Annotated in this window: 54 protein-coding genes and 4 pseudogenes (1 of these 58 cut by a window edge); 33 read left to right on the top strand and 25 right to left on the bottom strand. The window is 67.7% G+C overall.

Annotated elements, in window-relative coordinates; translation table 11 throughout:
• Positions 1–135, bottom strand: the 5' portion of a protein-coding gene (locus ABH933_RS19120) for an MFS transporter (protein WP_429423551.1). It extends 1326 nt beyond the left edge of the window; the window shows 135 of its 1461 coding nt (coding positions 1–135); it begins with the start codon at positions 133–135; its stop codon lies beyond the left edge, outside the window.
• Between the two features lie 143 nt (positions 136–278).
• Between ABH933_RS19120 and ABH933_RS19115 the strand changes: the two genes are divergently transcribed.
• Together ABH933_RS19115 and ABH933_RS19110 are read left to right on the top strand one after the other, a co-directional pair.
• Positions 279–773 (top strand): MarR family winged helix-turn-helix transcriptional regulator, encoded by a 495-nt coding sequence (locus ABH933_RS19115; RefSeq protein ID WP_429423550.1) that lies wholly within the window; start codon positions 279–281, stop codon positions 771–773.
• Positions 770–1342 (top strand): YbhB/YbcL family Raf kinase inhibitor-like protein, encoded by a 573-nt coding sequence (locus ABH933_RS19110; protein ID WP_429423549.1) that lies wholly within the window; start codon positions 770–772, stop codon positions 1340–1342. Before ABH933_RS19115 ends, ABH933_RS19110 begins: the two co-directional genes overlap by 4 nt.
• Positions 1343–1552: 210 nt before the next feature.
• On the opposite strand, the gene ABH933_RS19105 is transcribed toward ABH933_RS19110, so the two are convergent.
• Both ABH933_RS19105 and ABH933_RS19100 read right to left on the bottom strand, forming a co-directional pair.
• Positions 1553–2341: an SDR family oxidoreductase gene (locus ABH933_RS19105; RefSeq protein WP_429423548.1), complete on the bottom strand. Its 789-nt coding sequence runs from the start codon at positions 2339–2341 to the stop codon at positions 1553–1555.
• Positions 2342–2380: 39 nt separating this feature from the next.
• Positions 2381–2962, bottom strand: a complete 582-nt coding sequence (locus tag ABH933_RS19100) for a TetR/AcrR family transcriptional regulator (RefSeq protein ID WP_429423547.1) — start codon at positions 2960–2962, stop codon at positions 2381–2383.
• Positions 2963–3365: 403 nt separating this feature from the next.
• On the opposite strand from ABH933_RS19100, the gene ABH933_RS19095 reads away from it, so the two are divergent.
• The 3 genes from ABH933_RS19095 to ABH933_RS19085 all read left to right on the top strand — a co-directional run bounded on the left by ABH933_RS19095 (position 3366) and on the right by ABH933_RS19085 (position 5632).
• Positions 3366–4472 carry a hypothetical protein gene (locus ABH933_RS19095; RefSeq protein ID WP_429423772.1) on the top strand — a complete coding sequence of 369 codons (1107 nt, stop codon included), beginning with the start codon at positions 3366–3368 and terminating at the stop codon, positions 4470–4472.
• A 218-nt stretch (positions 4473–4690) separates the two neighbouring features.
• Positions 4691–5188: a hypothetical protein gene (locus ABH933_RS19090; RefSeq protein WP_429423546.1), complete on the top strand. Its 498-nt coding sequence runs from the start codon at positions 4691–4693 to the stop codon at positions 5186–5188.
• Positions 5189–5260: 72 nt separating this feature from the next.
• Positions 5261–5632 (top strand): VOC family protein, encoded by a 372-nt coding sequence (locus ABH933_RS19085; RefSeq protein WP_429423545.1) that lies wholly within the window; start codon positions 5261–5263, stop codon positions 5630–5632.
• A 6-nt stretch (positions 5633–5638) separates the two neighbouring features.
• Here ABH933_RS19085 and ABH933_RS19080 read toward each other — a convergent pair whose 3' ends face one another.
• Positions 5639–6211 (bottom strand): TetR/AcrR family transcriptional regulator, encoded by a 573-nt coding sequence (locus ABH933_RS19080; RefSeq protein WP_429423544.1) that lies wholly within the window; start codon positions 6209–6211, stop codon positions 5639–5641.
• Positions 6212–6239: 28 nt separating this feature from the next.
• The gene (locus ABH933_RS19075) at positions 6240–7349 is read right to left on the bottom strand and encodes an agmatine deiminase family protein (protein WP_429423543.1); all 1110 of its coding nucleotides are present in this window, start codon (positions 7347–7349) and stop codon (positions 6240–6242) included.
• 153 nt (positions 7350–7502) lie between these two features.
• Between ABH933_RS19075 and ABH933_RS19070 the strand changes: the two genes are divergently transcribed.
• From ABH933_RS19070 to ABH933_RS19055, 4 genes are all read left to right on the top strand, one after another.
• Positions 7503–8375 (top strand): NAD(P)-dependent oxidoreductase, encoded by an 873-nt coding sequence (locus tag ABH933_RS19070; protein WP_429423542.1) that lies wholly within the window; start codon positions 7503–7505, stop codon positions 8373–8375.
• 179 nt (positions 8376–8554) lie between these two features.
• A complete protein-coding gene (locus ABH933_RS19065) occupies positions 8555–9292 on the top strand; it encodes an SDR family NAD(P)-dependent oxidoreductase (protein ID WP_429423541.1) in 738 nt (245 codons plus the stop codon).
• Between the two features lie 376 nt (positions 9293–9668).
• Positions 9669–10640 (top strand): IS110 family transposase, encoded by a 972-nt coding sequence (locus tag ABH933_RS19060; protein WP_429423540.1) that lies wholly within the window; start codon positions 9669–9671, stop codon positions 10638–10640.
• Positions 10641–11100: 460 nt separating this feature from the next.
• A complete protein-coding gene (locus ABH933_RS19055; protein WP_429423539.1) occupies positions 11101–13893 on the top strand; it encodes an aminotransferase class I/II-fold pyridoxal phosphate-dependent enzyme in 2793 nt (930 codons plus the stop codon).
• A 481-nt stretch (positions 13894–14374) separates the two neighbouring features.
• On the opposite strand, the pseudogene ABH933_RS19050 reads toward ABH933_RS19055, so the two are convergent.
• Both ABH933_RS19050 and ABH933_RS19045 read right to left on the bottom strand, forming a co-directional pair.
• A pseudogene (locus ABH933_RS19050) lies at positions 14375–16138 on the bottom strand (DUF4158 domain-containing protein); the annotation flags it as partial.
• Positions 16139–16441: 303 nt separating this feature from the next.
• Positions 16442–17359, bottom strand: a complete 918-nt coding sequence (locus ABH933_RS19045; protein ID WP_429423537.1) for a TIGR03620 family F420-dependent LLM class oxidoreductase — start codon at positions 17357–17359, stop codon at positions 16442–16444.
• Between the two features lie 84 nt (positions 17360–17443).
• Between ABH933_RS19045 and ABH933_RS19040 the strand changes: the two genes are divergently transcribed.
• Positions 17444–17998 (top strand): TetR/AcrR family transcriptional regulator, encoded by a 555-nt coding sequence (locus ABH933_RS19040; RefSeq protein WP_429423536.1) that lies wholly within the window; start codon positions 17444–17446, stop codon positions 17996–17998.
• Between the two features lie 116 nt (positions 17999–18114).
• Here the strand turns inward: ABH933_RS19040 and ABH933_RS19035 are convergent, their stop codons facing one another.
• From ABH933_RS19035 to ABH933_RS19015, 5 genes and pseudogenes are all read right to left on the bottom strand, one after another.
• Positions 18115–20223: a Tn3 family transposase gene (locus ABH933_RS19035; protein WP_429423535.1), complete on the bottom strand. Its 2109-nt coding sequence runs from the start codon at positions 20221–20223 to the stop codon at positions 18115–18117.
• Between the two features lie 306 nt (positions 20224–20529).
• On the bottom strand, positions 20530–20838 hold the full coding sequence (locus ABH933_RS19030; protein WP_429423534.1) for a hypothetical protein: 309 nt from the start codon (positions 20836–20838) through the stop codon (positions 20530–20532).
• Positions 20839–21118: 280 nt separating this feature from the next.
• On the bottom strand, positions 21119–22012 hold the full coding sequence (locus ABH933_RS19025) for a helix-turn-helix transcriptional regulator (RefSeq protein ID WP_429423533.1): 894 nt from the start codon (positions 22010–22012) through the stop codon (positions 21119–21121).
• A 127-nt stretch (positions 22013–22139) separates the two neighbouring features.
• On the bottom strand, positions 22140–22943 hold the full coding sequence (locus ABH933_RS19020) for an SDR family oxidoreductase (RefSeq protein ID WP_429423532.1): 804 nt from the start codon (positions 22941–22943) through the stop codon (positions 22140–22142).
• Positions 22944–23687: 744 nt separating this feature from the next.
• Positions 23688–23864: pseudogene (locus ABH933_RS19015) on the bottom strand (Tn3 family transposase); the annotation flags it as partial.
• 254 nt (positions 23865–24118) lie between these two features.
• Here ABH933_RS19015 and ABH933_RS19010 point away from each other — a divergent pair.
• The 3 genes from ABH933_RS19010 to ABH933_RS19000 are packed head-to-tail and all read left to right on the top strand — an operon-like array spanning position 24119 to position 26025.
• Positions 24119–24448, top strand: a complete 330-nt coding sequence (locus tag ABH933_RS19010; RefSeq protein WP_429423531.1) for a PadR family transcriptional regulator — start codon at positions 24119–24121, stop codon at positions 24446–24448.
• Complete coding sequence (locus tag ABH933_RS19005) at positions 24449–25267, top strand: ABC transporter ATP-binding protein (protein ID WP_429423530.1); 819 nt, start codon at positions 24449–24451, stop codon at positions 25265–25267. It abuts the gene before it with no gap.
• Positions 25264–26025 (top strand): ABC transporter permease, encoded by a 762-nt coding sequence (locus tag ABH933_RS19000; protein ID WP_429423529.1) that lies wholly within the window; start codon positions 25264–25266, stop codon positions 26023–26025. The genes ABH933_RS19005 and ABH933_RS19000 overlap by 4 nt, the downstream gene beginning before the upstream one ends.
• 87 nt (positions 26026–26112) lie before the next feature.
• Here the strand turns inward: ABH933_RS19000 and ABH933_RS18995 are convergent, their stop codons facing one another.
• Positions 26113–27486, bottom strand: coding sequence for a cytochrome P450 (locus ABH933_RS18995; RefSeq protein ID WP_429423527.1), 1374 nt, complete (start codon positions 27484–27486; stop codon positions 26113–26115).
• A gap of 219 nt (positions 27487–27705) precedes the next feature.
• Between ABH933_RS18995 and ABH933_RS18990 the strand changes: the two genes are divergently transcribed.
• From ABH933_RS18990 to ABH933_RS18980, 3 genes are read left to right on the top strand one after another with little or no spacing between them, the layout of a single operon-like run.
• A complete protein-coding gene (locus ABH933_RS18990) occupies positions 27706–28308 on the top strand; it encodes an HdeD family acid-resistance protein (protein WP_429423526.1) in 603 nt (200 codons plus the stop codon).
• A gap of 22 nt (positions 28309–28330) precedes the next feature.
• Positions 28331–28909 carry a maltokinase N-terminal cap-like domain-containing protein gene (locus ABH933_RS18985; RefSeq protein ID WP_429423525.1) on the top strand — a complete coding sequence of 193 codons (579 nt, stop codon included), beginning with the start codon at positions 28331–28333 and terminating at the stop codon, positions 28907–28909.
• A gap of 3 nt (positions 28910–28912) precedes the next feature.
• On the top strand, positions 28913–29515 hold the full coding sequence (locus ABH933_RS18980; RefSeq protein ID WP_429423524.1) for a DUF4232 domain-containing protein: 603 nt from the start codon (positions 28913–28915) through the stop codon (positions 29513–29515).
• A gap of 179 nt (positions 29516–29694) precedes the next feature.
• Here the strand turns inward: ABH933_RS18980 and ABH933_RS18975 are convergent, their stop codons facing one another.
• Entirely contained in the window at positions 29695–30414 is a 720-nt protein-coding gene (locus ABH933_RS18975) for a TetR/AcrR family transcriptional regulator C-terminal domain-containing protein (protein ID WP_429423523.1), read from the bottom strand.
• Between the two features lie 91 nt (positions 30415–30505).
• On the opposite strand from ABH933_RS18975, the gene ABH933_RS18970 reads away from it, so the two are divergent.
• On the top strand, positions 30506–32128 hold the full coding sequence (locus tag ABH933_RS18970; protein WP_429423521.1) for an FAD-dependent monooxygenase: 1623 nt from the start codon (positions 30506–30508) through the stop codon (positions 32126–32128).
• A gap of 214 nt (positions 32129–32342) precedes the next feature.
• Here the strand turns inward: ABH933_RS18970 and ABH933_RS18965 are convergent, their stop codons facing one another.
• From ABH933_RS18965 to ABH933_RS18955, 3 genes are all read right to left on the bottom strand, one after another.
• On the bottom strand, positions 32343–33215 hold the full coding sequence (locus ABH933_RS18965; protein WP_429423520.1) for a GH25 family lysozyme: 873 nt from the start codon (positions 33213–33215) through the stop codon (positions 32343–32345).
• 37 nt (positions 33216–33252) lie between these two features.
• Positions 33253–33876 (bottom strand): glycoside hydrolase family 25 protein, encoded by a 624-nt coding sequence (locus ABH933_RS18960; protein WP_429423519.1) that lies wholly within the window; start codon positions 33874–33876, stop codon positions 33253–33255.
• Positions 33877–34182: 306 nt separating this feature from the next.
• Positions 34183–34410, bottom strand: a complete 228-nt coding sequence (locus tag ABH933_RS18955) for a hypothetical protein (RefSeq protein WP_429423518.1) — start codon at positions 34408–34410, stop codon at positions 34183–34185.
• Positions 34411–34420: 10 nt separating this feature from the next.
• On the opposite strand from ABH933_RS18955, the gene ABH933_RS18950 reads away from it, so the two are divergent.
• From ABH933_RS18950 to ABH933_RS18920, 7 genes are all read left to right on the top strand, one after another.
• Positions 34421–34570, top strand: a complete 150-nt coding sequence (locus ABH933_RS18950) for a hypothetical protein (protein WP_429423517.1) — start codon at positions 34421–34423, stop codon at positions 34568–34570.
• A 476-nt stretch (positions 34571–35046) separates the two neighbouring features.
• Entirely contained in the window at positions 35047–36474 is a 1428-nt protein-coding gene (gene rox / locus ABH933_RS18945) for a rifampin monooxygenase (RefSeq protein WP_429423516.1), read from the top strand.
• Between the two features lie 123 nt (positions 36475–36597).
• Positions 36598–36822, top strand: a complete 225-nt coding sequence (locus ABH933_RS18940; RefSeq protein ID WP_429423515.1) for a hypothetical protein — start codon at positions 36598–36600, stop codon at positions 36820–36822.
• Positions 36823–36832: 10 nt separating this feature from the next.
• Entirely contained in the window at positions 36833–37888 is a 1056-nt protein-coding gene (locus ABH933_RS18935; RefSeq protein WP_429423514.1) for a hypothetical protein, read from the top strand.
• Between the two features lie 92 nt (positions 37889–37980).
• Positions 37981–39012, top strand: coding sequence for a sigma-70 family RNA polymerase sigma factor (locus ABH933_RS18930; RefSeq protein ID WP_429423513.1), 1032 nt, complete (start codon positions 37981–37983; stop codon positions 39010–39012).
• 247 nt (positions 39013–39259) lie between these two features.
• Positions 39260–40132, top strand: a complete 873-nt coding sequence (locus ABH933_RS18925; RefSeq protein ID WP_429423512.1) for an SDR family NAD(P)-dependent oxidoreductase — start codon at positions 39260–39262, stop codon at positions 40130–40132.
• Between the two features lie 19 nt (positions 40133–40151).
• Positions 40152–40625 carry a MerR family transcriptional regulator gene (locus tag ABH933_RS18920; RefSeq protein ID WP_215919899.1) on the top strand — a complete coding sequence of 158 codons (474 nt, stop codon included), beginning with the start codon at positions 40152–40154 and terminating at the stop codon, positions 40623–40625.
• Between the two features lie 100 nt (positions 40626–40725).
• Here the strand turns inward: ABH933_RS18920 and ABH933_RS18915 are convergent, their stop codons facing one another.
• Positions 40726–41013: a hypothetical protein gene (locus tag ABH933_RS18915; RefSeq protein WP_429423511.1), complete on the bottom strand. Its 288-nt coding sequence runs from the start codon at positions 41011–41013 to the stop codon at positions 40726–40728.
• Between the two features lie 70 nt (positions 41014–41083).
• Positions 41084–41206, bottom strand: a complete 123-nt coding sequence (locus ABH933_RS18910) for a hypothetical protein (RefSeq protein WP_429423510.1) — start codon at positions 41204–41206, stop codon at positions 41084–41086.
• Between the two features lie 82 nt (positions 41207–41288).
• Here ABH933_RS18910 and ABH933_RS18905 point away from each other — a divergent pair, with 82 nt between their 5' ends.
• Genes ABH933_RS18905 through uppS form a run of 3 tightly spaced genes read left to right on the top strand, consistent with a single transcriptional unit; the run spans position 41289 to position 42839 of the window.
• The gene (locus tag ABH933_RS18905) at positions 41289–41747 is read left to right on the top strand and encodes a DUF6640 family protein (RefSeq protein WP_429423509.1); all 459 of its coding nucleotides are present in this window, start codon (positions 41289–41291) and stop codon (positions 41745–41747) included.
• Entirely contained in the window at positions 41744–42337 is a 594-nt protein-coding gene (locus ABH933_RS18900) for a TetR/AcrR family transcriptional regulator (RefSeq protein ID WP_429423508.1), read from the top strand. The genes ABH933_RS18905 and ABH933_RS18900 overlap by 4 nt, the downstream gene beginning before the upstream one ends.
• A gap of 34 nt (positions 42338–42371) precedes the next feature.
• Complete coding sequence (uppS, locus tag ABH933_RS18895; RefSeq protein ID WP_429423507.1) at positions 42372–42839, top strand: polyprenyl diphosphate synthase; 468 nt, start codon at positions 42372–42374, stop codon at positions 42837–42839.
• An 89-nt stretch (positions 42840–42928) separates the two neighbouring features.
• Here the strand turns inward: uppS and ABH933_RS18890 are convergent, their stop codons facing one another.
• The 3 genes from ABH933_RS18890 to ABH933_RS18880 form a co-directional block, all read right to left on the bottom strand.
• A complete protein-coding gene (locus ABH933_RS18890; RefSeq protein WP_429423506.1) occupies positions 42929–43759 on the bottom strand; it encodes an alpha/beta fold hydrolase in 831 nt (276 codons plus the stop codon).
• Positions 43760–43942: 183 nt separating this feature from the next.
• Positions 43943–44311: a nuclear transport factor 2 family protein gene (locus ABH933_RS18885; protein ID WP_429423505.1), complete on the bottom strand. Its 369-nt coding sequence runs from the start codon at positions 44309–44311 to the stop codon at positions 43943–43945.
• A gap of 623 nt (positions 44312–44934) precedes the next feature.
• Entirely contained in the window at positions 44935–45891 is a 957-nt protein-coding gene (locus tag ABH933_RS18880; protein ID WP_429423503.1) for an MBL fold metallo-hydrolase, read from the bottom strand.
• A 47-nt stretch (positions 45892–45938) separates the two neighbouring features.
• On the opposite strand from ABH933_RS18880, the gene ABH933_RS18875 reads away from it, so the two are divergent.
• Entirely contained in the window at positions 45939–46355 is a 417-nt protein-coding gene (locus ABH933_RS18875; RefSeq protein ID WP_429423502.1) for a MerR family transcriptional regulator, read from the top strand.
• Here ABH933_RS18875 and ABH933_RS18870 read toward each other — a convergent pair.
• On the bottom strand, positions 46346–47626 hold the full coding sequence (locus ABH933_RS18870; RefSeq protein ID WP_429423500.1) for an FAD-dependent oxidoreductase: 1281 nt from the start codon (positions 47624–47626) through the stop codon (positions 46346–46348). The two genes, ABH933_RS18875 and ABH933_RS18870, sit on opposite strands and share 10 nt — an antisense overlap.
• 102 nt (positions 47627–47728) lie before the next feature.
• On the opposite strand from ABH933_RS18870, the gene ABH933_RS18865 reads away from it, so the two are divergent.
• Entirely contained in the window at positions 47729–48736 is a 1008-nt protein-coding gene (locus ABH933_RS18865; protein ID WP_429423499.1) for a helix-turn-helix transcriptional regulator, read from the top strand.
• 371 nt (positions 48737–49107) lie between these two features.
• On the opposite strand, the gene ABH933_RS18860 is transcribed toward ABH933_RS18865, so the two are convergent.
• Both ABH933_RS18860 and ABH933_RS18855 read right to left on the bottom strand, forming a co-directional pair.
• Positions 49108–50547 (bottom strand): carboxylesterase/lipase family protein, encoded by a 1440-nt coding sequence (locus ABH933_RS18860; protein WP_429423498.1) that lies wholly within the window; start codon positions 50545–50547, stop codon positions 49108–49110.
• A gap of 26 nt (positions 50548–50573) precedes the next feature.
• Positions 50574–51479, bottom strand: a complete 906-nt coding sequence (locus ABH933_RS18855; RefSeq protein ID WP_429423497.1) for an MBL fold metallo-hydrolase — start codon at positions 51477–51479, stop codon at positions 50574–50576.
• Positions 51480–51617: 138 nt separating this feature from the next.
• Here ABH933_RS18855 and ABH933_RS18850 point away from each other — a divergent pair.
• The 4 genes and pseudogenes from ABH933_RS18850 to ABH933_RS18835 form a co-directional block, all read left to right on the top strand.
• Positions 51618–51767: pseudogene (locus ABH933_RS18850) on the top strand (transcriptional regulator); the annotation flags it as partial.
• Between the two features lie 35 nt (positions 51768–51802).
• Positions 51803–52993, top strand: a complete 1191-nt coding sequence (locus ABH933_RS18845) for a recombinase family protein (RefSeq protein WP_429423771.1) — start codon at positions 51803–51805, stop codon at positions 52991–52993.
• An 18-nt stretch (positions 52994–53011) separates the two neighbouring features.
• Entirely contained in the window at positions 53012–53272 is a 261-nt protein-coding gene (locus ABH933_RS18840) for a hypothetical protein (protein ID WP_429423495.1), read from the top strand.
• A 41-nt stretch (positions 53273–53313) separates the two neighbouring features.
• A pseudogene (locus ABH933_RS18835) lies at positions 53314–55865 on the top strand (Tn3 family transposase); the annotation flags it as partial.
• Positions 55866–55990 lie beyond the last annotated feature (125 nt).

The raw sequence follows: 55990 nt of genomic DNA, 5'->3' as shown, positions 1-55990 counted from the left end.
ACCGGCGCGCAGATCGGCTTCGATCGTCGGCAGCATCACGTTCAGGATCGTCACGTCCATCAGGTCCATGAAGGCCGCGAGCAGCACGACCGTGAGCGCGATCGTGCGGGTGGTTCCGGTGATTCGTTGTGGCATCAACATCCTTCTCTAAATTGCGCCACACACTAAGTGCGTGGCGCAATGAGTGTGTCACGAATCTGGTGTGTTGCACAATAGTTGCATGACACACTTATTTAAGGTAGGTTCGCGGGCGTACCCGAACCACAGGGAGGCCAAGGGTGAGTCACAGTTCACGGCGGGAAACCGAAGATCGAGTGCTGGCCGCATTACCCGGATGGGTCAATGCGCTCGCGCAACTCAATCGGCTGATCGCCGACCGGATGGGTGTGGCCCCCAGCGATCTGGACTGCCTGCATGTGCTGAACCAGCACGGTCCCGCCACCGCCGCCGAACTCGCGCGTCGCGTCGGTCTCACCCCGGGATCGGTGTCGCGTATGATCGATCGGCTCGACGCGGCCGGCTGCATCACGCGAGTCAACGATCCCGGGGATCGGCGTCGCGTATTGATCGAAACGACCGCCGAGAGCCTGACGCGCATCGCGGCCTACTTCGAAGGGCTGGCCGCTCGCACCCACGAGGACCTCGAGGTCTTCGGTACCGAGGAGCTCGGCTCACTGCTGCGATTCATCGAACGATCCGAACGCAGCACCCTCGACGAGGTTACCCACCTACGGGACAACCCGACCAAGCAAAACCCCGAGGAAACCACATGACAGTACGCATTGACCCGACCAAGAGTCAGCGGACAGGACACGCAGGACTCGCTTGGCACGCCCCGAATCTCGCCGGTGCCGAGACACTGGCGCTGAGCAGCCCGGATTTCGAACATGAACACGCAATCGCGACCGTGCACGCCGCGACACGGGTCGGCGGTGAGAATCTCTCACCCGCCCTGACGTGGTCGCCGGTCCCAGCGGACACGGCGCAGTTACTGCTGGTTGTCGAGGATCCCGACGCCCCCACACGCATGCCCTTCGTTCACTGCCTCGCGTTGCTCGACGCCTCGACTACCAGCCTGGCCGCCGGTGGCCTCGACGTCGCTGGCCCCGCCGAGGGCGTACGGGTCCTGCGGTCGGGTATCGGCAGCGGCTACTTCGGCATGGCGCCGCCGAAAAGCCATGGCCCACATCGATATGTATTCCAGCTCTTCGCGCTCGGCACTCCCCTCGCCGAGCGAGCGCGCGGCGCCACACTCGACTCCGGCAAGCCGCGCGACGTCCTCACCACTACCGGTCACGTCCTCGCCCGTGGTCGCCTCGACGGCTTCTACGGACGCAACTGACATGTGCCGGCGAACCAAGAACACGGTGAACGTGAACCGCGCCAAGTCGAGGAGGCCGCGCAATGACCGACCTGCACACACATCGATTCATGACGAGGGTCGGGTCCGCGGCGTAGCGCTGCTGATGATGCGGTCGATGTCGGCTATGTTCCGCGCGAATCGGTCGAATTTCGTCGTGGTGAGCACGACCTCCTGGCCTGCTGTTGGCCCTCAACGCCAGTGCAGGTCTCCGATCAACGCCGTCTCCGCACCCCCGTCGGCAAAGATGACCTGACCGGTCACGAATCGGTTGTCCGCGCCGGCGAGCCAGCAGATGAGCTCGCCGACCCATTCCGGGCGCCCGGGAAAGCCACCGAACGGTTGCGGCGCCGCGGTTTCCATGGCGGTGCGGGTGTCTTCGTTCGCGAGGATCCAAGCGGCCGCGGGTGTGTCGACGACGCCGGGCGCGACAGCATTGAGGGCGATGCCGGCTCCCGCCCACAGGGGTGTCGGGGCAACCCTGCGTACCCAACGATTCAGCGCACGTTTGGCGATGCCGTAAGCACCTGTGGTGCCGCCGATGGATGGGTCCGCGTCGACGTAGGCGACGGCGGCGGCTTCGTCGCCGTCGAGGCATGCTTGCACCACGCGCTCATCCGCGGGCGCCAGCGACGAGGTCGAGGACACGACCACGGCTCGGGGCGCCGCACTCTTCGCCAGCAGTGGCCGTAACCCTTCCAGCGTCGAGACAGCGCCGAAGTAGTTCGTCTCGAGGAGACCGGTCTTGCCGCCCCCGGCCACGGCGAGCACTGCGTCGATGGGCCCGCACTCGGCCACCTGGTCGATCAGCGCTTGCCGGCCCTGCGGGGTGGACAAGTCGGCCTCGATATCGGCGTCGCCGAGGTCGCAGCCGATGACCTTGGCGCCACGCTCGCGCAGCATCGTCGCGGTCGCCGCACCGATGCCCGAGGCGGAGCCGGTCACGACATACGTACGCCCGGCAACCTCTGTGTACGTCATTGCTGTTCCTTCCGTGTGCACGCCGATTACGCCTTCGCGTCAGGGCCGTTCACTCGTCGCGCGGTCGAAGAGTTCGACCAGTTCGGTTCCACAGAGGCCGGGGTCGAGACCAGCGGAAAGGAGCGGGACCACACTGTCGATGGAGGCTCGTAGCGCCGCTGCCATGACCTGCGGATCGAAAGGGCGGAAGCCTCCGGTGCGCTGGCCCTGCGCGAACAGACGGGCCAGCCGGTTCACCGATTCGGTGTGGTGACGCTCCCAGACGCCGTGACCGCCGTTGAGAAGGATCTGCTGGAGCGCCCGCACCTGCGGCAGGTTATCGGCGATGAACGCCACGTTCGCCCGGATGACGGCGGCGAGCAGTTCACGGGCGCCGGTCGCGGCCTCCAGGGTGGTCCGCGTGTGGGCGTCGGCGTCGGCGACGATCTGATCGGCGATGGCCGCGAACAACTCGTCCTTGCTGGAGAAGTGATAGGTGATCAGCCGCTTGCTGCTGAGCCCAGCCCTGTTGCAGATGGCCTCGAAGGTGGTGGCCTGATAGCCCAGCTCGCCCAGCAGAGCGACCGCGGCACCGGTGATCTGTTGTTTGCGGGCCGCGGTCGCCGCCCGATGGATGGTCATGACCGCTGCGCCTCCGTGCCGACCTCGGCGCAGCTGGCGGGCCGATCGCCCGGTGGCTCAACGAGGCGGGAAACTTCGTTATCCATAGAGATAACATTATCCGCACGGATAATATCGCACAACAGGGCCCGGCCGCCGACGCCGAGGAATTCGAGATTGGTACCTGCGTACCAGCGACCCTAGTATCCAACGAGATTCGTTGTAGATACGTTGCGTTATGTGACACCAAACGTAAACGTATTTCGAAGGCGGTCAATGGGGGGAGTTTCCGATCCTGACCGCCGATAACGTTCACTTATCGGGGGTCAGCACGGAACGAATCGAATTGAGTCCCACCAAGATTCGTTTCGTGTTAATTCGTTCGATATGACGAAACCAACGCTACGATTTCCCGGTGACGACGATGTGCAACTACCCGGGCTGCTCCCGGACGGTCACCCGCGGCGGCGGGCCCGGGCGGCCCTCGGAATACTGCGACCACCCCGAGCACACCCGCTGGCGGGCCTGGCGGGAGCGCCAGCGCCTGCAACAGGAGGAAGCCCAGACCCCGGCCGCGAACGTCACTGTGACGCAACAGGGTCCGGTCACCGTCGCGCGGCTGCGCGCCGATCAACTGCTCACCCAGTTCCGCACACTGGCCGAACAGCTCGGCGGCACGCTTACCACCGCGGTCGCCGAACTCTCCGCGCTCGCCGATCCGGCCGTCGCCGAGGCGCAGGTCCAGGCCGTGCAGGCCGAGGCAGCACGGCGCATCGCCGAGGCCGACATCGCCGCGGTCGCCGCCGAACAGGCCCGGCGCGAGGCGAACGAGGCGCGGGCGGCGGCCGAATCCGCCGCGGAGGATGCGGCCGCGGCCGCCGACGCCGCCGAGGCTCGCATCGCCGAGGCCCTGGCCGCCCGAGACGATGCCCTCACCGAGGTCCAGCGCATCACCACCCGCGCCGCCGACGACGTCTTCGCCGCGCGCACCGAGGCCGAAGCTCAAGTGCGCACCGCCCGCCGCGAGGCCGCGGAGGATGTCGAACGCGCCCGCGAACAGGCCGCCGAGGAGATCGCGCTGGCCCGCCAGAAGGCCGGCGCCGAGGCCGAGCGCGCCAAACGCGAAGCCGCCCAGCAGGTCACCGCCGCCGCGGCCGAACGCGACCTCGCCGTGCAGCGCGCCGCCGACGCCGAACGCGCCATCGACCGTGCCGAGGCCGCGGTCGCCGAACGCAACGAGGCCCTCACACAGGCCCGCGACGACCTCACCGGCACCCGCGCCGAACTGACCCGAGCGCGGGCCGAGATCGCCACCGCCCGAGCCGAGCTCGCCGACGTCCGCAGCGCCGCAGCCGCCGAGGTCACGGCCCTGCGCGCCGAACACGCCACCGCCGCTGCGGCCGCGCAGCGCGAGGCCGCCGAACGCCTGGCAGCCCTGGACGACGCCCGTGCACAGATCCTCGCCCGCGCCGAACGCGCCGAGCGCCTCGCCGACGATCTGCTCGCCCAGGCCGAGATCGGGCGTAAGTAGTTGGGAATGGCGGGTTTTCGTGAGCCGGATCGGACCATTCGACGATCGATTGCGCAATGCGATGGAACAACCGATGCGGCACCGGCATTGCTCCACACCAGTGCACACATCTGCCGGTCGTGCTCACGCTGCTCGGTAGTACGACGGAATCGATCCGCCGCCACGCGATATGGTCGGTGGGCAATGCGGGGCCGGGCACGGCGAATCTACTACGGGCGATGGGGGAGTCGGAGCCGTTGCGACGCCGGATGACACTGGAGATGCTTGCCGAATACGGTTGGGACCAGATCGGCGCGAAGGATTTGCTGGCGCTGGAGCGGTTGATCCGGATGAAACAGCGCGTCGAGACACCCGAACCATTGCGTCGGCAACAGTTGAACGGTGCCTGGTACGCGCTGCCGACCACCGATCAGGCGGCGGTCCTGGACGCACTCGACCTCATCGATCCGGTGCCTGCGACGATGCGTATGGCGGACGCGTATGCGGCCATGCTGGAGGAGCGCTGCGGGGACGACCGCCTGCCCGAGATCGAGGAACCGGAGGACGTCTCGGGCGCGGACCCCGGGCAGGATCTGCTGTTCGGAGCATGGATGGTGAGCCGTCGACTGTCGATAGACCTGAGCGGCCTCGGCCCGCACACCACGGGCGAGGGCACCGGGGTGATGGTGCTGCCGCGTGCACGCCAACACCCGCGTCACGGCCTCCTGCCGATCTGAGACCCCGCGAATTGCGGTCGGCCCCGACAAAAGACTGGCCACGCGGAACGGTCGGACCGTAGGGTGCCGCACATGGCAAGTCGCATTTCCGAATTGATCATCCCGTGCTTGGATGCCCCGCGGCTGGCGGAGTTCTGGTGCGAGGTACTGGATTTCGTCGTGCTCGACACCACTGACGGCGCGGTGGAGATCGGGCCGCGAGAAGGGTTCGGCGGACTGCAGCCCACCCTGATCTTCAGCCCCACCACCGAGCCCAAGGCCGGCCGACTGCGAATCCACTTCGATGTCAACGCCACCGACCGCGATCAGGACGCCGAACTCGAACGCCTCCTGGCGCTCGGGGCGCGCCCGGCCGACATCGGCCAGACCGGTGCGGAGCAGTGGCACGTCCTAGCCGACCCCGAGGGCAACGAATTCTGCCTCCTTCGGGCCCGCCTGAGCTGATCGGGATCACGCGCGGTCGAGTTCGAGACTGATTGCGCCGGTGAGCAGTTCGCGAGCGCGCTCGAGGTCGATGGAGCCACTGTGCCAGCGTTCACTGAGTCCCTCGACGAGGGCGGTGAGGCGTTCGGCGGCAGCGACGGGGTCGATGTCGGGGCCGATCGTGCCCGCGCCCTGCGCTTGGCCGATGAGCTCCGCGATGTCGGCGTTCCACGCGTCGGTGGTGGTGTGCAGGGCCTCGCGCAGGTCGTGGTGGAAGACGGCGCTGGCGCGCAGTTCACCCCAGGCGATGCTGGTTTCGCGGACCTCGTCGGTGTCCTGTAGTTCGAGCAGCAGCATGGTGACGATCCGGGTGCGGGGATCGTTCTGCGCGAGTGCGGGGTCGGTGTAGCGCACGGCGCGGTGATTGATGTGCTCGAGCGCCGCATGCAGCACCCCACCACGATCCTGGAAGTGGTAGTAGATGAGCGCGGTGGACACACCCGCCGCGGCGGCGAGCTTTTCCACGCGCAGCCCACGTACTCCATCGCGAGCGATGACGCGTACGGCTGCCTCCAGGATCTGGGTTCGACGATCGGACATGATTCCTCACAGTAGGGCGCAGGTGCGGCTACGCCGCGGGCTCCTGCTGGGTGGTGCAGTGGATTCCGCCGCCACCGGCCGCGATGGTGTCGATGTCGATCTGCACGACCTGACGGCCCGGGAACAGCCGCCCCAGGGTGGCCGCGGTGGCCGCATCGGTGTCGGAGTCACCGAATTCGGGCGCGATGACCGCGCCGTTGCACACGTAGAAGTTCACATAGCCGGCCGCGAAGTCGTCCCCGGCGCCCTTCACCCGGATGGTCGAGGGCCCCTCCAACGTCTCCACCCGCAGTCTGCGACCGCGGGCGTCCGTGGCCGAACGCAGGATGTCGAGGTGACGACGGGTGACGTCGTAGTCGAATGACGTCTCGTCGTTGTCCAGGCCCGCGACCACGACGCCGGGCCCGGCGAAGCGGGCGTAGAAATCGGTGTGGCCGTCGGTGATGTCGTGCCCCGCGATGCCGGGCAACCAGATCACCTTCTCGATGCCCAACAGGTAGGCGAGCTCCTCCTCGACGTCGTTCTTCTTCCAGCCCGGGTTGCGGTTGCTGTTGAGCACGCAGCTCTCGGTGATGATCGCGGTGCCCTCGCCGTCCACCTCGAGGGCACCGCCCTCCAGCACCAGATCGGTGCGTACCCCCTCGACCCCCGCGCGTGCGGTGACGAACTGCGCGACTCGGGCATCGCGGCTGTGTCGCTGCTTGCCGCCCCAGCCGTTGAAGTTGAAATCGACCCCGGCCCGCGCGCCGTCGCCGGTCACGAACACCGGGCCGGTGTCGCGCATCCACAGATCATCGATCTCCGCGGCGATCAGCTCGACGGTCGCACTCCCGATCAGGCCCCGGGCCACATCCATGTCCGCGGTCCGCACCAGCATCGACACCGGCTCGAACCGGGCGATGGTGGTGGCGACAGTGGCGAGGTCGCGTCGCACCTGCGGTAGCAGGTCGGGGCCCCAGATCCGTTCGCTGGCGCCGAAGGCCATCCATGTCCGCGCGTGCGGACGCCCCTCCTCGGGCATCATCCACTTTCTCCCCTCGTGCCTGTTGCTGGTAGGCCCGCTCTGGTCGCCGCAAGCTGCCAGCAGCAGGCCGCCGACTGTGGCCATCGACTGCTGAACGAATGTGCGTCGCCGCATCTCGGGGGTCTCCTCGCGTGTGGACTGTGGACACGACCCTAAATCCTGACTGAAATTTCAGTCAAGATGGGAGTGTGTGACGTGGCCGACTTCCGCGTCACGAGGATCGGCGAGGCGGAGCTGGGTCGCCGCAGCCTCGATAGGATGACGCGGGTGGCGAGGATTGCGTTTCTGGGGTTGGGCCGGATGGGATCGGGGATGGCCGGGCGGATGGTGGACGCCGGGCACGAAGTGCGGGTCTACAACCGATCGGCGGGCGGTGTAGCAACTCTCGTCGCGCGCGGCGCTGTTTCCGCCGAGACGCCGCGGTCCGCGGTGCAGGATGCGGAAGCGATCATCTCCATGGTCGCCGACGACGACGCTTCGCGGGCGGTGTGGTCGGGGCCGGACGGGGCGCTGGCGGGCGCGCCCGCCGCGGGCGCGTTCGCGATCGAATGCTCCACGCTCTCGCGGCCGCATGTGCTGGAGCTTGCGAAAGATGCTGCCGCGCACGGGCTTCGGTATCTCGACCTGCCGGTCACCGGGCTGCCCGCGGCGGCCGCGGCCGGGAAGCTGACGCTGTTCGCGGGCGCTGACGCCGCGGACCTCGAGGCCGCCCGCCCGCTGCTGGAACCGTTGTGCACCAGCATCGTTCGCTTCGGAGAGGTGGGCGCGGGCACCGCGTACAAGCTGATGCAGAACCTGCTGGGCTCGATCCAGATCGCCGCGACCGCGGAGGCGCTGCGCACCGCCGAGCTGGCCGGCCTGGACCTGCCTACCGTCGTGGACGCCCTGTCCCGCGGCGGCGCGGCGAGCCCCACCGTCGTGCGGATCAGCAGGCTGATCCTGGACGACATCCACGACCGCGACATCGATTTCACCGCGGCCCTGCGCCTGAAGGACACGCGCATCGGAGTCGAGCTCGCCGAGGCGGTCGGCAACCCCGCCGCCCTCGGGCACACGGCCCTGGGCATCTTCACCCGGCTGGTCGCGGCCGGGCATGGGGAGCTCAGCGAAACCAAGGTCATCGATCTGCTGCGCGAATGATCTCGCGGAACGAACCCGGCCCCGGGTGTTCGGTCGCCGAGGGGTGGCAGTAATCCTGTGCACCGTCCGGCAGCGCGCTGGCACGGCAGCAACCCCCGCACTCAACCGGCGGCGGCGTCCGCGCGCGAGAGGTGATGTGGCAGGCTCGTACGCATGGTGAATGGGCAGGTGGTCGGGCTGTGAATCGCGGAGTGCTGGTGACGGGGGCCTCGCGGGGGATCGGGCGGGCGATCGCGAAAGCGTTCGCGGACAACGGCGACCGCGTCGCGGTCCACTATTCTTCGCGACGCGAGGATGCCCAGGACACCCTGCACGATCTGAGCGGTGACGGCCACGTGCTGATCGGCGGCGACATCGGCGACCCGGCCGGGGCCGCGGCCGTGGTGGACTCCGCGGTCGTCGCGCTGGGCGCGGTGCACGTGCTGGTCAACAACGCGGCGGTGAACCTGCCGCAGCCGCTGGCCACCATCGACTACGACGGGTGGCAGGACGCGTGGCGCCGCACCGTGGACGTGAATCTGCTCGGCACCGCGAACGTATCCTACTGCGCGGCAAGGCATATGATCGACCGAGGGATATCCGGGCGCATCGTCAACGTCGGTTCCCGCGGCGCCTTCCGGGGTGAGCCGGACCATCCCGCCTATGGCGCCACCAAGGCCGCGGTGCAGGCGCTCGGGCAGTCCCTGGCGGTCGCGCTCGCCCCCTTCGGGATCGCCGTCGCCTCGGTCGCGCCCGGATTCGTCGCCACCGAACGGGTCGCGGACCGGGTGACCGACGCCGTGCGCGCACAGAGCCCGTTCGGACGTGTGGCCGAACCGGCCGAGATCGCCGCCGCCGTAAGGTATCTCGCCTCGCCCGAAGCTGTCTGGAGCTCGGGGGCAGTGCTGGACGTCAACGGGGCGTCGTACCTGCACTGAGCGCGACCAGCACCCGCATCGCCGAACGGCACACGGTCGCAGCGCCATTCCCGGCGGGGTGACCGTAGAGGCATTCGGTGCCGAGTTCGTTCCCGAGCCGGGTTCGTACATCGCCGAACTCCTCGGCCACGCCGACTAATGGGAGCTGCCGGGTGAGCCGATGAGGCAGACTCGGTGCCGTAGCCGCCGACAGGTGAGCACTCTCGCCGACAGAGCTTCGAGTTCTGGTGTCAGACCGTGCCCTGCCGGTGGTCCGGGAGCGAAACAACTGAAGGGATGTCGTGCCCGCCAAGGCATTTGGCGTGAGTACTGGTCCATTAGTCCGCTGCGTCTCCCGGTGGCTGCCCACAACCGAACATGGCAGTTCGGAGCGCGAATGTTGTTCGTCGGAGACGACTGGGCCGAAGACCACCACGATGTGGAGGTGCAGGACGAGCACGGCCGGACGGTGAAAACCGCCAGGTTGCCCGAGGGAATGGAGGGCATGACCCGCCTGCACGAACTGATCGCCCGGTTCCTGCCCGACAGATCTGATCCTGGGCAGGTACTGGTGTGCATCGAGACCGACCGCGGTCCCTGGGTGCGGGCGCTGGTCGCGGCCGGGTATCAGGTATACGGGGTCAACCCGAAACAGGCTGCCCGCCACCGTGAACTGGTGTCTCTATCGGGCGCCAAGGACGACAAAACCGATGCCCGCGCCCTGGCCGACATGGTGCGCACCCGCCGCCACCAGTTGCGCCAGGTCGCCGCGGACTCCGACATCGCCGAGGCGGTCAAGGTCGCCGCTCGTGCCCATCAGACCCTGGCTTACAAGCCACTGGGCCTGGCCGGTGCCGATACCCTCGAACTGCTGGGCGCCGCACCGGATCCGGGCACAGCAGCCCGGCTGACACTCGAGCAGATCACCGCCGTGCTGCGGCGGGCCCGCCGCCACGACATCGAAGCCAAGGCCGCCGCGATCGTGGCCGCGTTGGCGACTGCGCAGCTGGGCCAGCCCGCCGTGGTCACCAGCGCCTACGCAGCGTCGGTCCGGGCGAGCGCGGCGATCCTGACCACCCTCAACGAGCAGATCAAGCTGATGGAAACCGAGGTGAAGCAGTGTTTTGGCCGGCACCCGGACGCTGAGATCTACCTCAGCCTGCCTGGCATGGGGCCGATCACCGGCGCCCGGGTGCTCGCCGAGTTCGGTGACGCGCCGCGGCGTTACACCGACGCCAAGTCCCGCAAGAACTACGCCGGAACCTCCCCGATCACCCGCCAGTCCGGCAAAACCAAGACAGTTCACGCCCGGTTCGTGCACAACGAGCGCCGCGATCCTGCACGACACGGCCTGCCGCACCTACTATGACGAGCTTCGTGCCCGCGAGGTCGAACACAGCGCCGAACTACGCCAACTCGGCAACCGCCTCGTCGGCATCCTCCACGGCTGCCTGATTCGTACAAACGAAACTCACTCCTCCAGCAGGTAGATGGCGAAGCCCCAGGTGTGTAGGGCGCCGGTGAACCGGAGTCGGCAAAGCGGCAGGACCTTACCATCGCCACGGTGTCGCGGAATCCCGTGTCCAACATGCGACTCGGCTCGGGAATCGCGCCCGGCCGGGCCGACCTTTTCGACAGTGCTCGCGAGATCGGTTATTGCGTTCGGTGACGGGCGGGGAGTGTCGGAAATTCGCCGGTGTGGCCCTGGGATTGTGGCTAGGAATTCGCTCGATGGCGGGACACAATATTTGCAGGATGAATGTTCCAGGGTGATCCGATGTTGTCGACAGATCGCCTCGCATGCACTGATTGGTGGCGAAACCGAGGACATGCACCAAGACGGCGAACGCGCGAAAGGGCTTACTGTCTCCGCGCTGGCGGCGGTGGCGAATCCGTCGTATTCGCGAATCGACACGTGGAATCTGCTCGACGACGCGTGTCAGCGGCTCGCCGAGGTCAACAGCGCCGGGCTGGACACCACGCACGAAGCCGCCCGGGTGCGGCGCCTGCTCGATCGGCTCGGCGCCTACGAGCGGTACTGGCTGTACCCGGGTGCGGCCAGATTGGCGGCGTTTAACGGATATATCGCCGATCTGGCCACGGTGCAGCTCACCGAGGGGGTGGCGCTGGCTGTCCGCCTGCTCTCGGAGTACGGCGACGGCGCAGTGGTGTTCGACACCTCCGCACCGCTGGCCGATCAGGAACTCGTGGCGCGAACCAAACAGCAGCAGTTCTTCACCGTCCTGCTCGGCGACGACTCCCTGCCCGAAGCTCCCGAGGGCCTGGCGGTGAGCCTGCGGGCACTTCGTGACCCGTCCGACGATGTTCAGTTCGAGTTGCTCGTGGTCGCGAGCATCGAAGACGCCATCACCGCCGTCGCGCTGAACGGCGAGATTCAGGCGGCGATCATCCGGCACGACCTGCCGCTGCGTTCCCGCGACCGGGTGCCGTTGATGACCACGTTGCTCGGCGTGAACGAGGACGTGATCGTGACCGAGCGCACGAAGAGCTGGGTCGAATGCGGTGAGTGGATCAAGCAGTTGCGACCGCACATCGACCTGTACCTGCTCACCGACGAGTCGATCGCTGCGGAGACCGAGGACCAGCCGAACGTCTATGACCGCACGTTCTATCGGCTCAACGATGTCACCGACCTGTACAGCACGGTGCTCGCCGGCTTCCGGAGCCGCTTCGCCACACCGTTCTTCGACGCCCTGCGTGCCTATGCGGCCGAGCCGGTCGGCCAATTCCACGCCCTTCCCGTCGCGCGCGGCGCCAGCATCTTCAACTCCAGGTCGCTGCAGGACATGGGCGAGTTCTACGGCCGCAACATCTTCATGGCCGAGACGTCGGCCACTTCCGGCGGGCTGGACTCACTGCTGGATCCACACGGCACGATCAGGTCGGCGATGAATAAAGCCGCGAAGACATGGTGCGCCGATCAGACGTATTTCGTCACCAACGGGACATCCACCGCGAACAAGATCGTGCTGCAGGCCCTGACCCGGCCGGGCGACATCGTTTTGATCGATCGCAATTGCCACAAGTCGCACCACTACGGCCTAGTGCTCGCCGGGGCGTACCCGATGTACCTGGACGCCTACCCGCTCACGCCGTTCGCGATCTACGGAGCGGTGTCCCTGTACACCATCAAGAAGGCGCTGCTGGACCTCGAAGCGGCCGGACAACTAGACCGGGTACGCATGCTGGTGCTCACCAACTGCACGTTCGACGGCGTCGTCTACAACCCCCGGCGTGTGATGGAGGAAGTCCTGGCGATCAAGCCGGACATCTGCTTCCTGTGGGACGAGGCGTGGTACGCGTTCGCGACCGCGGTGCCGTGGGCCCGGCAGCGGACCGCGATGGTGGCCGCCGAGCAACTCGAATCGGCACTGTCCTCGCCTGGGTATGCCGAGATGTACCACGTGTGGCGTGCCTCGATGCGGGAAGTCGACCGGGCCGAGTGGGGCGAGCGCCGACTGCTTCCCGATCCCGGACGGGCGCGGGTACGCGTGTATGCGACGCACTCCACCCACAAGTCGCTCTCGGCGCTTCGGCAGGCGTCGATGATCCATGTCCGCGACCAGGATTTCCGGGCTCTCGTCCAGGATATGTTCGCCGAGGCGTTCCTGACCCACACCTCAACCTCGCCGAACCAGCAACTCCTGGCGTCGTTGGACCTGGCGCGGCGGCAGGTCGACATCGAGGGTTTCCAGCTGGTCCGGAACGTCTACGAAATGGCGCTGGTCTTCCGTCACCGGGTCCGCAAGGACCGGCTGATCGGCAAGTGGTTCCGCATCCTCGACGAGGCCGACCTGGTGCCCGACGAGTTCCGGCGCTCTGCGGTCAGCTCGTACCAGCAGGTCAGGCTGGGTGGTTTGGCGGAGTGGAACGAGGCGTGGCGGTCCGATCAGTTCGTGCTCGATCCGACCCGGGTCACCCTGTTCATCGGTGAGACGGGCATGAATGGGTTCGAGTTCCGCGAGCACGTCCTGATGGACCGGTTCGGCATCCAGATCAACAAGACCTCGATCAACAGTGTGCTGCTGATCTTCACGATTGGCGTCACCTGGTCGAGCGTGCACTACCTGCTCGACGTGCTGCGCCGAGTGGCTACCGACCTCGAGCGCAGCCGGAACGCGGCCGGTGCGGCCGATCGTGCCCTGCAGCAGCGACGGGTCCACGAGATCACCGAGGAGCTGCCGGCACTGCCCGACTTCAGTGAGTTCGACAGCGTATTTCGTCCCGACGGCGCCAGCTCGTTCGGCGATATGCGATCGGCCTTCTATGCCGGGTACGAGGAGTCCGACCGCGAACACGTCCTGCTCGGCGACGCCGGGCGACGGCTCGCCAAGGGGAAGACCCTGGTGTCCACCACCTTCGTCGTCCCGTACCCGCCCGGCTTCCCGGTGCTGGTCCCAGGTCAGGTGATCTCGCGGGAGATCCTGTATTTCCTGGCCGAACTCGACGTCAAGGAAATTCACGGATACAACCCCGACCTCGGGTTGTCGGTCTTCACCGAGGCCGCGCTCGCCCGGCTGGTCGCGGCTCGGTGTGCAAGTGCCGGGGCGGGCGGTGCGCTGGAGGCAGCTCCAGCATCGACGTCGGCCACCCCCGGATAGGGGGCGCAGTTGTTGGCGCTGCCACACCTACGAGCAGAAGCGGTTCATGATCACGAGCGGCGGGGCTGTTGTGGCGGCAAGCTGCCCACCTAGGCGGTCGAGGAGCATTTCCGCCCGATCCGGCGCTAAGGAGTTACTGTTGGTGCCATCCCATATTTGACGTGCTCGTATGCCGCCGATGTTCAGGGATATGCGGGTGTCCGGCGGGTCCGGATGGCGGCGTAGTTGGCCCAGTCGGTCGCGAGGAGCGATGCGCGTTCGGCGGCGAGTTTCGGGTTGCAACCGACGAGGTCGGCGAGGACCGGTGCGGGGATCTCGCGCAGCAACTCGTTGAAGGCCGCGATCCGGCCGGTGCCGGTGATGCCCAGGCGGCGGAGACGTTCCCGGAGCCGAGTAGTGGTGATCGGACGACGGGACTACAGCGATTGGGCCATTCGACAGCCATCTGCCGGCGGCCGTAGCGGCCACGCACCGCCGCGGCGCTCAGGATCGGGGCGAACGGCAACATCTCGGTCAGCTCCGCCTTGAGCGCCTCCGACTCCGACGGCACATCCTCCGCGGTGAGCGGGGAGATCACCAGGTCCCCGGCCTCGTCGAGGCGAACCGGGCCGTCGCCGTCGGCGAGAACCTTCTCCAGCTCACCGACCGCGTCATGCAACTCGGCCACCGCCTCGCCCAGCGCCTGACCGGGGTCGGACGGTTTGCCGACCAGGCGGCAGAACTCGTCACGCTGGGGCTCCCACTGCTGCGCGGTCAGCAGATACGCAGCCGGATCGGCATACCGGCGCGACCCTGGCACGTACACGTCGCCCGTGCGCAGGCCGTCGCGCAAGCCCAGCAGCACGCACAGCTCCCAGTAGTGCCGATACGCGGTCTGGTTCCCGGACTTCCGGGCATCGTCGAGATAGCCGCGCCACCGGGCCGGCACGAACCCGGTCGGGGCCTCGTCGAACACCTTGCGGGCGTTGGTCGCGTTCATCTCCCGCAGCATCGCCACCGCGATCAGCAGCTCCGTGGCCGCGGTTCCGCCCGCGAACGGCACCGTCGCCAACACGCGCGGAGTGAACTGCCGCAGATACGAATACGACGAGTCCAGCGCGGCCAGATGCCCGTGGTCACGCGGCAGCCGCGGCTTGGCCTGGGCGACCGCGCCACGCAGCCGCTCCCAGCCGATACGTTCACCCCGGATCAGGCCGCCGATGTCCTCGTCGGGGATGCCCGGGTCGGTGACAAGCGCCAGCAGATCGTCCAGCAGGGCTTGCCGGTCTTCGCCGGTGCGGCCGCGTTCGGCGAGTTCGTCGCGCATCTTGCGTTCGGCGGCACTGTATTTCGCGGAGATCGCCTGGTCGAACAGCGCGACCACCTCGTCGAGTACGCCGACCGCCGACTGCGCCAGCACGGTCAACAGGATCGGATACCGGCGTTGCGGATCGCGGCGCTCCAGCGCCTGCGGCGACAGTCGGCGCCCCATCGTGGCCAGGAACCGGCGCCGCTCCGCCGGCAGCACCGTCATGTCCAGCTCGTGCCCGCCCAGCCCGCGCAGGAACTCCAGCTTGCCGACCTCAGCCTTCACCGCCGACGCGGAGGCCTCGACCGGCCCGGTCGACAACCACCGCATCCGCGACATCCCCAGCCCGGCATCGACTTCCAGCAGCGCGTCCAACGCCGCACACCGCGTCGGCGTGAACTCGGCCCGCAGCCGGTCGTAGGTTTCGGCCTGCGCCTGCTCGCGGGCATGACCGACGCGGCGCACGACGGTGTCCGGGCTGGGCCGGATCACCTTGGCCGACAACAGATACTCGCAGGCCAGCCGGAACAGCAGCGTCGGTGAATCGTGCTCCATCGCCCGCGCCAGCAGGAACTCGTCGAGGACCTTCAACTCCATCGCACCCGCCGGCCGCCACCCCAGATATTGCGCCACCAGGCGCACATGCTCGGTGCGGGTCTGCGCCCGCTTGCCGTAGAAGCGCATCACCGACGCGTCCACGTCCAGCTGTTCGGCCAGCCGAGCCACGGCCACCGGCGGCGCGTCCGCTACCCGGTCCGGGACGAACCCCAGCCACGGCAGCGAGCACAACGACACCGACAGCCCGAGCCGCTCAGCCGGCCCACGACCGCGACACGGCGCCACGAACGCGATATCGGCCGGGGTCAGCGTGAAGAACCGGAACAACTCGTCACGGCTGATGTCGGGGAACTCCCGAAAACGCGCCAACTCCTCATCCGCGAACACCCGCGTTGCCACGAAACCTGACCTCCAGCACGCCGATCGACCTCATCGGCAGCCAAGCCAAGCACCAACCGAGTCCGCCCGCAGCGCAAGCTATTTCGGCACATAGTTGCTGGTCAAGCCATTGTCGTTGTTTTTCGCCCGATTACTACCGGAACCCCTACCGTAGACAATTCGCGGAGTGGGCACTTCCTGACCACCGCATTCGCCCAGGTCGGCACCGGAGTTACCGCGAGTTTTCGAAGCTCTGGACCTCATATGCCAGGAACAGGGGTGGGACACTGGTGATCTCGCGGAATCCTTGAAGCCGTGTCGCATTCACGCAGGCATGGCGGCCACCAGGCCCGCAAGCTCGCGCCATTCCGGCATCGGCAGTTCGGCAGGGGTGGCAGTCAGCACCTGGAGACATACATGGTCGGCGCCGGCCGCGAGGTGCTCGCGCACCCGCTGCTCGATAGCGTCGACATCACCGTAGGCGACGATCGCGTCGATAAGACGATCACTTGGACCGCCGACGATATCGGCGTCGCCGAAGCCCAGCCGCCGCACATTCGCCTGCTGATGCGGCGCCGCATCGACATATCCGGCGACATGCGCCCGGGCCAGCGCACGTGCGCGGGTCCGGTCGGTGTCCAAGACCACGGCCTGCTCGACGGCCAGGACCGCGTGCGGACCCATGATCCTGCGCGCGAGCGCGGTGTGTTCGACGGGCACGAAGTATGGATGTGCGCCCCAGGTGCGTTCGGCGGCCAGTTCGAGCATCTTCGGTCCGAGCGCGGCGAGCACACGGCGCGGCGCGGGGTCGGGAACGGGACCGTGGTGCGGTACAGCGTCCATCGCATCCAGATAGTCACGCATCACCGCCAGCGGCCGGTTTCCGATCGCAGGCATCGGGTAGCCATCGAACACGCCGGTTTGCCCACCGACCCGGTGGCCGCCGAGTCCGAGCAGGAAGCGACCGGGAAACGCGTCCCCGAGAGTGCGTTCCGCGGTCGCCATCGCGATCGGATCACGGAAGGCGACATTGGCGATCCCCGCGGCGACCGTAACGCGCTCGGTCGCGGTGAGCAGCAGCCACGCCTGCCCCATCGCTTCCCGGCCGAACGCCTCACCGAACCACAGTGTGCCGTAACCGAGTTCCTCGAGTTCGGCCGCCGCCTCGCGGACTCGCCCGGCGGGCTGGCTCTCGAACGCGAACGTCCAGATCCCAACGCTGCCCAGTTGTCGTTGCGTCATAACTTCTCCCAGACCTTTCCGGAGAGGTTCTCCGATTTACTCGAGGTACGATACGGAGAACTTCTCCGGATGACAAGGGCAGGCATGCGAGCCGACGCACAGCGCAACTACGAGCGCATGTTGAGCGCCGCCGCCGAAACGTTCGCCGAGGAAGGACCGAACGCCTCACTCAACGAGATCGCCCGTCGCGCGAATGTCGGACCAGGCACGCTCTACCGGCACTTCCCCAACCGGCAGGCACTGCTGGCCGCCGTACTCCGCGAGCGCATCGAAGCACTGGTCGCGCGGGCAGAGGAACTGATGTCGACCACCGACCCGGACAACGCACTCCGCGAATGGTTGCGAGCCTTCCTGACCCACGCACGAACCGACCACGGCCTGGGCGCGGCACTGACCGAGCCGGTCGACCTGGGGTTCGACTGTCACGCCACCATTCACGAAGCCGCCCATGCGGTCGTGTCCCATGCCCAGCGCGCGGGCAGCGTGCGCGCCGATGTCCACGCCCGCGATGTCATCCAACTCATCGTGGGCATCGCTTTGACCACCTCCCACAGCACCGACCCCGATCGACCCGAACGCCTCCTCGGCCTCGTCATGGACACGCTCTACGAGCGTCGTCAAGAGTCGATGAGTTCCTGAGTCTCCCCGGTCGTTCCCGGCGCACCGTTTCCTGCCTGAGCCAGAAGCGTCCCGGCCGGTGATAGGGAAACCGCTAAACGACGCTTTTATCGAATTTGGTTCCGCCGGGCCGGGACTCAATCGTCCTGGTCGGGTGCATCGGGATCCCGCAGCGGGCGGTGGTCACCGCCGAGGTCGGGCAGGTGGAAGGCGTAGTGGCCGTCGATGCCGATGTGGGTGCGGATGAAGGCCGAGAGCCGCTGCGCGTCCTCATCGCGCACCGGATAGCCTTGCGCGCGTAGCTGTTCCAGAGCGCGGTTGGTGTAGAACGTATTCCACAGAACCGTGCAGTTGAGGACCAGCCCGAGCGCGGAGAGTTGATCTTCCATGCCCTCGTAGTAGGTGCGGGTCATCTCTCCCTTCTTCCCGTGGTAGATCCGCCGCCCCAGGTCGTGGCGGCCCTCGGTGAGGTTGGCCTGGCCCAGCGGGGTCGGGTTCCCGTCCCGGGAGATCATGCGGGTGACATCGTGCGCCGACACCTCACACTCATTGATCGACACCGCGACCCGGCACATGTCCTCCCAATGCGCGGCGATTTTCCCGGTGTCGATGCGCCCCCGGGCGGCCTGGTTGAGCGGGCCGTAGTCCGTGTCCGGATCGAACCGCCACAACCGCTGATCGGGCAGGTTCGCCAACTGCGGCCGATAACTCTTGCCGATCAAATGCACCAAACCGAACACGATGTCGGAATACGAGCCGGTATCGGTGATGATGGCTTCGGGATTGCGGCCACCCTGCTGGAGCTGCACGACATCGATGAAGTTCAGCGAGTCGCGGGGCGTGCCGGACACCACCTTGGCAGCCAGGCCGGCGGACTGGTCGTTGAGCATGTTCAACCAGGTGATGCCCCGTTTGCGGCCGAAGTACTTCGGGTTCGGCCTGGCGTGGATCGTGCGGACCGGCACCACGAACCGCATGCCGTCGACCGAGGCGAGCAGCCCACCACCCCACAGCTGCGCCAACTCGATCTCGGCCTGGGCCTTGACCAACTCCACGTTGGCCGCGGTCAACGTCTCCGAACGAACATAATTCTGATCCACGTGATGCAGGCGGTCACGAGTCAGCGCGTCCACACCGGGGCTGGTCACCGCCTTGAAACCCACATTCATCGCGTGCGCGCATAGCACTGCGGCGACCGAGAGCCCCAGATCCGCGACGCGGGCGCCATTGCCGGAGGCGTGGGTGAACGACTCGGCGAACCCGGGCACCCAGGACATCACTTCCAAGACCAGCTCGGGCAGGTCGACCTCGGGCACCATCGCCTCCACCCGACGGCGCAGATCCACCAGCGACGGCGGATCCGGTTCCGCTTTCAACGCTGCGAGGTGCAGTCGGCCTTCCTCATCGACGCTCGCCGGGCCGTCGCAGTCCAGGCGCGCGGCGACCTCACGGTGGGCGGTGTCGGCCGCGCCGGCATGCTCGGCGAGCAGCGCCCCGGGATCGCCTGGCAGGTTCAACGCGTTCATCCCGGCCTCGCGGGAACGTTCCCACGCGGGCCCGGCCAGCAACTGGGCGCGCGGGTCACGCCAGCGTGTCGAGTGCGGGGCGAAGATGGTGCGGTGCTTGAGATGCCGATGGAACTGCTCGAGCAGGCACAGCGTGTACGCGGCCCGGTCCACCGTCTCCGGCGGGCGCCCTTCCCGGTAGACGAGGCGCTTCCACCCGCTGCCGATGAGATCGTGGTCGACGCGGCAGGCATCGAGCCAGCTCGCGGCCAGTTTCGACTTCGTCGGCAACAGCTCAGCGAGGGTCTTCATCGCTGCCAGTACCGCCGCACCGTCCGCGGTGGCCCCGAACACCACGGTGCGCATCATCCGTGGCAGGAACACCCGGACCGTGGCCAGGCGCCCGGCCAGCTCTTCCAGGCGCTGCTCGTTCAACTCGGCGTCATCGACCGGAACCAGCTCGTCGATCACCGCAACGGCGGCACGCAGCTCGCTTTTGGTCGTGGTGTTCTCGATCAGACCCCACATCATCTCCAAGCTCAGGTCCGGTTCGACCTCGGTCATCTCCAGCAGCACCTTCACCGCCGCCGCGAGCTTGCCTGCATGACGCGACACCCGCGGATACCGCTGCAACTTCTCCTCGCGCGAGGACCGCTCGGCCTTGGACATCAGATCGGTGACCATCAACAGGTCGAACAGCTCCAGCACGTCGTCGGTCGCCCGGCCTGTCAGTACTTTCACCGTGGCCACCATCACCGCCAGGCGATGCTGGCGGGGCTCGAGCCGGCGCAATGCAGGAGCCTTGCTCGACAATCCGTAGGTGGCCAGGGCCGATCACCCGGCGCTGGGGGACCATCGACTCATCCAGGGACTGCCCTCCCACCGCGATCAGTTCGGCGAGGCGGTCCAATGCCGCCAGCATCCCTTTGGAACTGGTCCGGAACACGCCGCGGCGAAGCCGTTCCAGCTCGCTGACACGGCGCTTGCCCTCGGGCGCGGCCAGCAACGCCAGCAGCGCCGACGCCGAACCTGGGGTCAGTTGATCGGTCAGCTGACCCCACAAACGCCGATCGGCGGCTTGGCGGCCATCGGTGACCAGCCGTTCCAACGTGCGCAGACCCGCAGCAGCGCCTGGCGTTTGCGTAGCCAGTCGACCGCGCCGGCGAACATCGCTTTCGGTCCGTCGCCGGTCACCCATGCCTGGTCGGCGACCCACGCCGCCAACTCCGGCTCGACCTCGCTGTAGGAGGTCAACCCGTACACCAGCTTCCGGTCCTCGTCATCAAGATAGAAAAACCGCTCCAGCTCAACACGAGACAACGCCCCAAACCGGCCATAGCCACCCTCATCGGTCACGCCGACATGAAATCACCCGTAGGCCAACACCGCTCGATCTTCAGCCCTTAGCGCCGGATCGGGCGGATCTGCTCCCCGACCCCCGGCCCACAAGCCAGCGCAGCCCCCAGCCGGGTCGCTGATCGAGAGCCGGTTTTCGGTGGGAGCGTTCAGAGTTCGTCGCTTGGATGCCGGCTGAGATGTCCGGAGTCGAGCGTGGTAGGGGGTCTCGTATTCCTTGGGTGTGGCAGATTGTTGCCCCACGTCATGGTCCGCTGACTAGTACGGCTGAAGGGGTGGACTATCCGTTGTGTGCTCCGAGCTCGGTCGCCAGCGTCTGTTGGGTGGCCGCCCACGACGCCAGGAGCGCTAAATTGTCAGCGGTCGGCGTGCCCGCGGGTGCGGTGTAGACGTTGAGGTGCAGGCCGGGTTCGGCGGGCAGTTCCAGGGACTCGACGTCCAGGTCGAGCTGGCCCACGATCGGATGGTGCACCCGCTTGCGTCCGGACCGGTGTAGCCGCACGTCCCGAGATGCCCACCGCTGCCGGAATAGCTCACTGCACGTTGACAGTTCGCCGACCAGGGCGATCAGCTCCTCGTCGTGCGGATTGCGGCCGGCTTCCATGCGTAGCTTCGCGGCCGTGTCACTGGCAATTCGGTCGTAGTCGACAAAGAAATCTCTGGCCGCCTCGGGAGCTAAATAGACGAACCGCGCTGTGTTCGCGGGCCGTCGCGGGTCGGCCAGCACCGGTGAAAACAGCGCGCGGGCAAGTTGATTCATGGCGAGCACGTCATAACGTCCGTTACAGATCCAGGCCGGCGCATCGGAGATGGCATCGAGCACCTGCTGCAGCGTCGAGCGCACCGTCACGGCAGGTTTGCGCCGGCGTGGACCGCTGGGCGCCCCGGATTGGCGCGCGAGGTGGAACAGGTGGTCCCGCTCGGCCTCGTCGAGTTGCAAGGCAGAGGCCAACGCGTCGAGCACACCATCGGAGGCACCGGCGAGGCTGCCGCGCTCCATACGCACGTAGTAGTCGACCGATACCCCCGCCAGCAGCGCTACCTCCTCGCGACGCAGACCTTTGACCCGACGATTGCCGCCGTAAGCGGGCAGGCCCGCTTGCTCGGGTGCGATGCGGGCGCGACGCGAGCTGAGAAACTCCCGGATATCGGTGCGTAGATCCATCGTGGCCATCCCCTCACCGTAAGCCCGTCCCGCAGTCCAAGGGAGGCACTGCGGGTACCCCGACGACTGCGTTGAGACCCGACTTGGAGGTGTTCACGGTGGCTCGTCGGCCGCTGGCAAAGCCTCGCGCCGACGGCTAGGTACCTGATGCGGTCGTGGCGGTGCCGCCGTCGACCGGGATGATGGCGCCCGTCAGGTAAGACCCGGCCCGGCTAGCGAGGAACACGGCGACACCTGCCATGTCGTCGTCGCGGCCGAGCCGGCGCAGAGGGGCCTTCGCCGCGATCGTGTCGCCGATGGCATCGAGCGTGGACGCCATCATCTGCGACGGGAACACTCCTGGGGCTACCGCGTTCACCGTGACGTGCTGTGGGCCCAGTTCCCTAGCAAGCACCCTGGTGAGTTGATGGAGTGCCGCTTTGCTGCTGGCGTACGAGTAGTTGGGCGACTCTGCGACGTGGATGGCGGCGATACTGCCGATGTTGATGATCCGCGCGGGATCATCGGCGGTGCCCGCCCTGCGAAGTGCGGGCAGCAGCGCCTGCACCAGCCAGAACGGCGACTTGAGGTTGAGGTCGATCACTGCGTCCCAGGCCTCGTCCGGGAACGTCTCCAGCGGCTCGCGCCACATCGATCCCGCGTTGTTGACGAGGATGTCCAGGCGTTCCGAGTCGACCTTGACAAGATCAGCGAGCCGCTGACACTCGTCGTGCCTGGACAGGTCGGCGGGGAATGCTTGAACGTCGCCGAATTCGGACAGCAGATGCTGTGCCTCCGCGCACGTGTCCGCATTGCGTGAGCTGATAATGACGCGGGCGCCCGCCTGCAGAAGGCCGCGCGCGATCATCATCCCAATGCCCCTGGTGCCGCCAGTGACAAGTGCGTATTTCCCACTCAGATCGAAAAGGTCTGCGTGAGTGGTGAACTGGTTGTCCGCCATTGGTCTTCGTCCGTTCTATCGTGGAAGCATGTGCTGACACGGTCGCGCGTCCGGTGCAGCTGAATTGAACTGATGGGGGGAAAGCTGCAGTGCGTGTCCATGAAGTGTTGCCGGCGCTTTCGTTGGTGTAGCCGGGAGCCGACTCAACCAGGTTGACAGGCGTTTTGGACGTCTGGGAGACCCTGGTGAAACAGGTACTGTGAGAGCCACCCTTGCCTGATGCGCTGACTCACGCTGCCACAATCATTCCTGCACAGTCACTTTCGTGATTGCTTTGATCTGTATTGCGACCCGGCATCGTCGTTCTGAATCGACCTGTTAGTCATCCGATGACCGGCGTTATCGCGCCGCGCCACGCCAATCGTTGGCGCGGCGGCGACTCACGGGGTTTCGCGCTTCTCCACTCCACCGATCAGCTCCACGGTTGCGATCGTATCGATCGGGCATCCGCAAGGGTTTGATCGCGTGGTCCGGTGCCCGGTCACCAGCGGCATTGCCCTGGGCACCGACAGCCGGGGCTCACTCGTCGGCGGGGGCGTCGGGATCACGCAGCAGCCGGTGTGTTCCGCCGAGGTCGGGCAGGTAGAAGCTGTAGTGTCCGTCGATGCCGATATGGCTCCGCACGAACGGCGAGAACCGGTCTTCCATGCCCTCGTAATAGGTGCGGGTCATCTCGCCCTTGCAGCCGTGGAAGATTCGCCGCGCGAGGTCGTGACGCCCCTCGGTGAGGTACGTGGGGTGCCCGAAATACTTCGGGTTCGGGCGGGCGTGGATGCTGGGGACCGGGACCACGAACCGCACCCCGTCCACCGACGCGACCAGGCCGCCGCCCCACGCTTGCGCCAGCGGGATCCGGGCCTCGGCCTCGATCAGCGCGGTGTTGGCCGCGGCGAGGGTGTCGAACCGGATGTAGGACTGGTCGTCCAGATAGAAGAACCGCTCCAACTCCACCCGCGACAACACACCGAACCGCCCGTAACCGGGCACACCGTCGTCAATCACGCCGACATGAAATCACCAGCACAACAACCAGATTCAACCCGTCCGCTTACCGTGACTTTTCTCCCGGATGCTCCTCAACCCCCAACCTCGCGCGTCGGACCCTTTTGCGTCACCACTACTCAGTGTTACTATTTACTAGTAATCAGCAACACTAAGTAGCGCGAAGGTGGTTCATGGGCAAACAGATGACCGAAATGCTCAAGGGCACGCTCGAGGGCATCGTCCTGGCGATCCTGGCGGTGCGGGCCGCATACGGGTACGAGATCACCGCCTGGCTGCGCGAGCAGGGCTTCGCGGACATCGCCGAGGGCACCGTCTACGCCCTGCTGGTCAGGGTCGAGAAGAAGGGGCTGGTCGACGTGGAGAAGGTCCCGTCGGAAAAGGGCCCGCCGCGCAAGGTGTATTCCCTCAACGCGCGGGGACAGGAATATCTCGACGAATTCTGGGGGACCTGGGGCTTCCTCTCGGAACGTCTCGAACAGCTCCGCGAAGGAGGCAGATAGATGTCGACACAACACACTCCGGCGATCCACGTGCAGGGGCTGGAGAAATCGTTCAAGGACCTGAAAGTGCTGCGCGGCGTGGACTTCGATGTCGCACCCGGGAGCATTTTCGCACTGCTCGGCTCCAACGGCGCGGGCAAGACCACGGTCGTGAAGATCCTGTCGACGCTGCTGAAGGCCGGCGCGGGAACGGCCAGGGTCAACGGGTTCGACGTCGCCGCGCAACCGCAGGAGGTGCGCGAATCCATCAGTCTCACCGGGCAGTTTGCCGCTGTCGACGAAATCCTCAGCGGCCGTGAGAATCTCGTGCTGGTCGCGCGGCTGCGGCACCTGAAGAACCCCGGCGCGATCGCCGACGGGCTGCTCGGGCGCTTCTCGCTGACCGACGCGGGCGCGCGCAAGGTGTCGACCTACTCCGGTGGCATGCGCCGCCGCCTCGACATCGCGATGAGCCTCATCGGGGACCCGCCGGTCGTCTTCCTCGACGAGCCGACCACGGGCCTGGATCCCGAGGCGCGTCTCGAAGTGTGGCAGGCCGTGCGGGAACTCGCCGGAAAGGGTACGACGGTGCTGCTCACGACGCAATATCTGGACGAGGCCGAACAGCTCGCGGATCGGATCGCGATCCTGCACGAGGGCCGGATCCTCGTCAACGGCACCCTCACCGAGCTCAAGGCGCTGCTGCCGCCGGCGCAGGTCGAATACGTCGAGCAGCAGCCCACCCTCGAGGACGTCTTCCTCACCCTCGTCGGCGCCGACGGCAAAGCGGCGGCACCGGCAGCCACATCCACGGCACAGACCATCAAGGAACACCGATGAACAAACACTTCTTCGGCGACACCGCCGTCCTGCTCGGGCGCACCCTGCGTCACGTCACCCGCAGCCCGGACACCATCATCACGACCGTCATCACGCCGATCGCCATGCTGCTGCTGTTCGTGTACGTGCTCGGCGGCGCGATCAACACCGGAATGCATTCGTATGTGAAGTACATGCTGCCGGGCATTCTGCTCATCACGGTCGCCTCGGGCATCGCCTACACCACATACCGGCTGTATCAGGACAAGAGCGTCGGCATCTTCGAGCGCTTCCAGTCAATGCCGATCGCACGATCGTCGGTGCTGTGGGCGCACGTGCTGACTTCGCTTGTCGCCAACATGATTTCGCTCATCGTCGTGGTGCTGGTCGCGGTGCTCATGGGCTTCCGCTCCAGCGCGGGAGTGCTGGCCTGGCTCGGGGTCGCGGGCATCATGGTCCTGTTCACCCTCGCGCTGACCTGGGTCGCGATCATCCCCGGCCTCACCGCCAGCACCCCGGACGGCGCCAGCGCGTTCTCCTACCCGCTGATCTTCCTGCCGTTCATCAGCTCCGCATTCGTGCCCACCCACACGATGCCCGGCCCGGTCCGCGCCTTCGCTGAACACCAGCCGGTGACCTCGATCGTCAACACCATCCGCGCGCTGTTCACCCAGCAGCCCGTCGGGACCGGCATCTGGACCGCGCTGGCCTGGTGCATCGGCATCCTGGTCGTTGCCTACCTCGGCGCGAACGACATCTACCGCCGCCAGATCTCCTGAACCGAACTCGCCCCGCCCCGGTAGTCCAGGGCGGGGCCATTTCGGTTCGATGCCGTTGCGGGACAATCGATTTCGGCGGGTGGCGCGCTACGATCCAGGGGTCACGACGCCGGAGACGGGCTCGGGGACCGTTGGTGTTCCGGGTGGCGGATTCGCGGTGAGTACCACCCGGGCGCCATCGGCGGGAATGTGGGTGATGTTGCGGATTCGGCCGCGCTCGGAGTGCGCGCCCGGCGGCAGCGACAGGGTGTAGCGCGACAGCACCTCGCGCAGTACGACGGTGCCCTCCATCAGCGAGAAGCCCGCGCCGATGCAGCGGCGCACCCCGCCGCCGAAGGGCAGCCAGGTGTTCACCGCGACGCTCCCGTCCAGGAACCGGTCCGGGCGGAATCGATCCGGTTCGGGATGACGCTGCGGATTGCTGTGCGCGAGCAGGATCGAGGTCGCCACGACCGTGCCGGGGGGCAGGTCCCAGCCGCCGATCGTCATGTCTCGGGTCAGCTTGCGGGCCACGCCGCCGATGACGGTGCGCCGGCGCATCGCCTCCTTGAGCACGGCCTCGAGATATTTGTCGTCACCCTCCCGGGCGGCCTGGCGCGCCTGATCCTGAATATCGGGCGCGGCGGCCAATTCGTGCATGGCCCACGCCAGCGCCGAGGCGGTCGTCTCGTGGCCCGCGAGCAGCAGGGTGACCAGCTGATCGCGCAGCTCCGCATCGCTCAGCGGAGTGTCCGCGGAATCGTCCCCGGCCCCGGCCGCCAACAGCCTCGAGAGCACATCGGCGCCGGGAGCGGACTCGGAATCGGCACGGCAGCGGTGGATCTCGGCGTAGAGCAGCTCGTTGATCCCGTCCTGGTTCGCTCGCATCCGCCGCCACGGACCCACGTTCTGCAACCGCGGCCACATGCCGCCGAGCAGCATCAGCGGATTGATGTCGACCAGCCGGCGCAACCGCGGGGTGAGCTGATCGCGGCGCTGCCGGTCGCTGACGCCGAACACCACGCGCATGATGACCTCGAGGGTGAGCTCGTTCATCGCATCCAAGGTCGGCAGGGTCTGCCCCGGCTGCCAGCGGCTCACCCGCGCCGCCGCGATCTCCTCGACCAGGGCCTGGTAGCCGCGTAGCGCCGAGGCCGCGAACGCGGGCATCAGCAGCCGTCGCGCGCGGGCGTGCTCGGCCTCGTCGGTCAGCAGCAGCGAATGCTCGCCCATGACCTGCCCGAGCACCCGATTGCCCTCCCCGGCATGCAGATCCGCCGGATCCCCGGCGAAGATCTCCCGGATGTGATCGGGCCGGGAGAACACCACCAGGTGCTCGGCATAGGGCGGGGTGAGCCGGAGGGTGAACACATCACCGAAACGCTCGGCCTGTGTGGCCAGGAACCGCGCCCGCCACTTGGCGTACACCAGCGTCTGCAGCAGCCGCGGCAACCGCGGGCCGGGGGGATACGCGGTGTTCACAGCTGCCTCCTGACCGGACGCCACGGCGGCGTGACGACCGGAACCCTGTCTATCACGGGTCGCCCACGATCCGCGACATGCCCCGGAAGGATATTCTGGCAATTCTGTGGCGAAGCAACCGCTATCGCGATTGTCCTGTTTTTCGTGATCTCAGCGAGAGTGTGGCGCATAAAGCGCAAATGCTAAGCAACTTGCCTGTGTTGCTCATATCATGCTGCTATGCCCACCTTCCGAGTGACCGGCCGCGCCGACAATTTCGTCGGAGACGCCTGGCAAGCCGCATTCGCGATCGGCTGTGCATCGGTGGTCCTCGGGGTGGTGATGATGGTGTGGCCCGGCAAGTCGGTGCCGCTGGCGGAGCTACTCTTCGGCGCGGCGGTGCTGCTGACCACCGCCTGGCAGCTGGTGGTGACGTTCCGGGGCCGTATTCGCCCGGGACTGAAGGTGCTGGAATTCTTCACCGCGCTGCTGGCGGTCCTGCTCGCGGTGTGGTGCGTGCAGAGCGGTGACTGGGTGTCGCTGGTCGCGCTGTGGGTCGGCCTGGCCTTGGTGATCCGCGGCATCGTGCAGGCCACCGTCGCGGTGTGGTCCGACGCCCCGGTACGCACCCACGGCCAGGAGGTGGTCGGCGTGCTGACCATGATCGGCGGGCTCGCGGTCATCGTCTGGCCGATCGACACCCTCGACGCGCTGGCGGTGGTGGTCGGTGTGATTCTGATCCTGTTGGGCGCCAGCGAGATCCGCATCGCCTCGCGAATCGACCGGCCCGCGCCGGCCGCCGGCCCCGTGACCGTGCACGGGCTGCTGCGGTCCCACTCCTGACCGCGGCCCGTACCGTCGGGGCATGGCAGTCATACACCACACCACGCTGAGTCCGTCCAAGCTCGAGCTGCTGCACGCCTGGCTGCCGGGCCGGAAGTGGTTCCGCGGCGGCGATATCCTGGATCTGGTGCGGGCCGGGGGATTCCGGCTCGACGATCCGGCAGGGGAGGTGGGCATGGAGTTCTACCTCGTCACCGATACCGGCACGGGCACCACCTATCACGTGCCGATGGCCTACCGCGGCGCGCCGCTCGACGGTGCGGACGACGCGCTGATCGGCACCACCGAGCACGGCGTGCTCGGGCGGCGCTGGGTGTACGACGGCGCCCGCGATCCGGTGCTGGCCGAGCAGGCGCTCGAGCTGCTGGCCGGGCGGGCCCAGGCCCAGGACCAGGACGTCAGTAGCGCACCGGCAGCGCCGGTCTATCTCGTCCCCGCCGAGGTCGGTACGCCGATCAGCCTGCGCATCAACAGGATTCCCGTGGAGGACGGGGAGCCGGACAGCCGGCGCGGCCTGGTCGGGTGTTCGTGGCGAACTCCCGAGGGCGGCGTGCGGCGGGGTATCCTGCTGGAGGCGGTCGCCGTGCCCGGAAGGAAATAGGAAATGGCAAGCAGGGCAACATTGTTCACATTCATGGCGGTCGCGGCGACGGCCGCGCTGGCCGGATGCTCGTCGACCACCGCGAGCGGCCCGGCGACAGTGGCGCCGAGCACGTCTGCGAGCCCGGGCACCACCACGGCTGCGCCCGCATCCTCCGCATCGCAGAGCACCGACCAGAGCGCACCCTCGCAGGGCTCGGCCGCGACGGAGATGTCCCCGTGTGCCGACGGGCAACTTGTGGTCAGCGCCCAGAGCATGGGTGCGGCGATGATGCACCGCGGCCTGCAGCTCAGCTTCACCCTGGCCCCCGGCGCGGCGGCCTGCACACTCAGTGGCTACCCAGGCGTCGATACCGGCGCGGGCGGACCGGTCGTGCACGCCCAGCGCACCATCGGGAATCTCGGGGCCAGCGTGTCCCAGGTGGTCGTCGTGCAGTCCGGCCACCCCGCCCGCGCCGTGGTCGAGGCCAGCGCCATGGGCCCCAACAGCACCGAATGCACGAATTACTCCACCCTGCTGGTCACCCCGCCCAACGTCACCCAGTCGCAGACCGTGACCTTCACCCTGCCCGGCTGCGAACTGCAGGTGCACCCGGTCACCCCGTAGGTCAGTACTCGGCCGGCACGCGCAGCGACAGACACCTTCGCCGGATAACTGTCGCGGGTGCGGCAGGCGGGCCCGGCCGTCGCGCGCTGCGCGGTGGCCCACCGACGATCTCGACGTCCGGTCGTGCGCTCGGTCGGATGCAGGCGGCGATCTGTGCTGCGGTTGGCGAAGATGCGCCGCTAGCGCGACTCGCCGGATTCCGCAGCGCCGCCGGCTATTCCATTCAGCAGGGCCGTGAGGCCGAAGGTGAAGTGGTCGTCGGGGGACCGGTCGGGAGCCGCGGCGATGCGGCGGGACAGGTGGGGGTGCTCGCCCGCGGACAGGACGCGGAGGAGGTAGGGGGCAACGGTCTCGCGCCATCGGCCCTCGCTCAGGCCCGAACGGCGGTGGGCGCGTTGCTCGGCGAGTTGGCGGGTGGTGGCGCCGAAGACGTAGGCGCCCACCGCGTCGACGATATGCGTGGCCAGGGCGATATCGGAGGTGAACTCGGCGGCCGCGGCGAGCACACCCTCCTGCTCGCGGAGGGAGTTGGGGCCCAGCGCCGGGCGGCCCGCGATCTCGGGGCCCAGCCAAGGGTGGCGCAGCAGCGTGGCGCGTAGGTGCCAGGCGTGGGCGGCGAGATCCGCCCGCCAGTCGCCGGTCGCCGAGGGCAGTGCGACCTCGCCGCGCACGCTGTCGATCATCAGATCGATCAGATCGTCGCGGCTGGTCACGTACCGGTACAGCGAGGCGGTGCCCGAGCTCAGGTCCGCGGCCACGCGGCGCATCGAAACCGCCTGCAGTTCTTCGGAATCGGCGATGGCGACAGCCGCCGCGACGATGCGTTCGATGCTCGGACCCCGGCGACGCGGGACGCGCGGTTCGCGGGCCCACACCAGGGGAGGCTCCTGCTCGGGCACATCGACTCCTCATCTGATGACACTGGCGGGAAGCCCGCTCTTATGGATACAGTGTATCCGATAGAGAACACTGTATCCATAAGGGGTTGTAATGTCGGAAGAGCGAGTGCCGGTCCTCATCGCCGGCGGCGGCACCGTCGGTCTGGCCGCGGCGCTTTTCCTGACCACGCACGGCGTCACGCCACTGGTGCTCGAGCGGCAGCCCGGCGTCTCGATACATCCGCGGGCCACCGGAATCGGCCCGCGCACCATGGAGTTCCTGCGGCAGGCCGGTCTCGAGCGGGCGGTGAACGACGTGGCCGTGGACATGTCCGCCGGAGGGCGAGTGAAGGTCTCCGCGCGGAGCCTCGCGGAGGTCGATCTGTCGACCGTCCCCGTGCTGTCGGTGACCGAAAATGACTGGGGCAGTGCGGATCCGAGCCCGGCGCGGATACGCGGGGTGTGCCCGCAGCACCGGCTCGACGCGGTACTGCTGCCCGCCGCGCGGAGTGGGGGTGCGCGCGTGCGGTTCTCGGCCCGGGTGGTGGACTGCGCGATCGAATCCGACGGCGTCACAGTCACACTCGATACCGATGAGGTGATCGCCGCGGACTATCTGATCGCCGCCGACGGTGTGCGCAGCACCGTGCGCGAGCGGCTCGGCATCGGCGTCGGCGGCCCCGGCTCGCTGGGGGAGCCCGCCACCAGCATCCTGTTCCGTGCGGACCTGACCCCGTACACGCAGGGGCGGACGTTCGTGAACTGCACCATCACCCACCCGGACGCCCCCGGCCTGCTGGTGACCGTGGACGGGGAGAAGGAGTGGATCTTCCACGTCGGCACCGACTCCGAGTCGACCAGCGGCGCCGCCGAAGTCGCGGTCGAACAGTGGCAGGAGGTGATCCGCACGGCGGTAGGGGATCCCGCGCTGCCGGTGGAGGTGCGCAGCGTGCTGCCGTGGCGCCCTCGCGGACAGCTCGCGGACCGATTCCACGCGGGACGCTCGGTCGGTGAGGCGGCTGGGCACGGCCGGGTATTCCTGGCCGGCGACGCCGCACACGCGGTCCCGCCGCTGGGGGCGTTCGGACTCAACACCGGCATGGCCGACGCGCACAACCTCGCGTGGAAACTGGCCGCGGTGCTGCGCGGCGACGCCGGACCGGCGCTACTGGACACCTACACCGCCGAGCGTCGGCCGGTCGCGGCAATGACGCTGGAACAGGCCATGATTCGCCTCACCGACCCCACGCTGCACTGGGACGCACACGCCGTGGACCGCCGCGCGGCCGCGGGCGCCCTGCACGCCCTCGTGGTGCACCTGGGCTACCGCTACGACTCGGCCGCGGTGATCGAGTCGAGCCCGGCCCTACCCTCGACCGAGGACGTGATCGCGGACCTGGACGGCACGCCCGGCTCGCGCCTGCCGCATCGGCGGCTTGCGGGCGGGACCTCCACGCTGGACCTGATCCGGTCGCACTGCACGGTGATCGGCGGGAACCATCGCTGGATCGCCGCGGCTTCCGATGCGGCCGCGGAGTTGGGGATCCGGGTCGACTCGCACGCGCTTGCCCTGGCGGACAACGCCGTTCGCGAGTGGTTCGATACCGTCGGCATCGGCCCGGATGGTGCGCTGCTGGTTCGTCCCGACCAGATCATTGCGGCGCGCATCCCGTCCGCGCCGCCCGCCCCGGCCAGACTGCTCCGGCAGTTGCTGACCCGGGTTCTCGCCAAGTAATCGGTCGGATATTCGAGTGGGTCATCGTCTCCGCCCGGACGGCCGCCGCGGACCCGTTTCGCTCGGCGATATTGCCGCGCCGCGGCGGGCCCTCCTGGTCGGGTCTCGGCCGGCGATGCCCGCGACCGGGCCTACGAACGCGACGTGCCGCCGGGAGTCTGCACTCCCGGCGGCACGTGCGTGCGCGAATAGTACTGCGCCAGTGGTTATTCCACTATGTTGTCGGCGAAGCTGAGGTCGCGCCGGATCCCGATCCCGATCCGGAGGGTTGGTTGGTCTCCAGGTCCGTCTTGATCCATGCGATCGCGTCGACCGGGGTCAGGTTCGCGCCGGATGCGTTCTGGCCCAATTGCGGCCAGCCCGCGCCGTTGGGACCGCGCAGCTGCTCCCAGATGTCGGATACCTTCTGATAGAGATCGGCCTGCTGGGCGTCGGTGAGTGCCATCAGCCATCCTCCTCCTGTTCCTTGTCCTCCGAGTAATGTGGCCAGATCCGCGGCGCTGCCCCGGAATGCGTCGGCGTCGACGGTCATGCCGGCGACCGAGGCCTGGTCGGTGAACTGCCAGATCACCGGATTGCCGCCGCCGTAAGAGGCCCAGCCCTCGCCCGAATCGCCGCCTGCGTTCGCGTAGATCTGGGACGCGTAGCCGGTGCCACCTGGATACGCCGAGGACACCAGCCCCGGCACCTTGGACAGGTCCGGGGAGCCGATCTGGCTCCAATACCACTGCGGGATATAGGACAGCGCCACCGTCACACCCGCCGCGTTGAAGGCGTTGACCAGTGCCCAGTAGTCGTTGATGTTGCCTGAATTGGCCTCGAAGTCGATCATGCAGACGTTCGGGCCGCCGTTGGCCTGCCAGTTCTGCACCTGCGAGGCGGGAGAGTCGGAGGCATTCGCGTAGTGGTATCCGATGATCGCGATACCGGCCTGCGCGGCCGCGGACTGGTTGGCCGCCCAGGTGGGATCCTTGTAGTAGTTGCCCTCGGAGACCTTGGCCTCCACCCAGGAGAACCCCTCCTTGGCAACCTCACCCAGGTTGATGTTGGCCTGATAGTTCGAAATGTCTATGCCGTACAGCGTCATCGGACGACCTCCGCGCCGATCAGGTGCCCGGGCGCGGTCATGATCCGCTGAGCAGCGAGGCGAGATCCCCGGCGCTGCCGCGGAATGCGTCGGCGTCGACGGTCATGCCGGCGACCGAGGCCTGGTCGGTGAACTGCCAGATCACCGGATTGCCGCCGCCGTAGGACGCCCAGCCCTCACCGGAATCGCCGCCGCCGTTCTCGTAGAGCGTGGAGGCGTAACCGCTGCCGCCAGGGTACGCCGAGGAGACCAGGCCGGGCACCTTGGACAGGTCCGGGGAGCCGATCTTGCTCCAGTACCACTGCGGGATATAGGACAGCGCCACCTTGATGCCCGCGGCGTTGAACGCGTTGACCAGTGCCCAATAGTTGTCGATATTGCCCGAGTTGTTCTCGAAGTCGATCATGCAGACGTTCGGGCCGCCGTTGGCCTGCCACGTCTGGACCTGCGAGGCCGGATCGTCGGCGGCGATGGCATAGTGATAGCCGATGATCGGCAGATTCGCCTTCCCTGCCGCGGTCTGGTTCGCGGCCCAGGTCGGGTCCTTGTAGTAGTTGCCCTCGGAGACCTTGGCCTCCACCCAGGAGAACCCCTCCTTGGCAACCTGATCCAGGTTGATGTTGGCCTGATAGTTCGAAATGTCTATGCCGTACAAGGTCATTCGTCGATCTCCGTGTCAGTCTGGTGTCGCAGCGTTGCATTCACCGGTGGGTAGCACAGTCTCGAACAGGGCCACCCTATGCCACGCATACGCACGATGATGCTCGGCTGCAGCACACTCGGCTCACTTCTCGCGGACCATTCCGGCCGGATCGTCAGACGGCGGCGTTGCTCCCCGGTGCGGACAACTCCCCATGAAACCCACTAGCGCCTCAGCTGAATTCGGTCACGATCGTCGCTTGCCCGGCCGCCCCGCGGCCGCCGTTTGCTTGCAGTTCAACGAACCGAGTGTTGCATGCAGGGACTCTCACCCGCAACCCAAGATTTGCTGTCCGTCAACGGGATACGCGCCCTCGGTGAGCAGGCGTCCACGCGCCATCATGTCGAGCACGATCCCCACCCCGGCGTGCCGTTCCTGAACGTACAGGGCAAACTCCTGGCCCAGGTGTTCGGTGACGGCCGGACCGATGAGGAAAGCTGAGCGGATGCGGAACGCGGTGACGATCGGGCACGCGGCGGCGTGCGTCGGTGTCACCGTCAAGACGGTGACAGGCCTGCAGGCCCGCACCGAGCCCGCGACGCGATACCGGCTGATCGCGCACCACGGCGAAGAGCACGGATCGGCCGCGGCCCGGGCGCTGACACTGGTCGAAGCCAAGCTCCGCGCCGCGGGCGTTCGGATCCCCGCACCATAGACACGCACCAATGTCATTGCCCCGCAGGTCGACTCGGATGACAGGCACTTCGGACGACAGGTACCGGTGCAGGTGCCGAAGACCTCGGGTCCGGCCCGCCACGGCGGGCCGGAGTGCCTCGTAGCGCAGGGTGAGCAGGCATCGGCGCGGCCATGCTGTGCAGATATCGTGCCCCCGGGACTCGCTGCCGGGCGGGCGGTTCGACGATTCGAATGGCGACGTCACAGAGGGACCGGGAGGTAGCTGCACTCCCTTCCCCTTCAACGTATATCGCACCCGGGGGCTTGCGGCAAGGCCCGGGGGATCGTGCAGAATCTCCGGCCGAAGCCAGTACCTGCGGAAATCGCTGATCCTGTGACATTCGCGCGCCTCGGCATCGCGGAGGTCCCGCGATGCGAGCATGTGGCGCGGAAAGTGCGGGTGTGTGACGGATCGTGGGGGGCGGGCGGAACGGCAACCGGGTGAAAGGGTGGTTCATGTACGAGGTAATCATTGCCGGCGGGGGACCCAGCGGCGTGATGCTCGCCGGCGAGTTGCAGATGCGGGGCGTGCGGGCGGTAGTGCTGGAGCGGGAGTCGGAGCCGACCAGGATCGTGCGGGGCATGGGCCTGCACGTGCGCAGCCTGGAGATCATGGACCAGCGTGGGCTGCTGGACCGGTTTTTCGCGGTGGGCACGCGGCATCCGGTCGGCGGTTTTTTCGCGGGCATCGTCAAACAGCAGGAGGTGGGACTGGATACCACCTACCCGTTCGTGCTGAGCGTTCCGCAGACCGTCACCGAACGCCTGCTGATCGAGCATGCGCGCGAGATCGGCGTCGAGATCCGCTACGACACCGAGGTCGTGGGGTTGCGCCAGAACGATGATGTGGTCACCGTCGAGCTGGCGAGCGGCGGCGAATTGCGCTCGCGCTACCTGGTGGGCTGCGACGGCGGGCGCAGCACGGTGCGCAAGCTGCTCGGGGTCGGCTTCCCCGGTGATCCCGCCCGGAACGAGTGGGTGCTGGGCGAGGTGTACCTGACCGAGCCCGCCGACGCCGTGCTCGCCGTGGTGCGCGAAATCTACAAGACGCGCAAGGGATTCGGCGCCGGTCCGCTCGAGGACGGGGCGTTCCGTGTCGTCGCGCCGGCGGCGGGGGTGTCCGAGGACCCGACGGTCCCGCCCACGCTGGAGGAGATGAAGCAGCAGATGCGCGCGATCACCGGCACCGATTTCGGCATGCATTCGCCGCGCTGGCTGTCTCGCTTCGGTGATGCGACGCGGCTGGCCGAGCGCTACCGCGTCGGGCGGGTGCTGCTGGCCGGGGATGCGGCGCACATCCATCCGCCCCTCGGCGGGCAGGGCCTCAACCTCGGCATCCAGGATGCATTCAACCTGGGGTGGAAACTCGCCGCGGAGGTCGCGGGCTGGGCGCCGGAGGGACTGCTGGACAGCTATGAGACCGAACGGCGCCCGGTGGCCGCGAGCGTGCTCGACAACACTCGCGCGCAGGGCGAGCTGATGTCGCCGGAGCCGGGGCCGCAGGCGGTCCGGCGGCTGATGTCGGAGCTGATGGACTTCGAGGAGGTGAACCGGTACCTGATCGAGAAGGTCGTCGCGATCGGCATCCGCTACGACTTCGGGGAGGGGCACGGCCTGCTGGGCAGGCGGCTGCGGGATGTGACCTTGAAGCAGGGCCGCCTCTACGAGCTGATGCGCAACGGCCGCGGCCTGCTGCTCGACCGGACGGGTGTGCTCTCGGTGGCGGGCTGGTCGGAGCGGGTCGACCACGTCGTCGACGTCAGCGCGGAGATCGATGCACCCGCGGTGCTCCTGCGTCCGGACGGCCACGTGGCCTGGGTCGGAGACGATCAGCAGGAGCTGCTCGCGCAGCTGCCGAGGTGGTTCGGCGCTCCGGCACGGTGAGCGCGCCCGCTCGGCCACAGGGAGCGCGGGCGGGGATTCGGCACGTGGCGACGTGACGCCTTCCGGCGGGCCCGGAATCCGGTTACCCCTGCATGTGGACCGGAATCCGGATAGCCTGCGTGCATGGGGAGTGCGCAGATTTCTCGACTGTCTCTGGCAACGGGGGTGGCGCCGGCGGTGATCGAGGCGCTCGGCGAGCTCGAGGACGCGCAGTACGCGGTACTACGCGAATCCTTCGAGCGCGCCCGGGCCACCCGGGCGCGCGAGCTGAATCGGGCCATCGGCAACGGGCTGACGATGCTGCCCGCGCTGGTGCGCCCCGTCGCCCGGCGAGTGCTCTTCTCGTAGGGGAGTCGTCGTGACGAGTCTCGAATCGCGCGCCGAGGTCATCAAGCTGGCGCGGGAGCTGCAAACCGAGCCGGAACGGCTGGATTTCCTCGAAGGCGCTGCGCCCGAGGCGATCCGGGCGTTCCGGCGCAGTGTCCACCAGCGCCTGGACGCGCCGCATCGGCCCATGTTCCGGCGGATCGCGAAGGTCGGCGCGCTGGTACCCGGCACGCTCGCGGTGCGCATCGCCATGCGGTACTACGGCCCGATGTTCGTGGGCATGGTCGCCACCGAGGTGCCGCCCGCGCGCGCGGCCGACCTGATCGGTTCCGTGCCACCGGAATTCATCGCCGACGCCGCGCCGTACGTGGATCCCGAGGCCGTCGGGCCGATCGTGCGGGGGCTGCGGACCGAGGCGATGCTGCCCGCGATGCGGGAAATGCTGCGCCGCAAGGACTACGTGACGCTGGCCCGCTTCGTCTCCGCGGTCTCCGACGAGCTGATCCTCGAGGTGCTGCCGTCCATCGAATCGGGCGCGGACCTGCTCATGATCGTCCTGAATTCCGAGATCAGCGATGTCGCCGGGCATTTCGACATCGTGCTCACGCGGGTGGACGACGATCGGATTCGCAGTCTGGTCCAGGCGGCCGCCGACGCCGGGCTGTTCGCCGAAACGCTCACCTTCCTGCAATTCCTGAGCACGCCGACGCGCGCCCGCATCGCCGACGCGGCCGCCGAGCTCGGCCCGGCGGTCCTGACCGCCATGATCGACGCGGCTCACCGCGAAAATGCCTGGCCCGAACTGCTATCCGTCGCTGCCGCGCTCACCGAGACCCATCTGAGCTCCTTCGCCGCCGCCGACGCCTGGACCGAACAGGCCCTCACCGGATTGATTGCGGCGGCCGACCAGCACGACCTGTGGGACGCGCTGATCCGCGTCGTGGCCGCAATGCCCCCGGATCGCCTCCGTGTCTTCGCTGAACTCCCGGCGTGGGACACCGTGGACACCGCCGCGGCGTTGGCGGCCGCCGAGCGCTCCGCCCACGGAGACCGCTTGGCCGACCTTGTTGCCCGGCTGCGCGCCTGACGCACCGCCCAATTCGCGGGCCCGTCGGCGTCAGTATCGGTAAGCAAGCCGAACGCGGCCCGCGGAAGGAAGAAAGGCGAGGATGCATGCCCATGGAGTTGGATACGACGGAACTGATCGCCCGGGCCCGGGCCGGCGACCACGATGCGTTCCGCGACCTGGTGGACATGCACTCGCACGAGTTGCAGGTGCACTGCTACCGCATCCTCGGGTCGCTGCAGGACGCCGAGGACGCACTCCAGGAGACCCTCGTGTCCGCTTGGCGTAACCTCGGCGAGTTCGGGGAGCGGTCCTCGCTGCGGACCTGGCTCTACAGGATCGCGACCAATCGGTGCCTGAGCATGTTGCGCGCCGACAGCCGACGCCCCCGCATCGCGCCCCCGCCGCGGGAGGCCGCGATGCCCGAGCCCACCGGCGCCGGGGAGGCCCCGCCCTGGCTGGAGCCGTATCCCGATGTCCTGCTCGACCACCTCGTCGACCAGCGCCCCGGCCCGGAAGCCCGGTACGAGACCACCGAAGCCATTTCCCTGGCCTTCATCACCGCCCTGCAACTGTTGCCCCCGCGTCAGCGCGCCGTGCTCGTCCTGCGCGACGTCCTGGGCTACCACGCCACCGAGGTCGCCCGCATGCTCGATGCCACTCAGGAATCGGTGCACAGCGCCCTCAAACGCGCCCGCGCGACCGTCGACAACCACCTCGCCGACTCCAGCGGCACCGGCGGGCCCGCACGCCAACCCGACACCGCCGCCGAACACCGGCTCGTCGCCCGGTTCACCGATGCCATGGAACGCGCCGATCTGGACGCCCTGATCGAACTGCTCGTCGCCGATGTACGACTCTCCATGCCCCCGGCCATGCTGGAATACCGCGGCATCGAATCAGCCCAGCGGCTTCTCGCCGCCGTCGTCTTCGTTCCCGGCCGCACCTACCGCGTGGTACCGACCCGCGCCAACGGCCAGCCCGCCTTCGGTGTGTACCTGGCAGACCCCCACGCCGGTGTCTTCCACGCCTACTCCCTCCTGGTCATCGCCACCGCCGGCGATACCATCACCTCCCTCACCGGCTTCCACAACACCAGCATCATGACGCGCTTCGGACTGCCTCGAACCCTCCCCGAAACATAGTGACGGACTTCTGATTCCACCCTGCCGTCCCGCGCCCGAAGAGTGCGGGGCAGCCTGGATCTGCGCGCTCGCCGACGGCAGCCACCTGCACCGGTACCTCGCCGAGCGCATCGGCGCGCTCCCCGGCGTGCACCGCGCCGAGACCGCGATCGTCACGCAGTGGATCAAGCGGGCCGGACCGCTCGTCGCCTCCCGAGCCTGAGCGCGGCTTGCTTTCAAGCGCACTCGAAGCTTTAGCGTCGGGGCCATGACCACGACGAACGAGACGAAGACATGGATCATCACGGGCGCGAGTTCGGGCCTCGGCCTGGCGCTCGCCGAGGCGGCACTCGCGGCCGGCGAGCATGTGATCGGGACCGCGCGACGGGCCGACCGGTTCGACGGGCTCGAGGCGCGGTACGGGGATCGATTCCTCGCCATCGAGCACGATGTGCGCGACACGGCGGGAACGGCCGCGGTCGTGCAGCGGGCGCTGGAGGTGTTCGGGCGCGTCGACGTGCTCGTCAACAATGCCGGCGCCGGACAGGTCGGTGCCGCCGAAGAGATCACCGATGCCGCGCTGCGGGCCATGCTCGAGCAGCACCTGTTCGGCCCGGCCGCCTATGTGCGTGCCGTGCTGCCCCACCTGCGGGAGCGCCGCTCGGGCGCGATCGTGCAGATGAGCAGCCAGGGCGGGCGGATGTCGTTCCCCGCCGTCGGCAGCTACTCGGCAGGCAAGTTCGCGCTCGAAGGCTGGTCGGAGGCGCTCGCGGGCGAAGTCGCACCGTTCGGCATCCGCGTCCTCATCGTCGAGCCCAGTCGCTTCCGCACCGCGTTCAACGCCGCCGACGTGCTCAACACAGCGCAGCAGAACTCGATCTACGACGAGACCATCGGCGCGGTGCGCGCGAACATGGCCGAGGCCGACGGCATCCAGGAAGGCGACCCGGCACGCGCCGCCCGGGTGATCCGCGACATGCTCGACACCCCCGGCGCGCCGCTGCGGCTCCCGCTCGGTGCCGAGGCGGTTCGCAACCTCACCCGCGTCTACCGTAGTGCGCTCGACGACGTCGAGAAATGGGCGGCGGTGAGCGAGTCGGCAGACTTCCCGGGCATGCGGCCCGCGGTGCGCGCGTTCTGACCGCCGTACGCTGTCAGCCATGGCCACCGAAGCGCTGATCGAACGCATCCTCGCCGCTGGCGACGGGCCATCCACGTCGGCGATCGATGCGCTGCACCAGCTGCTCGACGACGCCACGATCGAGGACTCGGCGAAGCCCAAGGGTGTCGCCGAGGCCGCCCGGCTCGTCGGGCTGTCGGCGCACACCCTCCGGTACTACGAGCAGGAGGGACTCGTGCGGCCCGCTCGCAACACCTCCGGGTACCGCGAGTACTCCGCGTTCGACCTGCGCCGCCTCGTCTTCCTCACCCGGATGCGCCTGTCCGGCATGACCATGACCGACCTCAAGCGCTACATCATGCTCGTCGAGCAGGGCCCAAGCACCATCCCGGAACGCCGCCGCATCATGCTCGACCAGAAAGACCGAATCACGCGGCAGATCCGTGAGCTCGGCCTGGCGCTGGAGACCACCGAGTACAAAATCCGCGTCTACGACGGACACCCGGAAGGCTGACGCCCGCCCTCTGTCCAACGGGGCCGATGTGAGCGTGTTTCATAGGTGTTCGCCTGTGAAACAACCAGCGCCGACGGCGCCAACCTGCTGCGATCACGTTTCATGGGTTGTTGCCGTCTCGGTGGGCCCATCGGATGCTGGTGTCCCGTTCGAGACCGGCGGCCTCGTCCCGGAACCCGGACAGCACCAACCGGTGCGAAGCGCGCGTGTTTCGGTCCAGTTTTCTGGACACTTGACGTGTCCGAAATCCCGTCGCGCAGACCGGAGTTCGGGTGGCGTGCCCGGCCGGGGAGGCGAGGACCTTTTCGCGCCAGTGGAAGGCCCAGCGGACGCAGTTGGCGCAGTTGATGTGTCCGGTGCAGCCGTCCAGCAGGATCGGCCTCGTCATCGAAACCGTCTTAGATCCGTAAACCTGCCCCCGGGGACCGTGGTGCTCGAGAGGGTTGGCATTGAAGGGATCAGCGGTATTGCGCGAAGAACTCGGTGATCTCACCGGACATCAGCGCGGGTGCGACATGGTGCAGGTAGTGCTTTACCGGAATGGGTTCGAGGGCAGTGCCTTTCGGTGGGGTCGTGAGCATTCGAGCCTTGACGGCGGCGGGTGGGGGATCTATCTTCAGGATACGGAATCGGATTCCGGTTCCGAATGTGAAAGGAGTTTCGATGGGTTCCCTACGGGTCCGGGCGGTGCCGCGGTCGCTCGTCGGTGCGGTGCTGGTGAACACCATGGTCGGGCCGCTGCTGGCGGATCTGGTGATTCCGGATGTCGCGAGGCAGCATCTGCGCAATCCGGGATGGCCGCCGCATGCGAAGTTCCACGATGCGCAGTACATCGGGATGGGAATGCTGACGGGGGCGATCGGATTGCGGATTCTGTTGCGGCGCAAGGGAGATCCGCGGGCACAGTTCTATCTGGCGGCGGCGCTGGGGTCGGTGACCTGGCTGGGGATGTGGGGTGCGCTGCTGTTTCCCGGGACGGCGGCGAAGGATCCCGAATTCGAGTGCACCGGGCACAAGGTCCTGGGGCTGGACCTCCAGCTGTTCATCGCGCTGGTCATGCTTCTCGGGCTGTCGGGTGCGGTGGGCCTGGAGCGGACCCGGCCGCACCGGATCGCGGGATGAGTGAGCCCGTCCCGATCGGCGAGGCCGCGCCCACCCGCAAGCGGCGCGATGCTGTGCGCAATCGCGATCAGGTGCTCGACACCGCGGCCGCCCTGTTCGCCGCGCGCGGCGACGAGGTCCAAATGGCCGACGTGGCGCGCGCCGCGGGGGTCGGGGTCGGCACGATATACCGGCATTTCCCGACTCGCCGCGCGCTGATCGCAGCCGTGGCGCACCGGCGATTCGCGGAGATCATGGCGTACGCACGCCGCTCCAGCATGCCGAATCCCGATGTGCGCCAAGCGCTGACGGACCTGTTCACGCACATCGCCCAGGTGCACGAGCGCGGGCGCGCACTGTCCGGCGCCATCGAATCGGTCCTCGGCGACACCGAGCCCCGCGGTGAGATCCGAGCCGAGTTCGCCACGCTCGGTGCCGAACTGCTGGCCCGAGGGCACGCCGATGCCACCCTCCGCGCCGATGCCACGGTTGCGGACCTCTACATGATCGTCGGGGCCGTGGCCGCGGTCGCCCGCGGCGGATTCGGCGATTGGCGGCGTTTCATCGAACTCGCCCTGGACGGGCTGCGGCCCACCGGCGTGATCCCATAGTACGTGCCGCGTACTACGTGGCGCGAACTACGCAATGTGTACTAGACGTCCCGATTCCCGGTGGCGACTGCATATTGCCGGATCGCTCGACCTGCTGCCGGACACCACCGCCGCAGCGCTGAAACAGGCGGTCGAGACCACCCGCGCCTGCGCCACCGGCGCGCACGTCACGCTCGCGATCGGTTACGGCGGCCGTCAGGAAATCATCGACGCGTTCCGCGATCTGCTCTACGAAGGTGTCAGCCACGGCAAGACGATCGGCGAGATTGCGGACAACCTGACCGTCGACGACCTTGCCGCATATCTCTACACCGCTGATCAACCCGATCCGGACCTGGTCATCCGTACCAGCGGCGAACAGCGCCTGTCCAATTTCCTGCTGTGGCAAACCGCTTACTCGGAACTGCATTTCTGCGAGGCATATTGGCCCGCCTTCCGCGAGATCGATTTCCTGCGCGCACTACGCAGCTACGCCGACCGCCACCGCAGATACGGCGCCTGAGGCCGGAACAGCTAGCGGTCGGGCCATATCCGCCCGACTTTCGGCGGTGTTACTACCAGGCGCGGGTATTGCCTCGTGTGGCGCGATTCTTACAGGCACCCCGTCTTGATGAACTCGAGCAGGTCAGTGCTGAGCTGATCCATATGGGTCAGGTGTAGTCCGTGGGAGGCGTTCTCGTACACCTTCAGCTCGCTGCCCGGGATGAGCTCTGCGGTCAGTTGCCCGCACAGGTTCAGCGGGTTGAAGGGATCGTCGGCGCCGTGCACGACCAGTGCGGGCACGTCGATGGCGCGCAGATCGTCGCGGTGGTCGGTCTCGGTGACGCTGTGGCTCAGGCCCAGCATGGCATTGGTGGCCACCGAATTGGCGTCAGCCACCGTCCAATCGATCAGCGCCTGGGAGATGGTGTTCTCGGGCAGTCCGACACCGAAGAAGAGCTCGGAGACGGCGCGGATCCAGCCCGGGACATCACTGCGCCACATGGTGCGCAGGGCATCGAAGCTTTCGGGCTCCATGCCGAGCGGGTTGTCCTCGGTCTTCGTCATGTACGGCAGCGCTGAGGAGACCAGTGCGATGCGAGCGACCCGCTCGGAGCCGTGACGTGCCAGATAGCGCACGATTTCGGCGGTGCCGGTCGAGTGCCCGACCAGGGTGACCTCGCGCAGGTCCAGTTGCTGCAGTACGGACTGCAGATCGTCGGCGAGAGTGTCGAAATCGTATCCGCCCCAAGGCTGTTCGGAGCGGCCGTGGCCGCGGCGGTCGTAGGCGACGGTCCGCAGCCCCGCCTCGGCCAGGCGGACCATTTCGTACTGCCACATGGCTGAGCTCAGCGACCAGCTGTGCAGGAAGACCACTGGGGTGCCCGTACCCCAGTCCTTGTAGAAGATGTTCACGTCTGCGGCGACGGTGAGGTATGGCATGGGAGGGCCTTCCTGCTGGAGCGGTGGATCTCGGTGATCTCGAGATGAGTCTGCAGAATGATGTGATGATGAGCGACGAAGCGCCGCAGCGGATTTCGAGTGGGCAGAAGTGCTGCCCGTGATCACCGGTCCGGTGGCCGCCACCGTCGTTGCGGCGGCGACCGACGGACCCGGGTCACTGGCTCAGGCGCCCGCGGGCACCTTGTCCAGGAATCCGAGCACCTGGATGATCCGGCCGTCCGCGCCGATCACCGCGACGTCGAATCCGATGACCAGCGGCTCACCGCCGGGGCGTCCGAGGTGCCAGGTGAACCGCGCGATGTCGTGGTGGGCGTCGACCGGTCCGCCGAGGCTGAACTCCAACCCCGGGAACTGCCCCTGCACCGCGGCGATGGTGGCCTCCAGACCGGCATGCCCGGCGACCGCGACCAACGGATCGGTGTAGCCGGCATCCTCGGCGAACACACTGGCAACCAGTGCCTTGCGCGCCTGCGGCTCGGTGGCGTTCCAGGCCGCCAGGTAGCCCTCGACCAGCTCGTTCACGTCGCTCATTGCCTTCTCCTTCGTAGTGCTTGCTGCGTTGTGAGCACTACGTTATGGAGATCCGAACCCCCCGGAATCTGTCGCACTTAGGTACCGCCTACCGGCGTGTGCACTCGCCGCCCCGCCCCGGCCACGACCCCGGAACGGACCAACCCGCCGGGCGCCGGCACCCCGACGCCGATGCTGGCAGGGGGTCGAGACTGGTAAGGATCCGTATTCAACTGGTCTGCATTCCCCCGGATCACCTCGTTGAGTCTCGGCCGGTTCCCCTGGTGGAGTAGGTCGTCCAGCTGCCACCGGCCTCGCCCCAGACCCGGGTCATGTGCTTGGCGGAGAATCCGAGGGCGTCGGCGACGACAGGTGCCGGTGCTTGGAGGACGAGCTGGCGGAGCGTGGCCGACTTCGTGGCCTGAGCGGGCAGGCCGAGGTCTTGGCGTAGGCAAGGTGATCGACGCGCGAGTCGTCGACGATGGAAACCTGGTGACTGCGGGCGGTGTCACCAGCTGAATAGATCTGGCGCTCTGGATGATCACCCGCCGCCCGCCCCGAATATCCGGCACATCGGCGTCGGCCACCAGTCGCCAACCTGATCTTCAACAACCCATCAGAGCAGCGGCTCGTCCCGGGTCGAGTTACGCCAACGGCGTCGCAGGGTGGGTATCGGGTGTCGCGAAGTGCTGCGCGGCGTCGTGATCGTGGGTGGGGACGATCGTGACGGTGTGCCGCACGCGGTGCAGACGGTGCAGGGTCCGGAAGGTCTCGTCGCGGTCGTCGTCGGCCAAACCACCGGGGTAGCTGGACTTTTGGCGGAGCGTGTCGATCTGCAGATGGTGCCATGCCGCATCGCCTGCCAGCAGTACCCAGCCACGCGGGGTATGCGCGAGGATCCCGACGCTACCGGGGGTGTGGCCGGCCAGATCCACCAGCAACACGCTGCGGTCGCCGAACAGATCGTGGCTGCGCGGGAAGGTCAGCACCGGTGGGCCGTCCAGGTCGTAGCGGACCACGGTGCGTTCGCGCAGGGAGTCGCGCACGCCGCCGACGGGCGCCACCGGTTCGGAGGTAATCCACCGGTACTCGACGCTGTGCAGATGCACCGGCAGATCCGGCAGATCGAGCAGGCCGCACACGTGGTCCCAGTGTGCGTGCGTCGGCAGTGCGAAATCGAGTGCGGGCAGATCCGGCTGGGCCCGCAGGGCGGTGATCGTCGCGACGGTGTCCGCCGGCGGCCGCACGGCCGTGCGCAACACGGCGGGCAGTTGTGCGATGGCGCGCTGTTCGGCATCGAGACAGTAACTCGGATCGACGACGAAACACGCCTCGGGATGCCGGATGACGAAGGAGGTCAGCGCATTCTCGATCCGGCGCGGTGAGAACACCCCCTCCACGACGGCGGCCGTCGGCACCGAACGCGGCACCTGCGCCAACGCGGTGACGGTGACCGTGCGCTCGGGATCGGGTAGCCCGGCGTCGGTGATCGACTGCAGGAACCGCTCGTCGGCTCGGCGCGGGCGCACCGCGCCGTAGACCGAACCGATTGCGGCGGTGCAACATTCGAGCAGGCTGGGAGAGCGTACTGGATCAGACATGGCGACACGGTAATACTTGAGGTCGACATGAAGTAAAGGGGTGAATCGTGACCACGGACGAGGCGATGAAAATCGGGGACGCGGCGGCTGTGCTCGGCATCGAGGCACATGTGCTGCGGCATTGGGAATCGATGGGCGTACTGGTACCCGGGCGCACCCCTTCGGGGCATCGCAGCTACGACGGCCAGACTCTCGACCAGGCCCGCGTGATCCGGACGTTGCAGCGGACCGGCCTGTCTCTCGAACAGATCCGCGAACTGGGCGTCAGCACCCGGGACGAACGCGTGGCGCGGGTGGCCGCGCGCCGCGCCGAGGTGCGCGAGCGCATCGCCCTGCTGCAGGCCACCGACCGTTTCCTGGATCATCTCGCAGCGTGCCGGCACCCCGTCATCGCCGAATGCCCGCAGTGTGCGGAGTTCGTCGCGGCCGAGCACCCCATGAGCCGATTCCCGGCTCAGCCGTGACAGCTGCACCGGGCCCGCGGGACGGGCCGGGGTGCGTGTCGAAGCCGGGTGGCCGCGGCTACGAGCGGGCTGAGCGTGGCGGTGGCCAAGGCGCCGAGGGTGGTGTTGGTGGCCAGGATCAGCCGGACAGTTTTCATAGCCGCGGAGAGGACCTCGCCGCCGCGCTGGCGCATCTGCTCTTCGTAGCGCCCGATCGCGTCGGTAATGGTCGTGGTGCCGTCGGAGAGGGTGTCGAGCTGGGCGAGTAGGTCGGCTGCGTCTTGTATGGCCGCGCCGGCGCCCATGCCGGCGGTGGGTGGTGTGGCGTGCACGGCGTCACCGAGAGCGGTGATACGGCCTGCGGCCCACGGTGCGAGGTCGGTGGCGCGAGTCGAGGCGGCGTTGAACCGGAACGCGGCCACGCTGGCGAGATCGGCGCGAGCGATAACTTCCAGCGTGTGGCCGGCCCAGTTGCGGTCACGGAACCGATCGAGCAGAGCGGTCTGCAACGCGCCGCCGCGCAGTTCGCGCAGGGAGTCGATTTGGGCGGATTCGGGGAACATCGCCCCCCAGATGTAGGTCGGGTCAGTCGTGATCGACATGCTCAGCTCGGGGGCATCGAGCGCGGCGTTGCCGACCGGGTCGAGGAACCCGACGTAGAGCGCGGCGCCTCGTGGGCCGATGCCCGTCGTCGAGCGGGTCCCGAGCCGCTGCTGCTCGGCGATGCTGAGGTCGGTGCGCCGGGTGCGGCCGGAGAATCCGATGATGCCGGTCGGGTGGTTGGTCGGGCCTGCCGCCAGGTGGCGGCCGACGACCGAGTGGGTTCCGTCGGCGCCGACCACCAGGTCCGCGGTGACCGACGTGCCGTCGATGAATATGACCCGCGGCATCCCATGTTGGTCGGTACCGACGTCCGACACGGTCCGCCCGAGTTGCAGATCCCCGTCGACGGCCTCCGCCAACAGCGTGCGCAGCGTGATGCGGTCGACGTCGATGCTCGCGCTGGCGGACAGGTCTGGACCATGTCCGAGCAGGCGCCCGCGGTAGTCCCAGAACATGTCCCGGTCCCGCAGGCGCAGTGCCGATCCCGAGGCCAGCAGTCGGCGCATGATTTCCGGTGCCACCAGCCGCGCGAGCGCCGACTGGGCTCGCTCGTCGAGGGTGATGTGGTAACCGCCGGTCGCGGCGACGTCGGTGTCGCGGTCGAACACCGCCACCTCATAGCCGGCCCGGCGCAATCCCGCACCCAGTGCGAGCCCGCCGATCCCTCCCCCCACCACGACAACACGCATGCTCAACCGCCTTTCCGCCGTCGACCGATAAATCGCTGTTGACGCAGACGATGCCAGCAGTAGTGGACACCGAATGGCCAGTACGGATGGCACGATTACGCAATGGCCAGTACGTCACACCGGGCGCTGCGGCTGCTGTCCCTGCTCGGCTCACGCGGGACATGGCAGCTGCGGGATCTCGCCGCCCGACTCACGGTCAGCGAACGCACCGTGCGACGCGACCTGGACACCTTGCGCGAGCTCGGATACCCGGTCCTGACCGTCCGAGGCCCGGACGGCGGTTACCGGCTCGGCACCGGACACACCCTGCCGCCGCTGCTGCTCGACCACGACCAAGCACTCGCGATCGCGATCGCGCTGCAAACCGCACCTAGCTCCGTGTTCGGCCTGCAGGACGACACCGCCAGGGCGCTGGCCACCTTGCAGCAAGCCATACCCGACACGCTACGAGCCGCCATGGAATCCCTACGCCTGACCAGGCTGCACAACTACTGGGAGTTCCCCGCACATCCGATCGACCCCACCGCGCTCACCGCCGTCGGCACCGCCGTGCGGCTCCGCCATATCCTCATCAGCGAAGTTCTCCGCCCCGACGGGACGCGCCCGGCCCCTGGCGAGCCGGACTTCGCAGCAGCTCACCGGATCGAGCCCCACCACCTCGTGGTGTGGGCGGGGCGGTGGTACCTCATCGCCTACGACCTCGAAGACCACCACTGGCGAGTACACCGGGTGGACCGACTGTACCCGCGGCCCACCACCCGCGGCTTCGCACCCCGCGAACTCCCCGGCGACGACCTCGCGCACTTCGTGATGAGCAGCCACGACCGTGGCGACACCCCCGCAGACTGGCAATGCACCGGCAGCGCACGCCTCAACCTGCCCGCCCACATCGTGGCCCGCTGGGCACCCGGCGGCTCCGTCGTCGAACACCTCGACACCGACCACTGCCGCCTCACCCTCGGGGCCTGGTCCTGGGCCGGCATCGCCGGAATCCTCGCCACCTTCGACACCGACCTCACCGACGTGCATCCACCCGAACTCCTTCACGCCTGCCACCACATCGCGCACCGCTACGCCAGCATCCAGACGGAAGAACTCACCGTTGAATAAACGATTACCGAACGCTCGTGGCCCCACGTCATCGATGCCGCCGAGCGCCGCGTCATCCTCGCTCGGCGCGCCGACGGCGAATCCATCCGCACCATCGCCCACGACGAGAACGGATTCGTTGTCTACAACGAACGTTTCGAACGAGTGCCCGACCGTGACGTGATCCCCGGCCGGCTCGCCGCCCCGCCCGCCAGCACCCACCGATCCAGCGAATTGACCTCCACAGCAAAGCGTTTCAGTCGCCAACCTTCGCTAACGCCAGTTTCCGGCCAACTGGACCCCACATGCCTATAACCACAGCCGAGCAGTGACGGCGTGACCGGTTTGCCCGGACGTCGGCAACAGGTTGCGCACCTGTCCGCTGAGCAGGCTCAGCATCCGAGGATCTCCACCACTGGTCGTTGCGGATCGTAGGTGGCCCACCCCGGGTCCCCGGTTCTGGCGAACGCAACCCAGGCAGCGTGTATCTGAGCCGCGAGGCCGGCCGGGGCAGGATTTGGGCCGAGCAGGGCTGTGTCGCTGTGCAGGCACGGCTTGTCGGCAATGTCGAACACGAAAGGCAGCTCGACGGTGTGGGCGGCACCGAGTCGTCCGTGCAGGGCCGTCGAGCGGTACCCGAACGAGTAGACATGTGTGCGGCCGCCCGAGATCCGCGCGTGGACCTGCGCCATGCGCGCCGTTCCGGCCCCGAACAGAGCCTCTCCGAGTATGGCGGAACGTAGTTCGCCCGTTGTCGCGTCGGGCCGTGCTGCGCGGTGCGCGGCGATGGCGGTGATCGGGTCCCCGTGCACCCGTGCGGCGATGGCGTGCACGTCGGCCTCCGTGGAGGACTCCAGCTTGCCCTGCGGTACAAGGTAGAGGTGCCCCTCCTCGGTGTTGGTGCCGATGAGCAGGTCGACGTCGGCTGCGGGGCCGTCGGCGAGACCGTCGGCGGGCTGGACCGGCAGGACCAGGCTGAACGGGCTGAGCCCGACCAGCGGGTCTGTGGCGGTGCTGGTCTGCAGGTCGAGGCCGGCCAGTGCGGGCAGGATCTCCAGGAAACGCTCGTCCGGAACCCCGGCGAACGCCTCGGCGGTCGGTTCGACGCCCAGCGCGGTGGCCGCCGTGGCAGTGACCCGCTGCGCCTGCTCCGGGGTGAAGGCACCTGTGCCGCTGCCGCTCTGGATGATCGCCCGCCGGAACAGACCGTTGGCCTCCGGTGTTGCGAGCAGCGCGCCGGTGAGCGTGGCTCCTGCGGACTGGCCGAAGAATGTGACATTTTCCGGGTCACCGCCGAACGCTGTAACCGTGTCCCGCACCCAGTCGAGTGCGGCGAGCACGTCGAGCAGGCCGCGGTTGGGTGGCGCGCCGGCCAGGTCGAGGAAGCCGGGGATGCCGAGGCGGTAGTTCACCGTCACGAGGACGACGCCGTCGCGGGCGAAGGCGCTGCCGTCGTAGAGCGCGGCGCGGGTCGAGCCGGTGACGAAACCGCCGCCGTGCACGAAGACCATGACGGGTCGTTCGCCGCCGTCGGCGGCAGGCGTGCGAATGTCGACGGTCAGGTATTCCTCGCCTCGTACCCAGCCCGGCCCGAAGTAGGGGGTCATGTCCAGCAGGCCGAAGTCGCGGGTCGGCTGAGGGGCGGTCGGCGAGGGCTGCGTGCCGTCGCGGACACCGGACCAGCCCGGGTGCGGCGCGGGTGGAGCGAAACGGCCGGGACCGATCGGGGCTGCTGCGTAGGGGATCGCACGGTAGAGTTCACCGGCCCCGTCGCGGACGCCGCGCACGGCACCGGCCGGAGTTTCGACGACCGGGGCTGCATGCTGAGGCATGGGAAACGCTTCCTTTCTGGGGGACATCAGGAGATGCGGGAGAAGCCCGCCCACTCCTTGATCGCGAACTTCGACCCGGTGCGCTCGACCTGCGCGGCGCCTTGGCCGCCGAAGTGTGCGGGAAAGACGAGCGCGTTGTTCTCTGCAGCCCAGCCGAGCAGCTTGTGCCGGGTAGCCCGGGACTCCGCCGGATCCTCACAGAAGCAGGAGTTGGTCTCCGGCTCCACGATCTGCAGCGGGGTGTGCACCAGATCCCCGACGAACAGTGCTCGATCGCCGCCGGACTCCAGGGTGAGCACGGACGAGCCCGGGGTGTGCCCTGGAGCCAGGTCGAGCCGCAGGTTCTTGTCGATCCGATACGACCCATCCCACAGGTGGGCCAGCCCCGCCTGGTGGACCGGCGTGACGCTGTCCTCGAAAACGTTCTGGTTGCCGCGGCCGAACACGGTTTCGTATCCGTTGACCGGGTTCCAGAACTCGAAGTCCCGTCGCGTCATCAGGTATGTGGCGTTCGGGAAGGTCGGCACCCAGGTTCGGCCGTCGAGCCGGGTGTTCCAGCCGACATGGTCGATGTGCAGGTGTGTGTTGACTACGATGTCGACCTCTTCGGGCCGCACGCCGGCAGCCGCGAGATTGTCGACATAGTTCGTGTTCAGGCGGCTCCACACCGGCGCGTAGGGCCGATCCTTGTGGTTGCCCACGCCGGTGTCGATGAGGATTGTGCGGCCCTCGCTGCGCAGCACCCAGGACTGGATGGCCGAGTGACACTCATCGGCCTCCAGGTTCCAGAAGTCCGGAACCAGCTCGCCGCGGTGCTCGTCCCACGAGCCGTCAGGGCTGTCCGGAAAGAACTGGTCCGGAGTCATCTCGACCGAGCCGTAGAACTCTTTGATGCGGGTGACGGTGACGTCGCCCAGGGTGATCTGCTCCATGTGATCCGTCCTCGGATTGGGGGCGCGTGGCCCGATGCGATCGAGTCTGTGCACGAGGATTCGGACGAACCACTCCCGCGTTGTCCTACCCCCGGCAGGGTGTGGCTGCGGTCGGGCTGTGCTCCGGATACTGGAGAAATGGACGGACCTGGACCACTCGGCGAGTTCCTCCAAGCCCGACGGGCGCGGCTGCGACCGGAGGACGTCGGCTTGCGCGAAACCGGACCTCGCAGGCGGGTGGCCGGGCTGCGTCGCGAGGAGCTGGCCCAGCTGGCGGGGGCTACTATTGGATTAGTAGCCCCTTAGCCAAGGGAGTGATCGTGATGGCGAATGGCCAGGTCACGGGCGGTAACCGCACAGTTCTGGATATCTGTGCGCGGGTGTCGCGTATCGGGGATGACCGGCAGCGGTCCACGGGCGGACAGGTCGAAGACTGCGAAGTCCGGGTGGCGGAGCTGGGTGCGGCGGTCGGGGAGGTGTTCGTCGACGAGGGGCGCTCGGCGTGGAATCCGCGGGTGGAGCGTAAGGCGTGGGAAGCGTTGATGAAGCGGTTGGAGTCGGGCGCGACTGGTGGGGTGATCGTGTTCGACATGGCGCGGTTCTCTCGTCGGCCGATCGAGGGGGAACGGCTGATCCTGGCGGCCGAACGCGGTCTGCTGGTGTTGGACAGTGAGGGCGAGTACGACCTGTCGACTGCCAACGGCCGCAAGTCTTTTCGCGATCAGTTGAATGCGGCAGCGTACGAGTCGGATCGGTTGTCGACGCGCGTGAAGCGCGGCAAGCGGGTCAAGGCCACGCGCGGGGAGTCCAACCACACCCATCGCCCGTTCGGTTACGAACGCGACGGCATGACGGTCCGCGAATCCGAGGCCGCGGTGATCCGGGAGATGGTGCGCCGGATCCTGGCCGGGGAGAGCATGAAGAAGATCGCGATCGATCTCAACAATCGGGGCATCACGACCTCGGTCGGCGCACGATGGAGCGGGGAGAAAGTGAAGCGGGTCGCGGCCAATCCGCGCAACGGCGGCTATGTGCAGTATCTGGGAGAAAACATCGCACGGACCGAGGGTCCCGCGCTGATCAGCGAATCGGATTGGAACCGGCTGACCGGATTGTTCGCCGGGCGCGGCAAGGGACGACCCGCCACCGGGGAGTACGTGTGTTCGGGTCTGGTGCAGTGCGGGAACTGTGGTCGCGGGCTGACCGGGCGTCCGCAGTACAAGCGGGCACCGTATCCCGACGGGGAGACGCGGCGGCGGTATTGGTGCCAGAAGCGGTTGACCGGCGGCGGGTGCAACAAGGTGTCGGTGGATATGCGGCTGCTGGATACCGCGATCGGGAAGCTGGTGGTCACCATCCTGTCGGACCCGCGCCATGTGGAGGCGATGAACGCCGCAGCGGTCGCGGTGGCGGCCAAGCGGCGGCCGGTCGCCGACGAGCTGGCCCGGTCCGAGGAACTGGCGACCGAGTTGTCCGGGCGGCTCGGGCGCGGAGAGATCAGCCTGCAACGCTAGGACGCCGCTGTCACACCGTTGGATCGGCGGATCGCCGAGTTGCGGACCACGCTGGATGCGATCGATGCGACGCGGGTGGTCGATGACTCCGCAGAGGCGCGCGCGGAGTCCCTGGAAGTGTGGATTGCGCGGTGGGAGGCGGCGAACGTGGGCGAGAAGCGGTCGATGTTCAAACGCGCCCTGCACGGCAAGCGGGTGAAGATCACGCCCGCCACGACCCGGGGGCCGGTGTTCGACCGGTCCCGGATCGTGGTCGAGCCCATTACCGTCGCCGCGTGATCTTTCTCCCCGGATTCTGGTGCCTGCGGAGTCTGCGGCCGGTGATCCGGCCGGGCCCGGTGAGCATGGTCGAACGCATCGCCCACGCTCGCGAGCAGGCCCAGCGTGAGACCTATGACCGCCTGGCCCACGAGTTCACCCCCGCCCGCTGCGCCGAGTTGGACGCACTACTGGTCACCGACGCCTCGTTGGGGGTCTCGCGGTTGCGGTGGCTGTCGACCGGGCCGGTCGAGGCTTCGGCGGCGGCGGTGCGCGCCGAGGTCGACAAGCTGGCGTTCCTGCGCGGGTTGGGTGCCGATCGCCTGGATATGTCGGTGCTGCCCGCCGAGCGGCGCCGGTTCCTGGCTGGGATGGGGCGTCGGCTGACTCCGCAGACCCTCGAGCGCCGCGATCCGCAGCGCCGGTATCCGATCCTGCTCACCGTGCTCGCCCAGTCTGGCACCGATGTGCTCGATGAAGTGGTCGCGTTGTTCGATCAGGCGATCTCGGCGAAATTCGGTGCCGCCGAACGCAAGATGCAGCAGGAGCTGGCCGAGCGCGGCAAATCCGGCGAGGACCGCCAAGCCCTGCTCGATGACCTGTTGGCGATCGTCACCGACCCGGCGGTAGCAGATGAGGAGATCGGCGCGCTGATCCGCGGGGAGAAGATCGGCTGGGAACGCCTGCGCGCCGCGCTTGCTCAAGCCAAGCCGCGCCTTCCCCGCGATCACGGGCATCTGGCCGCCCTGGACTCCAGTTACAACTATCTGCGCAGTTCACCCCGGCAGTGCTCGAATCGGTGCGCTTCGCCGGCGGGACCGCGGCGACCGAGCTGCTGATTGCGGTCGCGATGCTGCGCGAACTCAATGCCACCGGTCGGCGCAAGGTCTTCGACGACGCCCCAGCCGGGTTCGTACCGACGAAATGGCGCGGCTACCTCGACCAAGCCCGAAAGACTGGCAGCGCCACCGCCTATCGGCACTACTGGGAGCTGTGCGTGCTGCTGGGCCTGCGAGACGGGTTGCGCAGCGGGGATGTGTTCGTGCCCGGCTCGCGCCGTTACGCCGACCCCGCCACCTACCTGCTCACCGCCGATCAGTGGGAACCCCAGCGTGAGGAGTTCTGCCGCCTGGTCGGCCGGGCCGCCGATCCCGGCGTCGCCCTCGCCGCCGCCGTCGCCGAGCTGCACGCCGCGCTCGGTGAGCTGGAGACCGTGCTGGCTGAGGGTGCGGGGCCGGTGCGCCTGGACGAGGAGTCCGGTGATCTGATCATCTCGCCGTTGACCGCGGAAGATGTTCCGGCCGAGGCGGTCTCGCTCAAGGCCGAGCTGACCGAGATGCTGCCCTTCGCGCCGATCGTGTCGCTGCTGATCGAGCTGGACAAACGCACGCACTACCTGAACTGCTTCACCCACCGCGGCGGCCAAGGCACCCGCAGCCCCGAGTTGAAACGCAACCTGATCGCGGTGCTGCTGGCGCATTCGACGAACCTGGGGTTGACGCGGATGGCCGAGGCCTGCGGCATCACCTACGACATCCTGTCCTGGACGAACGAATGGTATGTGCGCGAGGAAACGTTGCGCGCGGCGAATGGGGTGTTGATCGACTATCACCAGCATCTGCCGCTGACCTCGGTGTTCGGGGCGGGCACACTGTCTTCCAGTGACGGGCAACGCTTCCCGACGCGCGGGAAATCGACCACGGCACGGCCGATGAGCCGCTACTTCGCCGATCAGGGCCTGTCGACCTACACTCACGTCACCGACACCCACGCCACCTACGGCACCAAGGTCATCGTGGCCACCAAACGCGAAGCCCACTACGTGCTCGACGAGATCCTGGGCAACGCCACCGATCTGCCGATCACCGAGCACGCCACCGACACCCACGGGGTCACGCTGGTGAACTTCGGCCTGTTCGACCTGCTGGGGATGCAGCTCTCGCCGCGGATACGGGACCTGGGCCGGATCACCTTGTATCGGTGCGAGCCCCGCGCCGACGCCGAGGCGCGGTTCGCGCAGGTGGGGCCTTTGCTGACCCGCAAGCTGAACCTGGAGTTGATCGCCAGGCACTGGGACGATCTACTCAGGTTGGCCGGCTCGCTGAAGTTCGGACACGCCACTGCGTCGCTGCTGGTCGGCAAGCTCTCGGCCTCGGGGCGCCAGAACACTCTCGCGGCCGCGCTCAAGGAATACGGGGCGCTGCGGCGCACCATCTACGCCGCCAAATACCTCTCCGACCCGGACTATCGGCGGAAGATCTCGCGTCAGCTCAACAAGGGCGAATCGCTGCACGCGCTGCGCCGCGACCTGCTCTATGCCCACGAGGGCATGATCCGGGCGCGCCACATCGAGCAGCAGGCCGAACAAGCCTGGTGCCTGACCCTGGCCACCAACGCGGTAATCGCTTGGACCACAGAGTATTACGGGCTGGCAGTGGAGCAGATGCGCAGGGCCGGACAGCGGATCGACGATGAGGTCCTGGCCCACATCTCCCCGACGCACAGCGCCAACATCAACTTCTTCGGCGCGATCGAGGTCGACATCGAAGGCGAACTCGCCCAGCTCGGCCCGACCGGGTACCGGCCGCTGCGGGTCCGCGACACCCTCTTCTGACCTGGCCCCAGACTCTCTCATCGACATCCTGTAATGGCTCCCCTTTATGTCAAGAGGCAGTTGGGAGTCCGTCGTTAGACTGAGTGGTGGTAGGTCCGGGTTGTGGCTTGTCCGAAGGATCGGTG

The sequence above is a fragment of the Nocardia sp. GP40 genome, from assembly GCF_050434125.1.
Classification (GTDB): Bacteria; Actinomycetota; Actinomycetes; order Mycobacteriales; family Mycobacteriaceae; genus Nocardia; species Nocardia albiluteola.
Note: the sequence above shows the minus strand (reverse complement) of the source record. Positions and strands in the feature narration are given on the sequence as shown.

What these genes read in the sequence shown, in the direction of transcription:
- ABH933_RS18920 (WP_215919899.1), top strand. Translation starts at nt 40,152, where the DNA reads ATGGCCACCGAAGCGCTGATCGAACGCATCCTCGCCGCTGGCGACGGG.
- rox (WP_429423516.1), top strand. Translation starts at nt 35,047, where the DNA reads ATGTACGAGGTAATCATTGCCGGCGGGGGACCCAGCGGCGTGATGCTC.
- ABH933_RS18985 (WP_429423525.1), top strand. Translation starts at nt 28,331, where the DNA reads ATGGCAGTCATACACCACACCACGCTGAGTCCGTCCAAGCTCGAGCTG.
- ABH933_RS19055 (WP_429423539.1), top strand. Translation starts at nt 11,101, where the DNA reads ATGCACCAAGACGGCGAACGCGCGAAAGGGCTTACTGTCTCCGCGCTG.
- ABH933_RS19045 (WP_429423537.1), bottom strand. Translation starts at nt 17,359, where the DNA reads ATGACGCAACGACAACTGGGCAGCGTTGGGATCTGGACGTTCGCGTTC.
- ABH933_RS19075 (WP_429423543.1), bottom strand. Translation starts at nt 7,349, where the DNA reads ATGCGGCGACGCACATTCGTTCAGCAGTCGATGGCCACAGTCGGCGGC.
- ABH933_RS18905 (WP_429423509.1), top strand. Translation starts at nt 41,289, where the DNA reads ATGGGTTCCCTACGGGTCCGGGCGGTGCCGCGGTCGCTCGTCGGTGCG.
- ABH933_RS19000 (WP_429423529.1), top strand. Translation starts at nt 25,264, where the DNA reads ATGAACAAACACTTCTTCGGCGACACCGCCGTCCTGCTCGGGCGCACC.
- ABH933_RS19005 (WP_429423530.1), top strand. Translation starts at nt 24,449, where the DNA reads ATGTCGACACAACACACTCCGGCGATCCACGTGCAGGGGCTGGAGAAA.
- ABH933_RS18885 (WP_429423505.1), bottom strand. Translation starts at nt 44,311, where the DNA reads ATGAGCGACGTGAACGAGCTGGTCGAGGGCTACCTGGCGGCCTGGAAC.
- ABH933_RS18860 (WP_429423498.1), bottom strand. Translation starts at nt 50,547, where the DNA reads ATGCCTCAGCATGCAGCCCCGGTCGTCGAAACTCCGGCCGGTGCCGTG.
- ABH933_RS18890 (WP_429423506.1), bottom strand. Translation starts at nt 43,759, where the DNA reads ATGCCATACCTCACCGTCGCCGCAGACGTGAACATCTTCTACAAGGAC.
- ABH933_RS18990 (WP_429423526.1), top strand. Translation starts at nt 27,706, where the DNA reads ATGCCCACCTTCCGAGTGACCGGCCGCGCCGACAATTTCGTCGGAGAC.
- ABH933_RS19095 (WP_429423772.1), top strand. Translation starts at nt 3,366, where the DNA reads ATGTGCAACTACCCGGGCTGCTCCCGGACGGTCACCCGCGGCGGCGGG.
- ABH933_RS18880 (WP_429423503.1), bottom strand. Translation starts at nt 45,891, where the DNA reads ATGTCTGATCCAGTACGCTCTCCCAGCCTGCTCGAATGTTGCACCGCC.
- ABH933_RS18900 (WP_429423508.1), top strand. Translation starts at nt 41,744, where the DNA reads ATGAGTGAGCCCGTCCCGATCGGCGAGGCCGCGCCCACCCGCAAGCGG.
- ABH933_RS18910 (WP_429423510.1), bottom strand. Translation starts at nt 41,206, where the DNA reads ATGCTCACGACCCCACCGAAAGGCACTGCCCTCGAACCCATTCCGGTA.
- ABH933_RS19080 (WP_429423544.1), bottom strand. Translation starts at nt 6,211, where the DNA reads ATGTCCGATCGTCGAACCCAGATCCTGGAGGCAGCCGTACGCGTCATC.
- uppS (WP_429423507.1), top strand. Translation starts at nt 42,372, where the DNA reads ATGTGTACTAGACGTCCCGATTCCCGGTGGCGACTGCATATTGCCGGA.
- ABH933_RS19060 (WP_429423540.1), top strand. Translation starts at nt 9,669, where the DNA reads ATGTTGTTCGTCGGAGACGACTGGGCCGAAGACCACCACGATGTGGAG.
- ABH933_RS18930 (WP_429423513.1), top strand. Translation starts at nt 37,981, where the DNA reads ATGGAGTTGGATACGACGGAACTGATCGCCCGGGCCCGGGCCGGCGAC.
- ABH933_RS19090 (WP_429423546.1), top strand. Translation starts at nt 4,691, where the DNA reads ATGGGGGAGTCGGAGCCGTTGCGACGCCGGATGACACTGGAGATGCTT.
- ABH933_RS18870 (WP_429423500.1), bottom strand. Translation starts at nt 47,626, where the DNA reads ATGCGTGTTGTCGTGGTGGGGGGAGGGATCGGCGGGCTCGCACTGGGT.
- ABH933_RS18980 (WP_429423524.1), top strand. Translation starts at nt 28,913, where the DNA reads ATGGCAAGCAGGGCAACATTGTTCACATTCATGGCGGTCGCGGCGACG.
- ABH933_RS19105 (WP_429423548.1), bottom strand. Translation starts at nt 2,341, where the DNA reads ATGACGTACACAGAGGTTGCCGGGCGTACGTATGTCGTGACCGGCTCC.
- ABH933_RS18960 (WP_429423519.1), bottom strand. Translation starts at nt 33,876, where the DNA reads ATGACCTTGTACGGCATAGACATTTCGAACTATCAGGCCAACATCAAC.
- ABH933_RS19020 (WP_429423532.1), bottom strand. Translation starts at nt 22,943, where the DNA reads ATGGCGGACAACCAGTTCACCACTCACGCAGACCTTTTCGATCTGAGT.
- ABH933_RS19025 (WP_429423533.1), bottom strand. Translation starts at nt 22,012, where the DNA reads ATGGCCACGATGGATCTACGCACCGATATCCGGGAGTTTCTCAGCTCG.
- ABH933_RS19100 (WP_429423547.1), bottom strand. Translation starts at nt 2,962, where the DNA reads ATGACCATCCATCGGGCGGCGACCGCGGCCCGCAAACAACAGATCACC.
- ABH933_RS18970 (WP_429423521.1), top strand. Translation starts at nt 30,506, where the DNA reads ATGTCGGAAGAGCGAGTGCCGGTCCTCATCGCCGGCGGCGGCACCGTC.
- ABH933_RS19085 (WP_429423545.1), top strand. Translation starts at nt 5,261, where the DNA reads ATGGCAAGTCGCATTTCCGAATTGATCATCCCGTGCTTGGATGCCCCG.
- ABH933_RS18845 (WP_429423771.1), top strand. Translation starts at nt 51,803, where the DNA reads ATGGCGAATGGCCAGGTCACGGGCGGTAACCGCACAGTTCTGGATATC.
- ABH933_RS18940 (WP_429423515.1), top strand. Translation starts at nt 36,598, where the DNA reads ATGGGGAGTGCGCAGATTTCTCGACTGTCTCTGGCAACGGGGGTGGCG.
- ABH933_RS19010 (WP_429423531.1), top strand. Translation starts at nt 24,119, where the DNA reads ATGGGCAAACAGATGACCGAAATGCTCAAGGGCACGCTCGAGGGCATC.
- ABH933_RS18965 (WP_429423520.1), bottom strand. Translation starts at nt 33,215, where the DNA reads ATGACGCTGTACGGCATAGACATTTCGAACTATCAGGCCAACATCAAC.
- ABH933_RS19040 (WP_429423536.1), top strand. Translation starts at nt 17,444, where the DNA reads ATGCGAGCCGACGCACAGCGCAACTACGAGCGCATGTTGAGCGCCGCC.
- ABH933_RS18855 (WP_429423497.1), bottom strand. Translation starts at nt 51,479, where the DNA reads ATGGAGCAGATCACCCTGGGCGACGTCACCGTCACCCGCATCAAAGAG.
- ABH933_RS18865 (WP_429423499.1), top strand. Translation starts at nt 47,729, where the DNA reads ATGGCCAGTACGTCACACCGGGCGCTGCGGCTGCTGTCCCTGCTCGGC.
- ABH933_RS18925 (WP_429423512.1), top strand. Translation starts at nt 39,260, where the DNA reads ATGACCACGACGAACGAGACGAAGACATGGATCATCACGGGCGCGAGT.
- ABH933_RS18915 (WP_429423511.1), bottom strand. Translation starts at nt 41,013, where the DNA reads ATGACGAGGCCGATCCTGCTGGACGGCTGCACCGGACACATCAACTGC.
- ABH933_RS19110 (WP_429423549.1), top strand. Translation starts at nt 770, where the DNA reads ATGACAGTACGCATTGACCCGACCAAGAGTCAGCGGACAGGACACGCA.